Raw genomic sequence first — 55,942 nt, 5'->3', positions numbered from 1 at the left:
GTGTTGATTCGGGTGTATGTGATGTGCGGGGAGGGGGGTGGGGCCAAGGCCGGGGTGACGGTGTTTGGGGTGGGGGGTTTGGGGGGGCAGTTGGGGGTGGGGGGGAGGGGCGGACCGCCGCGGGGGCGGGGAGCGCCCGAGCGGCGTCGGCCGATCGGGGGGTGGGCGCGGTGCGCCGCGTGCCGCCCGCGACGGCCAGGGCGGAGGCGGCGAGCAGGGCGGTGCGGCCCTCGGCCCGGTCGTCGACGTCCTCGGCCAGCTCGTCGGGGTCGCCACGGTCCAGCTCGTCCGCCGGGATCACCGCGCGGACCAGGGCCTCGAGAGCGGCGGACCAGCCGTCGGACAGACCACCGGTGAAGTCCGGGGTGGACACACCGACGATCAGCGGGGCCGCGTCCGCCTCGGCGCCCGCCTCCGCGTCCGCGTCGGCCCAGGCGGCCAGGTAGGCGCGCAGCTGGCCGCCGACGTCCTCGCCGGAGACCTCGGTGACGCCCGTGGTCAGCAGGCCGATGACCTCCGGGCGCTGCTTCTTGCGGATGGCGTCGAGCGTGGCCACCATCGACTCGCCGCTGCCGAAGACCGCGGTCACCTCGCTGATCCCCGTGGTCTGCAGCGGGATCGGCTCGTTGAAGTGCCGGGTCAGCAGGGCCTTGGCGAACGAGGCGCAGCCCTTCGAGCCGTGCATGATCGGCAGGGAGCCGGCGAGACCGAGGAAGACCAGCGCCGCACCGAGCGGCTGGCTGTGCTTGAGCGGGTCGATCGCCGCGCCCCGCTCGACCGTGGTGATCCGCGCCATCAGACTGTCCCGGCCAGCTGCGACTCCGCCAGGCGTGCGCCCGCCGCGGCGTCGGCGATTGCGGCCACGTGCGCGTCCCAGGGGGCGGGCCGGCGGACCTGGTCCCAGACCGGGTTGGAGATCGCCAGGTCGAGCCGGCGGGCGAACTCGACCATGCCGGTGTAGCCCGCGTAGGGGATGTGCCGTTCCTGGTTGATGTCGAGGAACGGCAGCCGGCCCTTGAGCGCGGTGTACTGGTTGCGACCGCCGGCGACGAGGATGTCGGCGCCGGTCTGCTCGGCCACCCGCAGCAGCTCCCGCGGGCTGCCCTCGCCGATCATCTTCGCGTCGCCGAGCAGCTCGCGGATCCGCTCGACGTCTCCGTCAGAGCTCTTGGTGATGCCGCTGCCGACGACCTCGATCCCGAGGTCCTGCAGCGCGGAGACGATCGACCAGCTCTTGACACCGCCGGTGTAGAGCACGGCCTTGCGCCCGGTCAGGCGGGCCCGGTAGGGCGCGAGCGCCGCCTGGGTGGTCGCCTCCTCGGCGGCGATGAGTTCCTCGGTGCGCCGGGTGAGCTCGTCGTCATCGAGCAGGCGGGCGAAGCCGCGCAGGGTGTCGGCCATGGCGCTGGTGCCGTAGAAGCTGCCCTCGAACCAGGGGATGCCGTAGCGCTCCTCGAGCCCGCGGGCGAGGCCGAGCAGGGCGCGGGAGCAGACGACCATGGTCGCCTTCGCCCGGTGGGCCGCGGCCACGTCGCGGTACCGGGCATCCCCGCTGATGCAGGCCCGCAGCCGCAGGCCCAGCCGGTTCAGCACCGGCAGCACGTCCCACAGCTCGCCGGCGATGTTGTACTCACCGATCAGGTTGATGTCGAACGCGCCGACGTCGTCCGGCTCGACGGTGCCGATGACGTGGTCGAGCAGCGCCTGACCGGCGATCTTGTTGCCGAGGTTCTTGTTGCCGAGGAACCCCGGGGCCTCGACCGGGATCACCGGTACCCCGGTGTGCTCGGCGGCGGACGCGCACACCGCGCCGAGATCGTCACCGATCATCGCGGTGACGCAGGTGGAGTAGACGAAGACCGCGGGGGGCGCGTACCGCTCGACAATCTCGCAGATCGTGTCGAACAACCGCTGCTCGCCGCCGAGGACCACGTCGTTCTCGGTCATGTCGGTGGTGAAGCCATGCTTGTAGAGCGTCGGCCCGGACGTCAGGCTGCCGCGGCCGTCCCAGGAGTTTCCGGCGCAGGCGATCGGGCCGTGGACCAGGTGGGCGCTGTCCACGATCGGGACGAGGGTGATCATCGCACCGTCGAAGGTGCAGCCGCCGGCCGTGCCGCCGGGGGTGGGCTTGGGGCAGCCGGCCTTGCGCTCCTTGGTGGTCTTGGCGTTGTTGGTTCCGCAGGCCGACTCGGTGAACAGAGCCGCGCGGTCAGGTGCGGACATAGGCCATCCTCGGGAGGGGGCGGTCCTCGGGTGAGGCTGGAGGCGGTGCCGGTGGTGCGGTGCAGCAGTACGTGCGGTGCAGCGGCAGGGGGGCCGGCCGACCCGGGAGGGAGTCGACCGACCCGCCCCGGGGGCGGGGAGTCGGCGCGGATGCGGCTGCGCGGACTCGACCCGCCGGGAGTGGTCGGCCGGCCGCAGGGAGCGCGGTGGGCGCGGCCGGCCGGCCACGTCTGGCCCCGGACGGTCGGCGGTGGGCCGACGACCGTCCGGGGACGGGTCCTGCGCTAGCGGGGACGGACGGTCAGCGGACCGCGTCGTAGCTGTGCGCGGGAGCCTTGCGGTCGAGCTCGTCGAGGATCGTGTTGACGAGCCCGGTGACCAGGTGCAGGCCGCCGGTGTACCCGATGATCGGGAAGCGGTGCAGGTGGTGCCGGTCGAAGATCGGGAAGCCGACCCGGAACAGCGGTGTGTCGGTCTCGCGGCCGATCCACTTGAGCTGCATCGACCCGATGAGCAGGTCGACCGGCTCGGTGAAGACCAGCGAACGCAGGTGCCAGAGGTCCTTCTCCGGCCACACGGTCGCGGCGTCGCCGAACTTGCTGGCCGAGAGCACCTTCTCCATCCGCGCCTTGAACGTGGAGTCGGCGTTGGTGCTCACGATGTGCACCGGAACCATGCCGAGCTCGAGCACGAACCGGGTCAGCGCGACGACCAGGTCGGGGTCGCCGGCGATGGCGACCCGCTTGCCGTGCACGTAGGCGGACGAGTCCGTGATCGCGTCGACGAGCCGGCCGCGCTCGAGGGTCAGCTCGGCAGGCACCTTGACGTCGGCGGTCCGGGCGACCGCGGTCACGAAGGCGTCGGTTCCGGTGACCCCGATCGGGGTCTCCAGGGTGACCAGCTCCTGCTTCCAGACGTCCTTGATGAGCTCGGCGGTGCGGCGCAGGGTGGACTCCTGCAGGATGAAGCTCGCCCGGTTGAACTTCGCCTGCGCACCGTCGACGAGCGTGGTGCCACCCGGGTAGAGGTCGTACTCGCCGTCGGCCGGGGAGTCCAGCGACGCGGAGTGGTCGCCCAGGATGATCGGGTCGACGCCCATCAGCTCCAGCATCCGCCGGTACTCCCGGTGGTTGCCGACGTAGGTGTCGAAGCCCGGAATGATGTTGAGGCGGACCTTGTCCGTCTTCTCGATCTTCGAGGCGTCCGCGTCGGGGGACTTCGACAGCGAGTCGAGGATGCCCTTGAGCATCACGTCGTAGCCGTTGATGTGCGAGCCCACGAAGCTCGGGGTGTGGGCGTAGGAGACCGGGAAGTCCTGGCTGATCGCCTCCTGCTCGCGCGCCGCGCCGATGTAGGCGAACAGGTCCTCACCGATGACCTCGGCCATGCAGGTGGTGCTGACCGCGATGTGCTTCGGCTTGTAGAGGGCGGACATGTTGTCCATCGCCTCGACGAGGTTGTTGATTCCGCCGAACACGGCGGCGTCCTCGGTCATCGAGGTGGAGGCGGCGGGCACCGGCTCCTTGAAGTGCCGGGCGAAGTGGCTGCGGAAGTAGGACACGCAGCCCTGCGAGCCGTGGACCAGGGGCAGGGTGCCCTCGAACCCGAGTCCGGCCAGCACCGCACCGAGCGGCTGGCAGGCCTTCGCCGGGTTGACGGACAGGCTCTCCCGGGCGAAGTTCTTCTCCCGGTACTCCCAGGTGCGGGTCCACTGCAGGACGCGCTCGACCTCCTCCTTGGAGGCCGCGTTCTCGAACTCGCGCTTGTTCTCGAACTGCTCCTGGTAGACCTCGTCCCGGAAGACGTCGTTGTGGTCAAGAACCTGCAGTGGGATCGCGCTGGTGTGCTCGGGCGTCGTCACCGGACGTCCTCCTCTCCCCTGGGGGGATGACCCGGGGGGATCTGCGTCCCCGGCGGGGCTGATGCCGGCCGCGGCAGCCGCCAGCACCCGTTCCGATCGCCTGAGCCGGTCATGTTTCACGTGGATCATTCGGGCCGGCTGGCTCACGGGGGTGCCGGGTCGCTGGCGGCTGCCTTGCGGCCGGACCTGGCTGACTACTGCTGCCCTGAACGGGCGTCTACTGCTGGGGCGTCATGCGCCCGGGTGCCGCCAGGGCGGCGGGGGGCTGGCTCCCACCGAGGACTAGGCGACCTCGCCGGCCTTCGACCAGGGCGCCTCGAGGAGGTCCCAGGTCGGGCTGTTGACGGCCTGGTCCATGTCCCGGGCGAAGACCGCGAAGCCGTCGACGCCGTGGTACGGCCCGGAGTAGTCCCAGGAGTGCATCTGCCGGAAGGGGATGCCCATCTTGTGGAAGACGTACTTCTCCTTCACACCCGCGCCCATCAGGTCGGGCTTGAGGTGCTTGGCGAACTCCTCGACCTCGAAGGCGGTCGGGTCGTCGTAGAGAACGACGCCTTCCTTGAGCATGCCGTAGGTCCGGGTGTAGTCGTCCTTGTGGGCGAACTCGTAGCCGGTCCCGATGACCTCCATGCCGAGGTCCTCGTAGGCACCGATGGTGTGCCGGGGGCGCAGGCCACCGATGGCGAGCATGACGCGCTTGCCCTCGAGGCGCGGCCGGAACGCCTTGATGATCTCATCGAAGCGGACCTGGTAGCGGGCGATCGCCGCCTCGGTCTTCGCCTTGATCTCGTCATCGAAGAACTCGGCGATCTTACGCATGGACGAGATGATCTTGGAGGGGCCGAAGAAGTTGAACTCGGTCCAGGGAGTGTTGTAGCGCTCTTCCATGGTGGTGCAGATGTAGTTCATCGAGCGGTAGCAGTGGATCAGGTTCAGCTTCGACAGGTGCGTCGAGGCCATCTCGTTGATCGTGCCGTCGCCGGACCACTGGGCGATGACCCGCAGGCCCATCTCCTCGAGGATCCGGCGGGACGCCCAGACGTCACCGCCGATGTTGTAGTCACCGATCAGCGCGACGTCGTAGTCGGTCTGCTCGAAGGTGCCCTCGCCGGTACCGAGGACATGGTCGCGAACGGCGTCGTTCGCGATGTGGTGGCCGAGCGACTGGCTCACGCCGCGGAAGCCCTCGCAGCGGACCGGGATGATCGGCAGGCCGAGCTTCTTCGAGGACTTCTTCGCTACGGCCTCGATGTCGTCACCGATCAGGCCGATCGGGCACTCGGACTGCACCGAGATGCCCTTGGCCAGCGGGAACAGATCGACGATCTCATCGAGGACCTGCTCCAGCTTGGTGTCGCCGCCGAAGACGATGTCCTTTTCCTGGAAGTCGGTCGTGACCTGCATCGCGGTCCAGTTGTTCACGCCGAGGTGGCCGTGAGCGTAGTTACGCCGCGTCGCCCAGGAGTACTGGCCGCAGCCGACGGGGCCGTGGCTGATGGTGACCATGTCCTTCACCGGTCCCCACACCACGCCCTTGGAACCGGCGTAGGAGCAGCCACGGATCGTCATGACCCCGGGGCGGGACTTGATGTTGGACTTGACCTCGCACTCCTTCGACCCCTCGGGGTCGTTGGCCTTGATGTGCTTGGCCCGGAACTTCGCGGCCTTCTTCGGGTACTGAGCCAGGACATCGGCAATCATCGCCTCGGTCTCGGCCCGGGTCGGTACCGGCGTCGTCGTCATGATCGGGACCTCATCCTCGACGGTGGGCGGAAATAAGAGTCGGGAAAGGGAGGACGTCAGGCGACCGCGGCGGTCTTGCCAATGACGGACTCGTCCTCGACCTCCATGATTCCGAAGTCGATCAGCAGTTCCTCGAGCTCGTCCATCTCGATCGGGGTCGGGATGGTCTTCATCTCGTTGTTGATGATCTTGTTGGCGAGCTGCCGGTACTCGTGGGCCTGCTCGTTGTCCTTGTCGTACTCGATGACCGTCATCCGGCGCAGCTCGGCGTGCTGCACGACGTTGTTACGCGGGATGAAGTGGATCATCTGGGTGTTCAGGCGACGCGCGAGCTCCATGATCAGCTCGTCCTCGCGGTCGGTCTTGCGGCTGTTGCAGATCAGGCCGCCGAGCCGGACACCGCCGGTGTGCGCGTACTTGAGGATGCCTCGGGCGATGTTGTTCGCCGCGTACATCGCCATCATCTCACCGGAGGTGACGATGTAGATCTCCTGCGCCTTGCCCTGGCGGATCGGCATCGCGAATCCACCACACACGACGTCACCGAGGACGTCGTAGGTGACGAAGTCCAGGTCCTCGTAGGCGCCGGCCTCCTCCAGGTAGGTGATGGAGGTGATGACGCCACGGCCGGCGCAGCCCACACCCGGCTCCGGGCCACCGGACTCGACGCACTTGATGCCCCACGCGCCCTCGACCAGAACCTCGTCGAGCTCGAGGTCCTCGACCGAGCCCTTCTCCGCCGCCAGCTGGATGACGGAGGTCTGGGCCTTCGAGTGCAGGATGAGCCGGGTGGAGTCGGCCTTGGGGTCACAGCCGACGATCATGACCCGCTGGCCGGCTTCGGCCATGGCCGCCATGGTGTTCTGCTGGGTGGTGGACTTGCCGATACCACCCTTGCCGTAGAACGCGATCTGGCGCATGTGGTGCTCCTCCTAGGAACGGTCGTCCGGCTCGCGGATCACCGCCGGTGGCCAGGCCGATCGGGCCGGCCACGGAACGTGGGTCCGCGGGGTGCCGGACGTGCCGCCGGTCGGGGTGGACCGGGACATCGGCACTACCGTGGTTCTTGTGGTGCGAATCCAGGCGCGGACGCGGTCGGTCAGACCGGTTCCTCGCGCGGCTGGATCCCTGCTCGGGGGGCCGGCATGTCGACCCGCCCGAGAAGCTCGTGGAAGTCGTGGCTGCCCAGGCCACGCTTGTGCTGCGTCGCGGCGAGCCGAACCTGCTCGACGAGCGGTTCGAGCTCGTCCTCGGCGGCGGTGATCCCGCACTGCGCCAGGGCGTGGCGCACGCCCGCCCGGCCGCTGTGCTTGCCGACGGTCAGCCGGCGGCGCCCACCGACCTCGGCGGGGTCGAACGGTTCGTAGGTCGCCGGGTGACGCAGGATGCCGTGCACGTGGATGCCCGACTCGTGCGCGAACACCGACTCCCCGACCACCGCCTTGCCCGCCGGCAGCGGCCGGCCCGCCGCCCGCGACACCAGCTGGGCCAGCGTGCGAAACGACGTGGTGTCCAGGTCGACCGGCAGCTTCAGCAGGTGCCGAAGCGCCATGGCGACCTCCTCGATCGGAGCGTTCCCGGCGCGTTCACCCAGCCCCAGCACGGTGGTGCTGACCCAGGTGAACCCCGCCTGGACGGCGGCGATGGTGTTGGCCGTCGCCAGGCCGAAGTCGTCGTGGGCGTGGATCTCCCACGGCCCCGGGACCGCCCGGACCAGTCGCCCCAGCCGGTCGTACGCGCTCACCGGGTCGAGCAGGCCCACCGTGTCGGCCCAGCGCAACCGGGTGACGCCCAGTTCCCGCAGTTCGCCGGCCAGGTCGATGACGAACGAGTCGTCGGCGCGGGAGGCGTCCTCCATGCCGACGCTGACCCGCATGCCCCGGTCGGTCGCGTCCTTGACACAGTCGCGGACCCGCAGCCGCGCCCAGGCCCGGTCCTTCTCCAACTTGCTCTTGAGATGCAGGTCGGAGACGGGGATGGTCAGGTGCGCGGTCAGCAGGCCGCAGGCTGCGGCGGCCTCGACGTCGCGGTGGTCGGCCCGGCACCAGCCCACGATCTCCGCCCGGGGATCGGTCGCGAGGATCTCCCGCAGCACGTCCCGCTCGCTGACACCCATCGCCGGGATACCGGCCTCGATCTGGTGTACACCGATGGCATCCAGAGCTGCGGCGATGGCAAGTTTCTCAACCGCGGTGAATGCGACACCAGGCGCCTGTTCGCCGTCGCGCAGCGTCGTGTCACAGAACCTGACCGCCGCGTCCGCCTGCATCGCCGTGGGGGATGAGCTGGGAAAACGTTCGTCTCGCACTGTCATCACCAGCCGTTGCTCCGGATGAGAAGACCATGGGCCGCGCCGCGAACTGCGGTTCACCGTTTGTTCTGCGGCGACATGAATCAGACTAGGAGCCGATTATTTCGCACTCGCAAGCGCGGGTAACTTCCCGGTTAACAGGTATTCTTCGCAGATGGCCGAGAGCTTTTCCGAAGAGATGTCCGCAAGGATATCCACAAAGAAAAGTCCAAGATTGAATTTTTCCTCGGACCGGTGCCATCGGGCGAGGTGACCCGGCCGGGCGAGGCGGCGACCACCCCTTCGGGGGTGGACAAAGGTGGAGCTCAGGACACCCGAAACCGGTTCCTGTCGAGGGCCGGAGGCCACGCCGCGCGAATAGCCGGCCCGCGGGCGGCCATCCGCGCGTGCAGATGCCCCGACGCCCGCCCGCAACGGGGGGTCGCAGGGACGCCGAACCGATTTGTCGGCGGCGCGGGTTACGAAGAGGTTCACCACGGGAACAACTTCTCCTGTCCGGACATCGGGCCGACGGTGCGTCGGCACGCAATGTTCGGCGCGACCGGACGACATCACCGTCGGACCGTGCAGCGAGGGTTAACGACATCGAAACCCTCGGAACTGATCGTGTGGCCGGACCCGTCCGGGGGCTCGGATATTATTTTGGATAAGGAAAAGAACTGGGCCAACCTGGCGGTACCTTCGGCGGTCGCGTCGACGGTGCTGTCGGCGGTGTTGTCGGCGGGTGCCGGATGTCGGCCCGGCGGCACGCTGTGGTTTTCCCCCCGGGGAGGCGAAAGGAGCTGGGTGTGTCGGTGCACATGGACACGGGGTACGTCGGTTGCCAGCTGGGATGGTAGGGATGTCGGAGGCGCAGATGATCGGTGTGCCGACGGACAGTCCCGGCACCTGGGAGGACCTGCGGGCCGCCGTGGTCGGCAACAACGGGGTCTTCCGGACCTCGATGGGCCACCTGCGCGAGATCGGTGGTTACGGCCGACTGGGCACGAACGTACGGCAGATCCTCAGCCGCAACCTTGCCGGCATCGGCCTGGGTCATCTACCCGTGGAGCTACCCGCCTACCAGGAGAAGGAGATCCTGCTCTTCCAGTACGGCACCCCCGCGGCCGAGATCATCGAGGCGGTCCGCGAAGGCGCCTCGGACGGCGCCGAGACCGCGCTCATCCGGCTGAACTCGTCGCAGGACATCGCCAAGGTGCGCGACGCGTCCCTCAAGGCGGTCGAGCTGCTGTCAATCCTCAGCGACCGCTGCAAGAACTGCGCCCAGCCGCTGCGGTAGGCCCGCCCGCCGCGGTGGGCCTGGGCCGCCGCGGTGGGTCCATCTCCCGGAAGAATCCCTACCAGTCGTAGGCCTGTCCCGCACACCGGGTCGAGCCGGGCCGGATGCGTCGCCACGTATCCGGCCCGGCCCAACCCGGCTGGCCACCGGACGCGCCGCCGTTGGCCGATGATGCTGATCATCCCGGCCGGCGTGCCGTCGCTGCGGAAGGTGGAGCGGGCGAACACGGCCCGACAAGGACACCATCCCGCGCTGATGCCGTCTCCCCATGTGGCGGACATGCCGTCCGCATATCGATGGACCGTCGATATGGTGATGGGTTAGATACATCGGGTGACATTTCCCCCGCCTGTGATGCGGATCCCTGTTTCTGTCCGATCGGTCAATCCTGTCCGATCGGACAGTTATGGTGGGTCCATGGCCCGATCGGGTGCCGTGCTCCGCGGCCAGTTACTGGACGTCGCGCTGCGACTGTTCGGGCAGCGCGGCTTCCGGGGTACGTCCCTGCAGGACATCGCGAAGGAGGTGGGATGTTCCAAGGCCTCGCTGCTGTACCACTTCGCCAGCAAGGAAGCGATCTTCAACGAGCTGTTGACGCCGAGCATGACAGCGTTCGACGCGTTGAACGAGACACTGCAGAACGCACCGACTCCCGTCGTCGCGCGCCAGGCGGTCGAGGGCTTCGTCGATGTGGTGATCCGTTACCGGCAGCAGATCGCGATGGTGCTCCAGCAGGCGTCCGAAGCCGCTGAAGCCTCCATCGAGGGGAACTGCACCACCAGCGAGCAGCGCGCGGAACTGCTGGTGACCGCGCTGAGCGGGCGTAGTACCGACCCGTACGTCCGACTCCGGTCCCGGATGGCGATCGGCGCGATCACCGTTGCCGCCGCCTCACCGGAGACCGACATGTCCACCGAGGCAGCTCGCCAGGAACTGGTGGACGGCGCACTGCGCCTGCTCTGCCTGGCCTGAGTTCCACCGACAACTCGCCTGGCCCGGGTCCCCGCCACCGGCTGGACCGACCAGGACCTTTTCCACCACCACAACCTCACCTCAGGTAGCGGCGCGCCAGGTGGATCCACACCGGTGCGGCCAGGTCCGACGCAACCCCGGATTAACTACCGAGAGTATCTAGACAACCACTGCCAGAGACCTGCGGTGGCCATGGTGCCAGCGGTCAGCGGTCAGCGACCAGCTCCGAACGAGCTGGGATTGGGAGAGTGGGCATGGGAGCGTTTCTGCACCGGCTGGGCCGCTTTGCGGTCCGACGGCGGTGGTCCGTCATCAGTTTCTGGCTGGTCGTTCTGGTCATCGCCGGAGTGTGCGCCGCGGCCTTCTCCGGGCCGAAGAGCAGCGCCTTCAAGATTCCCGGCGCGGAGTCACAGCAGGCCATCGACCTGCTGGACGAGAAGTTCCCCGGCACCGGCGGCGCCACCGCCCGCATCGTGATCGCCGCCCCGGACGGGCACCGGGTGACCGAGGCCGGCTACCAGGCGGCGGCGGAAAAGGCGCTCGCCGAGGTTGCCAGGGCACCGGAGGTCGTCGGTGTCACTCCGTGGAACAAGGCGACCGTCAGCGACAACGGAAAGGTCGCGTTCAGCGACATTAGTTATTCCGTCAGTGTCGACGAGGTCAGTGACCAGGCCAAAGACGCCCTCGAAAAGATCGCCGACCAGGTCCGGGCCGTCGGGCTCCAGGTGGATTTCTCCGGCGGGGTCATCACCAGCTCCGGTGGGGCGAGCAGCTCCGAGCTGTACGGCCTGATCATCGCGTTCATCGTGCTGGGGATCACCTTCGGCGGGCTGGTCGCGGCGGGTCTGCCGATGCTGATCGCGCTGATCGGCGTCGCGCTCGGACTGCTCGGCATCGAGGCCCTCTCCGGGGTGATCTCGTTGAGCGACAGCGCGCCCACCCTGGCCCTGATGCTGGGCCTCGCCGTCGGCATCGACTACGCCCTGTTCCTGCTGACCCGGCACCGGCAGAACCTCGCCGAGGGGATGGCGATCGATGACTCGATCGCCCTGGCCACCGCCACCGCCGGTGGCGCGGTGACCTTCGCCGGACTCACCGTGGTGATCGCCCTGTCCGGCCTGGCCGTCGTCGGCATCCCGTTCCTGACCATCATGGGTCTGGCCGCGGCAGGAACCGTCGCCATCGTCGTGCTGATCGCGCTGACCCTGGTCCCCGCCCTGCTGGCCGTGCTCGGACCACGCGTGAACGCCGGGCGCATCAGGCCGCTGCAGCGTCGGACGGCCCGGGCCGCCGCCGCGGGGCGCCAGCCGTTCGGCCGGCGCTGGGCCGGCCTCGTCACGGCCCGGCCCTGGCTGACCGTGCTTGCCTGCCTGGTGGTCGCCGGCGTGCTCGCGATCCCGCTCGCCGGGATGAAGCTCGGCCTGCCCGACGACTCGAGCAAGCCCACCTCCACCACCGAGCGCCGTGCCTACGACCTGCTCACCGACGGCTTCGGGCCCGGGTTCAACGGCCCGCTCACCCTGGTGATCTCGACGCCCGGCAGCACCGGGGCCAAGGCGGCCGCGACCACCGGTGCCGAGCGGCTGCGCACCGCCGACGACATCGCCGCCGTCGGCACCCCGACCGCGAACAAGGCCGGTGACGTCGCGATCCTCACCGTCACCCCCGACTCGGGACCGTCGTCGCAGGATACGAAGGACCTGGTCAAGACGATCCGGACGGCGGCCCACCGGGTCGAGAAGGAGCAGGGCGTCGCGGCCTATGTCACCGGCACCACCGCGTCCAACATCGACGTGTCGGACAAGCTGTCCGGTGCGCTGCCGCTGTTCCTGGCGCTGATCGTCGGTCTGGCCCTGGTGCTGCTCACGATCGTGTTCCGCTCGCTGCTCGTGCCGGTGAAGGCGGTACTGGGCTTCCTGTTGTCGATCGGCGCGTCGCTGGGCGTCACCGTCTTCGTCTTCCAGGAGGGCCATCTCGGAAGCCTGTTCGGCGTCGAGTCGACCGGACCGATCGTCAGCTTCCTGCCGGTCCTGCTGATCGGCATCCTGTTCGGCCTGGCGATGGACTACGAGATGTTCCTGGTCTCCCGGGTCCGCGAGCACTACGTCCACCACCGCGACCCGTCGAATGCCATCACCGCGGGCATGGCGGCCACCGCCCGGGTCATCACCGCCGCGGCCCTGATCATGATCGCCGTGTTCGGCAGCTTCATCTTCGGCGACGACGCGGTCATCAAGTCCGTCGGCCTGGCCCTGGCGATCGGCGTCGCGGTGGACGCGTTCGTCGTCCGAATGACGCTGGTCCCGGCGATCCTCAAGCTCAGCGGGCACGTCTCCTGGGCGTTGCCGAAGGCGCTGGACCGGATCGTTCCCGATCTCGACCTCGAGGGCAGCCACCTCACCGCCGCCCACCAGGCCACGGCCGGGTCCAACGGCGTGCACACCGACAGCGAGGTGCTCTCCGGCGCCGTCCCGCGTCCCGCGGACCGCGCGGAGCTCACCGAGCAGCACTCGAGCTCCGGCCGGCACTCGGGCTCCGGCCGCCGACGGTAGTCAGGCGGTCGGCTGGTCAGGCCAGCCAGATGATCGAAGCGCCGCGGACGGCCGGGTCAGGAACGGGCCCGGCCGTCCGCGCATGTTCCGCCCGGTCCGGACGTCCCACCCGCTCCGGACGTCCCATCGGGCACGGTCGTCCCACCGAGTGCCGACGTCCCACCGAGTGCCGACGTCCCACCGAGCGCCGACGTCCCACCGAGTGCCGACGTCCCACCGAGCGCGGGCTCGAGCTGGTCGAACGCCGCCTCGGCGAGGGCAAGCAGATCGGGCTCGCCACCGGCGACGCCCCAGTCCAGCAGGAGGGTGTCGACGGTGGCGAGCGTCCAGCTGGCCATCAGCCGGGCCCGCAGTAGGTCCGGTGGGGCACCCAGCCGCGCGGCGACCAGGGTGGCCAGCTCGTCGAGGCGTTCCCGCTGCACCTGCGCGAAGCGGGCCTGCAGCTCGGGCCGGGTGGCGACCATGCGCAGCACGGCCAGGCACTTCTCCCGGTTGTCCACACACGTCCGGAGCAGGACGAACGCCGACGCGCGCAGCGAGACGGCGGCCGGCTCACCGAGCGGGCGGGCGTCCACGAGTGCGCCGAACCCGACGGTCCGGAAGATCTCGCTGACCACGTCGTCCTTGGTCGGGAAGTAGCGGAAGAAGGTCCGCGGCGAGACGTCGGCGGCGGCGGCGATGTCCTCGACGGTGGTTGCCTCGTAGCCGCGCTCGGTGAACAGCTCGCTGGCCGCGGCGAGGAGCGTCTCCCGGGTGTGCGCCTTCTTGCGTTCCCGCAGGCCCGGGCGCGCCAGTAATGCCGGGTCTGCCGGTAGGACCATTGTCCGCTCGCCCGTCCTTGTCCTGAAAGTTTCGTCTTCCGTGCTGCACACCGGGGCCAGTCCAACCCGGCGGGTCGGTGACCCCGGGTCTGTGACCTCGGGCTCTCATGACGTCACACCCGGGGGTCCAGTCTTCCTCAACGGTAGAGTAGTAATTTGTCATCGTACTGCTAAGTGTCATACGTATGCCACTTGCGCCCCCAGTGATCAGCGCTGCGCGGGCTTTCCGTCGACGCGGAGGCCGCTGTGTCCGCATCTCCCACCAGCACCAGCACCAGCACCAGCACCGCCACGGGCCCGGCCACGAACGCCGGGTCCCCGCGCCGGTCGGCCGGCGCCGATCCGGGCGGTCGGTTCGAGCGGCTGCGGTCCAATCCATGGCTGACGCTGATCAGCGTCGCGCTCGGCGTGGTCATGGTCGGCCTCGACGGAACGGTCGTGTCGATCGCCAACCCGTTCATCGCCCGCGACCTCGGCGCCAGCCTGGAAAGTCTGCAGTGGGTGACCAACGCCTATCTGCTGGCCCTGGCCGTGCTGCTGGTCGTCGGCGGCAAGCTCGGTGACCGGTTCGGCCGCAAGAAGGTGTTCCTCACCGGCATCGTCGGTTTCGCGGCCGCCTCGCTGCTGGTCGGCCTGTCCGGCACCATCGGCGAGGTCATCGTGTGGCGGGCGCTGCAGGGGGTGTTCGGTGCCCTGCTGATGCCGAACACGCTGGCGCTGCTGCGCTCGGTGTTCCCGGCCGAGAAGCTGAACTCGGCCATCGGCATCTGGGGCGCGAGCTCCGCCATCTCGATCGCCGCCGGCCCGATCATCGGCGGGCTGCTCGTCGAGAACGTCTCCTGGGAGTCGGTGTTCTACCTCAACGTCCCGGTCGGGGTGATCGCGCTGGGAGTCGGCCTCGCCGTCGTGCGGGAAAGCAAGGACGAGCGGCCGGGGCAGCGCTTCGACCCGCTCGGTCTGGTGCTGCTCTCCGGCGGGCTGTTCGCCCTGGTCTTCGGGGTGGTCAAGGCGCAGACCTGGGGCTGGAGCAGCCCCTCGACGTTCGGTTTTCTCGCTGGCGCCGTCGTGCTGCTGGCGCTGTTCGCCCTTGCCGAGAGCCGGGTCGCCCAGCCGCTGCTGCCGCTGTCGCTGTTTCGCAACCGGTCGATCGCCCTGGGCAGCGCGCTTGTGATGGTGAACTTCTTCGCGATGTTCGGCGTGCTGTTCTTCGTCACGCTGTATCTGCAGAACGTCCATGGCTACTCGGCGGTCGGCGCCGGCGTGCGGCTACTGCCGCTCACCGTGGTGTTCATGATCGGCAGCCCGGTCGGCGCGAGCCTGACCACGCGGTTCGGTCCACGGGTACCGATCGGGATCGGCCTGTTCTTCACCTCGGCGGCGCTGTTCGGCCTGACGCTGCTCGACACCGACTCGTCCTACCTGCACCTGTGGCCGTCGCTGCTGGCGCTCGGGGTCGGGGTCTCCTTCGTCGCCGTCGCCTCGGCCGAGGCGATCGTCGGCAACGCGCCGATCGAACTGTCCGGGGTGGCCGGCGGCCTGCAGAGCACGGCGATGCAGCTCGGCGGCGCCATCGGCACCTCGGTGCTCGGCTCGGTGCTGACCTCGCGGATCAGCGGCGTGCTGGTCGACAAGCTGGTCGGTGCGGGCGCACCGGAGCGGACCGCGACCCAGCTCACCGGGGCGGCCGAGACCATCAGTCAGGGGGTCGTGCCGCCGACGCCGCCGGGCACGTCCGCCCGCGTCGGCGAGGCACTGGCCACCGGCTCGCACGCCGCCTTCATGTCCGGCCTGCACGTCGCGCTACTGGTCGGCGCGGTCGTCACCCTGCTCGGCGCCTGCGCCGCGCCGCTGATCCGCTCCAGTGGCCGCCCCACCGAGGGCGGGGCCTTCGCCGCCGGCTGAGCCGGCGGCGCGAGGTCAGCAGGCCAGAGCCAGATAGCGCGGGTCCAGGGAGACGAATCCGGATCTGCCGTCTTCCGCGACAGCGAACCAGTAGCGTTTAGCATTGGATTCGACACTTTTTGTGACCATCAGGTGAGTCCCGCGAAGCAGCTTCTTGGAGACCTCATCGCCGACAGGATGCCCGTGTTCGTCGCGCAGGGCCACATCCTCGGCGGTCACCACGTAGCGACGGCAGGGCCCCTCAGGGCTGGGCGAGGCCGCGACTCGAGTGCGTAGCGGCGGCGGTGTCGAGCTGCTGCCGGCCGGGCGTCCGGTGCCATAACCGCGGACTGCCAGGCATCCAGCGGCCATGAGGACGACGACCACCACCGCGGCCACTGACCCTCCTCTGCGCCAGGTGCGCAGTTTCGACCGGCCGCCCCGCGGCGTCGCCCCAGCTACATCGTTCGGATCACTGCGGTTCGGATCACCCGCCTCCTGGTCGCTCGCGGTTGCCGAATCGGCGGCGGGCATGGTCCTTGTGGCTCGGGCCTGCCGTAGGAGGCCCAGCAGCCGATCCCGTTCGCCACGGTCCGTCACCTTCGCCTGTTCGCATACCGCCAGCAACAGGCTCTCCTCCGGCAGGCTCCGGCCGGTCCGGTAACGGCTGAGCGTGGGTGCGGACCTGCCGACCCGAGGTGCCAGCCGCTCCTGGGTCAGGCCCGTCGCGTCCAGCAGGCGGGCGAACTCCTGGGCAAACAACGACTGTGCCGCGGCATCCGCGGTGACAACGATCGCGCCTGCTCGAGGCGTCTCCTTCATCAATCCCCTGCCGGCCCGCCTGCACCGGACCTTGCACGATCGGGCATTCGTGCAGGTCAGCCCCAATGAAATCTTTCATCCCCGCAATACGCGCCATCGCTGTTCCCAGGGCCGCGCAGATCGCGGATCGTCTGGCTCGCCCACCCCGCGGTTGGCGGGAAGGCGAAGCCCCACGATCGAAAGGACGGACGATGACCGAGCCGTACCCGCGAACGAGGCCGAAAGACGCCGCGGCCACAGCCCTGGGATCCGACGGGACATACCCACGGCAGCGCCGCCGGCTACTCGCGGTACTGCTGTTGGCACCCCTGATGCTACTGGTGGCGGCGGTTCCATCCTCGGCCGGCACAACGAGCAGAAGCGTCAGGTCGGACTTCACCCTGCTGCGGAGCGCTCCGCGGAGCTGGGTGGTCGGTACCGCGTATCGCGGCTGGTCCTACGAGGAGGTCTCGAAAGCCGGTACGTACACGTGGGCCAGAATTGGTGGAGACCTCCACCATTGCCTCTGGATCAGCCAGAGCAGCGCGACCGGAGCACCCGGACGTCCTGTCTCCGGGAGCTGCCCACCGGCCCAGAAGGTTCCTCTTGCTGTCTTCATCAGCACGTTCACTGACGGCCGCACGTGGTCGAACGCCAAAGGCAACGACGGACGGCCGGCCCGTCTCAGCCCGCACGGCGACTGCGCGGTCCACAACGGCACGGTCGACGGATGGGGAAACGTGCAGCCATGGCTTACGCGGTCCGTCCCCTCACATCAGCTCGTTGGAGCCCTCACGATCGGCCGGGACGGCGTGCGGACGGTCGGCAAAAATCAGGTGCTGGTTCGCTACGCGAGCAGAGACGGCAGGTACGTGATGGTGCGCGCGGCCCGATACGGCAAGAACGACGGCGATGGCCACCAGAGCTGGTTCTTCGTTCAGAGCTCCTGCCTACAGCTGCCGAAGGCCGACCAGCAGCGCTGACCTCCGGCACCGGTTCACCGCGTTGACCGACATGATGATCCGCAGGCCTGGCCGCTGATGCCCCAGGCAGTCGGACGACCGGTGGGCGGGCAGCCGTCCGCACCACCGGTCGTCCCGCCGGCTAGCCGAACTCGCGCAGGTAGCGGCCCAGTGCCATCACCGGCCAGACCAGCCGGTAGCCGTAGTAGTTGAGGTAGAAGTCGCCGGGGAACCCGGTGCCGGTGAAGTACGGCTCGTCCCAGTTGCCGTCGGGCTGCTGGTGCTGCGCCAGCCACCGGGCCCCGCGGGCGAGCGCCTCGACGACCTCGGGCCGCCGGTCGGTGGCCAGCAGGCCGAGCATCCCCCACGCCGTCTGCGACGGGGTGGTCTCGCCGCGGCCCGCCCAGGCCCGGTCGTCGTAGGAGCGCACGTCCTCGCCCCAGCCGCCGTCGGCGTTCTGGTGGGCGAGCAGCCAGTCGGCGCCGGCCTGCATCACCGGGTCGTCCGGCGCGATGCCGGCCGCCCGCAGCGCCGGCAGCACGTTGCCGGTGCCGTACACATAGTTGACGCCCCAGCGGCCGAACCAGGACCCGTCGTCCTCCTGGTGGTCGAGCAGCCACTGGATGCCGCGCTGGGTGCGCGGGTCGTTGACCCGGCCCGCCTCGGCGAGCAGCTCGACGACGTGCGCGGTGACGTCGGCGGACGGCGGGTCGGTGAGCGCGCCGAAGTCCCCGAACGGGATCTCGTAGACGAGCGTGGAGGTGTTGTCCGAGTCGTAGGCGCCCCAGCCGCCGTCGCTGGACTGCATCCCGAACAGCCAGGTGATGGCCCGCTCCATCGACGCGTTCAGGTCCTTGGACCGAGGGTGGCGCACCTTGCGCAGAGCGAGCAGCACGGCCGCGGTGTCGTCGGTGTCGGGGTAGGTGTCGTTCTCGAACTCGAACGCCCACCCACTGGCCTCAAGATCCGGGTGGTTCACCGCCCAGTCCCCGCGCTTGTCCCGGATCTCCTGGCCGAGCAGGTAGTCGGCGGTACGCAGCAACGCCGGGTGGTCGTCGGCGATGCCGGCGGTCTCCCCCGCGTCGGCGAGAGCGATCATGGCCAGCGCCGTGTCCCAGATCGGTGACTGCGACGCCTCGACCATCCGCGCGCCCTGCGGCATCTCGACGCTGTAGTCCTCGAGGGCCTGCAGCGCGGCGGTGAGCACCGGGTGATCGAGGGAGTAGCCGAGCAGGTGCAGGGCGATGATCGAGTAGACGGCCGGCGGCTGGATCCCGCCGAAGCACCCGTCCGCCTCCTGCCGGGTGACGATCCACCGTTCCGCGGCCCGGATGGCCTGCGTGCGCAGCGGCCGGACCGGCATCGAGTGGTAGCGGTGCAGCGCCTTGTCGACCCCGCGGAACACCTCCCGCCAGGCCACCTTCGAGCGCAGCTTCGCCGCCCAACCACCGTCGGCGCCGGCCGCGAGCGGGCCCGCCACGGGCGTTCCGGCCGCGTTGGTCACCGTCCCCTTCACCACGACCTCGTCGGCCAGGGCGACGGCGACCGCCTCGGCATCGGCGGTTCCCGTTCCGGTTCCGGTTCCGGTGGCGCGGGCGATCTCGACGGCTGGGTTCAGCCGGCCGGCGGGGACGTCCAGTTCATCAAGGTCGAACGGGGCGGTGTGCACGGGACGCAGCGCCAACACGATCGTGAGCGGGACGATCGTCTGACGCGCCCAGGTCGAGAACGAGTAGATGTTCAGCGGCGCGGTCGGCGGCAGGAACATGATCTCCGGCGGGAGGACCGGCAGGTCCTCCCAGCGCCACCAGCCGAACAGCGCCAGCCAGATGCGGGTGAACACCCGGGTCTGCGGGATGCCGCCGTGCGCCCGGATCCACTCGCCGGCCAGCCGCATGTGCTCGGCGTCCAGGTCGTCGCCGGCGAGGCGCAGGCCGATGTACGACTCGAGGGTGGCCGACAGGTCACCGGGGCCGCCGTAGAACAGCGGCCACGCGCCGTCGGAACGCTGACGCGAGCGGATGAACCGCGCGGACGCTTCGGTCGCCGCCTCGGTACGGATCCCGAGGAACTCCCGTAGCAGCAGGTCCTCGGCGTCCATCGTCGTGTTGCTCTCGAGGTCGAACTTCCACCAGCCGGCCTTGTCCTGCCGGTTCAGCAGATGCTCGACCCCGCGCCGCAGCGTCTGCCCGAGAGTGTTGGCGGGCGCATTCTCGGCGGCGGGCGTCGCGCGTGCCCTGCCCTGCTCGGGGATGGGGGTGATCGCGGCGCCGGTGATCTCAGGGGATGCCATGGGATGTCTTCCTCGTACCTGTGTCGAGCGGACAGGGGCTGGAGATCCGCCGCAAGCGGGCTTGGTCAGAGTGGTTCAGACCTGAACAAATCGGAAGGACAGGGCCGTGAATGGGCAAGCTGGTGGCCATGGCTGGCCGGTGATGCCTCCGCCTCGTCCGGGCCTGGTGGGCGCGGCCTCGGTGGTTACGTGCGGCTGGCCGCCAGGATGGCTCTTGGTGGGACGAGCCGGCCGGACGCCCCCTGGATGGCCGGCGACCTGCCGGGACCGGCACCCGAAGCGGGCGATCTGCCAGGGCCGGCGACGGAGGCCGGCGCCCTGCCGGGCCCGCTCGAGGTCGGTGACCGACCCGGACCGGGCAGGGCCGCGGCCCGGCCAGGACCGGGCGAGACCGGCGGACGGCCGGGGTCGGCGACGGCGGCGGCTGCCGGGGCGGCTGCGGGGGCGACCGCGGTGGGACCGAGCCGGTCGAGGCAGGCCTCGACCGTGGTGAGCAGCACCTGCAGGTCCGTGCTGTTGGCCGCGCACCAGGATCGGATCGCCACCTGCACCGCGGCCAGGAAGACCGAGACGGTCAACCGGGCGTCCAGTTCCGGCAGCGGCAGCGCCACCGGTGCCTGCACGGCACTCGCAACATCACCGGCCGGCTCACTGACCGCCAGTTCGGCGGCCAGCCGGTCGCCGACGGCGATCAGTCGGTGCAGTACCGCGCCGGCCAGCGGCGACGCGCCGCCGACGGGCAGCAGATGATCGGCGTACTGACGCAGGGAGGCGCCGTCCGGGGACATCAGCCCCCAGGCGCTCAACGCCGCGTTACGCAGGGCGAGCAGCGGAGGTTCGTCCACCGGCCGGCGGCGCAGGGCCGCGACCGTGAGGTCACCCATCTCCTCCAGCGGCGCGAGGGCGATGGCCTCCTTGCTGGTGAAGTAGCGGAACAGCGTCCGCACGGAGACGTCCGCCCCCGCGGCTATCTCCTCCACCGTGGTCGCCTCAAAGCCCTTCTCGGTGAACAGCTCGTGCGCAACCTCGATGATTGCCTGCCGGGTACGCCGCTTCTTGCGCTCCCGCAGGCCCTCCACGTTTCCCGTCGACACTGTTCCCCCCCACCTGCGCGAGCCGATCGCAGCCCCGCGCCCAACGTACGCCGGCAACCGGCAACTGGCACCGACTGACAGTTTTCTGACTATCTTGACACCCTGCCGCGTGGCCTCCCCCGGCCGGGTATGTAGGCCCCAACCAGGCAGGACGCAGTTCGTGTCCCAGACCTCGACCGAACGTGACCGGCGTCCCATCGACCCTGGCCGCACCGATAGGTGCCAGCCGAGCGATCATCCGAAGATTCGACGTGCCGCCCGGACGTACCGAACTCCGACGACGTACCGGACCCCGACGACGTACCGAACCCCGACGACGTACCGAACCCGACGGGTCAGGCAGACGACAGCACCCGTTGGACGGCCTCCAGGCTTGCTCCCCCGTCGGCGTTGAACGCGATCCGGGCCTGCGGTGCGCCCAGATGCACGACGTTGACGACGGCCTCGAAGAACTCCAGCAGCTGCTCGGGCCTGCGGATGCCGCCGCCGACGACGACCACATCCCATGCCTGTGCAACCACCGCCTGCCGGACCTGGTCGAGCGCCGAGGCATCCAGCCGCACGAGCACCTGCTCGGCCGCAAAGCCCGCCGCGGCCAGACGCTCGAGCCCGTAGGTGAGGCCGCGCCCGACCGCGGCGGAATCGATGCCGGGAATCGGGTTCGGATCCAGCCCGACAATCAGCACTCGCGATTCGGCCACGTCGCCACAATAGGTCGCCCTTCACCTGGTCAGCCCACTCCACGCCGTCAGAATCCGGACACGACACCATCCCGATATCCACCCGAGGCATCCTTCCCGGCCGCAGGCATGGATGCGGTGCGATCCTGCACGCCTGGCGTCTCCTGTCGAGGCGCGTCGCGGGTGCGCAGGTGCCGCGGTTGACGTCGCCGCGCCGCGCATCGGTGGCCGCAATTGGGCCTAGTCTGAACAGGTGACCGTTGTGAAGATCAATGCCATCGAGGTGCCCGAGGGCGCCGGCCCCGAGCTGGAGAAGCGCTTCGCCAACCGCCTGCACGCGGTGGACGGCCAGCCCGGCTTCGTCTCGTTCGAGCTGCTGCGTCCCGTGAAGGGCGACAACCGCTACTTCGTCGTGACCCACTGGGACAGCGAGGAGTCCTTCCAGGCCTGGCTCACCGGCCCGGCCATGGAGGCACACTCCGGCGAGCGCGCCCGCCCGGTCTCCTCCGGCGCGTCCCTGCTCGAGTTCGAGGTCGTCCAACGTTCGGTGGCCGGCGGCTCCGCATAGTACTGGCGCACCGGCCGGCTGGCCACGCGCCCGCCGGCCGGGACTCCCCGTTCACGGTGGATCTCCCCGCCCGCCGCCAGGTGGTTCCGCTCACCCCGAGCGGCGCCTGTCCAGCCCGTTCTCGGCGAACAGCCCGATAGCGGCAGCAATGTGATCGCATGCACCCGCCGCCCCGCCCGACGCTTTCCGTTACGGAGAGTTGCAATCTGGCCCGGCGGTCCATGTCGTCATCCGATCGTCGGCAGTCTGTTCACGCGGCCGGCCACTGCCTTCTGCGACGTCGGCGGCCCACTGCAACGCTGGCCCTCTGCGACGTCAGCGGCTTGCGCCTGTCCTCGCGTGGCTCGTCCGGAACCCCAGGCCCCTGTGCCACATGGTCGACGCACGCCACCTGACAAACGCGTTGCCTGCGGTGCGTGACGACCGGACACGTGCCGCCAATACATTCCGGCGGGGTTCTCCCCCCTGTCATGGGATTTTGGCTGCGAAGCGGCACCAATCACCTGGCATCGTTGTCAGTTGTTGAGGTGGCTCCTCGGGGGAGGCGGACGCCCGTGATGGCAGTTGACCAGGGCAGAGACGGAAACAAGGGCCGGGCCGGGCCGATGGCGAACATCGTTCGGCGAAGTACGGCGCTGTACCGATATGCAGGGGTCGAGGCAAAGGCCGGCGGCCGACGCAGGGCCACCCGGCGCCACCAGGCAGGTTGGGTGAGCCAGGACCCGGCGGTGTCGCAGCAGTGCTCCTCATTCACCACAATGTCATTTTCTAACTTTTTCCGTACGACCACACGACGCCGACGAACCACTCCGGCACCCGGTGGGAGAATGAACCCGCAGGTTTTCGGGAAATCGGAGACGGACGTTTCGGAACCAAAAGAACACCACAGGAGGAGATATGACCCTACCCACGCTCCGCATACGTACTTCTATCTGTGCCAATCAGACGCATCAGGACGTCATCGCCTGTGTCGAAGGGGGAGCAGACGCAATAGGAGTGCTCGTCCAGGTCAGGCACCGTGCCGAGGACGCGGTGGACCTGGCGACGGCCGCGGAGCTCCTTCGCCGTGTGCCCCCGTATGTAGGCCGATACGCGGTCACCCACGCGACCGCTGTCGACGAGATACTCGACCTCGCCCGGCTTCCCATCGACACCATCCAGCTTCATGGCGATGTGGACCCCGCCACGATTCCCGTTCTCCGCGCCACCACCCCACACATACGTCTACTCAAGGCCATTCATGTCGTCGATGACCGCGACACCCCGACCAGTGAGCCATGGAGCTCGCTGGTGGATGGTCTGGTGCTGGACTCGGTCAACTACACGGAGAACCGGATCGGGGGCACCGGACTCACCCACGACTGGTCGGTCTCGGCGGGAATAGTCAAGGAATCGCTCATCCCGGTCATTCTCGCGGGAGGGCTCCGCCCGGAGAACGTCGGTGAAGCTGTCCGAACAGTACGGCCCTGGGGAGTGAACGTCAACAGCGGGGTCGAGCGGAACGGCGCCAAAATTCTCGACCTGGTCGAAGGTTTTGTGCGGAGTGCCAATGCAGATATCAATAGATAGAAGGATCGATCTCGCCTGCCGCTGGCTCGAGGAGGCCGAGTCGCCAGCCGGAGGATGGGGGTGGGTGGCCGACGTCAGCCCCAATCCGCAGAACACGGCCGAGGTCGTGGTGGCGCTCTCGCACACAGGAAGTTCGGCTACGGAACTCGAGCGTCTTCTGGATGCGCTGGCCACGTGGGAGGTCGTCTGGCCAGACGGCCGGCGATGGGTGTTCGACACGCCCATCGACCAGGCCTGGCGCCTGCGTGGACTGTGCCGATTACCGAAGACACGGGCCCGCGACCAGCACATAAGCCGAACGCTTCGCGATCTGCGGAGAAAGTTCACCGGCCGCGGCTGGTCTCTCGCGCCGACCCTCGGCGAGTCCTCGTTCGCGACCGCGGTGGTCCTCGTCGCGGTCGGCGAGTTGTCCGTCCGCGAGTCCGTACCGGCGCTTGCGCTGCACTACATGGCGGCCTGGCAGTGGCTCCTGACAGATCTGGGCCGTCCCAGTAACCTGGACTGCGCCATCGCGCACACGTCATGGGCGCTGCTGGCGCTCTCGGAGCCCGCCTTCTCACAATGGCGGAACAGCGCCTACCGGCGCGCCGTGAAGGTGGGCCTGCAGCGGCTGCTCGACGCACTTGCCGGCCCCATCCCGGTCGAGGAAGAACAGTTCTCTCGTGGGCCGATTCGGGACAAGTGGCGGCACCCGAACCTGGCCATCGTCATTCAGGCGGTCCTGCGAATCGAACCCTCACAGCTTTTCAACCCGGCAGTTCGCCAGCATTTCGGCGAACTGATGCGGCATCAACGTACTGGAACCGATGGCGAAGAGGGAGCCTTCGCGCTCAACGAAGCAGGCCCGGCGACCACATATTCCACCACCCATGGCATACAGACGATGGTGATGGTGAAGCAGGCGTTCGCACAGGCGTCACCCGGTGATGTGCTCGAGCTCTTCTGCCGCATTGACGGGCGCCATCACACCGACGCCCAGCAGATCGCCCCCACCTTCGGCGGGAACGCGATCATCATGAACAGCACGGCTGGTCTCGCCGTCGGCACGCTGTTCACGACCACGATCTCCATTTTCACTACCTTCATGCTGGGCGGAATCGCCCTCACCGACATATCACGCAAGGTCCTCGCCTGCACTCTCGTCTATTTCCTCGCGATCGGATGGTACGGCTACCTGGCCGCCCGACTGCCACGTACTCCAAATCGGAACATAGCACTGTCGATCTATGGTGCTGTCACTGCGGTAGCTTTGCCCATCGTCACATATCTCGTCACCTGAGGATGTCGGATGTCACTGCTCGACAGATGGAAGAACCTTGCCGAGGACTGGTCCTCCTGGGCGCGCGACCCCGGCCATGACTTCTACTTCTGGCATTTCAATCTGCCGTCGCTGCTGAGGATGGTTCCACCAGAGGCGAAGCGGGCACTCGATCTGGGCTGCGGCGAGGGCAGGGTGAGCAGGCATCTGCTCCGGGCCGGAGTCGACGTCGTCGGACTGGACATCTCTCCGTACCTGGTCCGCAAGGCCCTGGACGGAGATCCGCCCCTTCGGACGATCCTCGCCGACGGAACCGATCTCCCCTTCCGGAACGGCGTCTTCGATCTTGTCATCGCATCGATGTCCCTCCAGGACATCACCGATGCGCCGAAGGCCATCGACGAAGCCAGCCGCGTTCTCGAACCCGGTGGCACGCTGTGCCTCTCCGTCGTCCACCCACTCTCGTCGTGGCAGGCCATCTCATCCCGGCCGGACAGTGATCACACCAGCTATTTCGAGGAGAGGGACTATGACGAACACGTCTATATAGGTGAGAAGTCCATACATCTGCACAGTGCGCACCGGACCGTCAGCAGCTATTTTCTGATGCTCGCGGAAGCCGGTCTCGTGTGTGACTACATGGCCGAGCCCCGGCCGAGCGCCGCCATGGTGCAAAAGTACCCTGGCCTTGCCGACATGCGGAGGAACCCTCGTTTCCTGCATATTCGTGGCCGTAAGGTGAGCCTTCCGGCTGCCGGGGCGTAACCGTTTCGAAACCTTCGGATGGCTCGTGCTCCTCCAGCCGGCCCGCCCGCACTCGGGTGGATGCTCGCCCGGTGCCGTCGCGGACAGGAGCGACGTCCCGCAGGCCAGCCCGTTCCGCCTGTTCCGCCACCAGGCGAGGCCCACGCCCGGCAGGAAGTGGCCAACGGGTCACGACGACCTGTTCGGCTTGGTACGAACACATCCACTCAGCCGCACCTGATGGATGGAGAGCCGAACAATCATGGTCTCGGCCCTTGTCGTCATCTCCCTCGTTCTGACCGGCCTGGTCGCCGGCACGATGACCATCGGTCTGGTCGCCGTGCGGCCCGCGATGCACACCCTGCCCGCGACCACCTACGTGACCGTCAAGCAGGCGTTCGACGTGAGCTACCCGAAGTTCATGAAACCCCTGCAGATCACCAGCCTCCTCTCGACGATCGCCCTCGCCGTGGCCGCCGCCGTGACCGGCCCCGCCACCGGCGCGATCCTCGCCGCGATCGCCGCGGTGGCCGTCTTCACCAACATCATCGTCACCGTCCGAGGTGACCTCCCCATCAACAACGCGATGGCCACCTGGACCCCGGACGCGCCCCCCAGCGACTGGCAGTCCCACCGCGCCCGCTGGGACTTCTTCAACTCCATCCGCACGGTCGCCGCCCTCACCGCCCTGGTCCTGCTCGCCCTGGTGGCCACCACGACCTGACGCGTTCTTCCTCTGCTCGGCCGCCCCGCCAACGGCGAGGACGGCGTCAGTCACCTGTCCAGGCGGCGTGCTTCCGATCAGGCCCCGGTCCGGGCCAGGAATCGGCCGGCGACCGCAGGGACTCCCAGGCAGCTGAGCACCAGGTCGAACGGGACCGTGCAGGACCATCCCCTCGGTGAGGCCGCCGAGGATCTGGGTGGGAGCCAGCGGCCAGTCCGCCAGACCCCGGTCATCGGCGGGGTCGGCACCGAGCTCGCTGACGAAAAACGCCTGCGGGCTGGTCACCTCGATGCCGAGAAAGCTCACGACCGGACACCCTGGGAGCCACGACCGCAGACCCTGGGAGCGTAGGACCGCGCGCCCGTTGCCACCGGCGCTGCTGTCCCCGGCCGGGCGGGCATGGCATCAGACCGGACAGGGTTCACGTGGCGAGCATCACCCATCAGAGGTGGGCGACGGGGCTCGCCGTGTGGACCGATCGGAGAATATGCGGATCGTGTCCGTTCCCATGCACACCGAAGCAGGAGGCCGCGAAGTGTCCACCGTCGAAGATCGCGTCAAGAATGTGGTCGCGGAGCAGCTGAACGTCAAGACGGAGGAGGTGACGAACAGCGCGTCCTTCGTCGACGACCTGGGAGCGGACTCCCTGGACCTTGTCGAGCTGGGCGTGGCCCTGGAAGAGGAGTTCTCCATCGGTATCTCCGACGAGGACGCCGAGGAGATCAACACCGTGCAGGATGCCATCAACTGGATCAACGCGCACCGACGGTGGGCATAGGCAAGACCAGGCACCCGGATCAGCGAGGCGACGGCCAGAACGCCGCCTGTTTCCAGGCCACGGCGCACCCAGAAGGTGAGCGTTGCCGGGGTGCCCCGGGCCTCGAACAGGACGAAGAGAGCCGCGATAATGATCACGGCCGCGATCCAGCCGGAGACCGATCCGGCCTGCCAGCACCGCCAGGCTGCCAGCGCCACCAGCACGGCCCACACCACGCCGGGGATCACCTCCCGCGTCCAGGGCGGCAGACGTATCCGGGGTTACCGGCGGGAGGAACCGTCCAGCAGCAGCCCAGTGATCATCCCGTCGGCGTCCGTCCGCACCCACGCCAGGACCTTGCCGGCCGGTCCGTCGACGACCAGGCCGTCCGCGCTGTCGCTGACCGTCCAGAAGCACCCGACCCGCTCCCGGGTCGCCGCGACGATCCCGCGAAGCCGCTGTGACCCGACGCCGGCCACGACCGGACCCGCAAGCACAGGCCATTCTTCCGAGCCGGCGCGCAGGAACCGCAGCAACAACTCGGAATCCGACCGCACAGCGTCCATCGCCCCAGTCTCCAGGTCCACGTCCCGGCTGGCGCCGGCCTACGCTGGTCGGCTGTCCGACGCCGACGCCGACGCCTGGACCCTGCGGGTTCGGTGGTCGGTGCAATGCGAGAAAACCGAGCGGGACGTCGCTGCCGCCGCGATGGACGCCTTTCTGACCGCCCACCCCGCACGACAACGGAGCCACAGCCACACACAGACCAACCGAAAAAACTAAAAATCAACAAAGATTGGACTTCAACTCACGATCATTCGACTGAGATACGAAAGATCTGGGCTGGTCCCAGCGATGACCAGGCAGAATGGGTCGAATCGTCGCAATGACCAGGATGGGGGCCCAGGGTGAAGACTGACGTAGTCAAGCCGAAGGAAGTCTTCTACAACCCGACTCAGCTCGTCGTCCCCCTTTTTCAGCGGCCCTATGTCTGGTCAAAGGAGACGCAGTGGGAGCCGCTCTGGCAGGACATCGTCCGGCTCATCCAGGTGATCTCGGAGCACAACCCATTGGCGACGCACTTCCTCGGCGCGATCGTCATCCAGCAGATGCCGACCACGCTCGGCGCCCTCCCGGCGTGGAACGTCATCGATGGCCAGCAACGCCTCACAACGCTCCAGCTTCTCCTCGACGCGCTCCACTCCGAGCTGCTGCGTCGCCATTGGCCGGCGCTCGCCGAGCAGATCGAGCCGCTCGTGGAGAATCCCCCCGCCTATCGCGAGACCGAGACCGACCGGTACAAACTTTGGCCGACGAACCGCGACCGCGACGGGTTCGCCTCGGTCATGTCCGCCACCACCCCGGTCGACTACTCGAAGGTCGCGAAGTCCCGACTCGGTGACGCCCACAGGTTTTTCGCGGAGTCAATCGCGGCCTGGCTCGGTGACGGCAACCACGCTGAACGTCGTGCCCGAATTCTTGTCGCCACCATTATGGATCGGCTTGAGATCGCGAGTATTCGACTCGACACGAACGAGGACGCTCAAGCGATCTTCGAGACGCTGAACGCCCGCGGTACACCGCTCTCTGCCGCCGACCTCATCAAGAACTTCGTCTTCCAGAACCTCCCTGGCAACTCGGCCGACATAGAGAAGGCTTACCTGAAGTATTGGGCCGATTTCGAGACGCCATGGTGGGAGACGGAGATCACCACTGGCCGAATCAAAAACCCCCGCGCTTCGCTCTTCCTTTGGCAGTGGCTCACCGCCCGCACCCTGCTCGACTTTCCGATCCGCGAGGTCTTCACACAGTTCAAGCACTACGTCAACACTGTTGCGAAGGACATCGGAGCATTCCTTCCGCAGATCAAGGCCGCCGCCGACCGCTACCGGGCGATCATCGAGGGCGCCGAGCAGCCGCACGGCCCACTTTCTCGGGCGGAGCTGTTCAGCTACCGGGTCGGCACGCTCGACTCGGAGATCGGCCGCCCGCTCCTCATCTGGCTCGACGAGCCCGAACAGGCCACCGTCCCGGCGGCGGATCGAAACCGCATCCTCGGCATCCTGGAGAGCTGGTTCGTACGCCGCACCCTTGTCAAGGCACCGTCGCAGGGCTCGAACCGCTTCGTCATCGATCTCCTCCAGCACCTCAGTGGCCAGCCCAAGGAAGCCCTCGCTGACGCAGTCGAGGCGTACCTTGTCAGCAATCACACTGCGGTCGGCTACTGGCCGGGCGACGACGAAATCCGTGCCGCACTGACGGGCGCCACCGCGTACGGGAAATACCTGCGCGTCCGCCTTCGCATGGTGCTCGAGGCGCTCGAAGACGCCAAGCGCGGTTACCCGGACGGCGCGAAACTCGCGATGGGGCCGGTAGCCCGAGGAAAGGGCAGCATCGAGCACCTAATGCCGCAGAAGTGGGGGAAGAGTTGGCCAGCTTCTTTTACCCCGAACGAGAAGGCCGAACGCGACCGTGTTGTACAGCAGCTCGGTAACCTGACCTTGGTCACGCCGCCGTTGAACGCCAAGATGTCGAATGGACCATGGAGCACAAAGCGGCTCCACCTTGAGTCGGTCAGCGACGTGCTTATCACGAATGAGGCGCTGAAGCTTGGCAATCCAGTGTGGGACGAGGCGAAGATCCAGAAACGCACGGCTCTCTTGATCGGCCAGATCCTCCAGGTGTGGCCGGCTCCCGCTGGACACGTCGGGCTCACAGCGGCGACGACCGCCGCACCGAGCACGGTAACCGTCGATGTTGCGCAACTCGTCGCCGAGGGTTGGTTAAGGGCGGGCACCGTACTCAAGCAGAGTTACCGGGCGGCATACATCGAGGATCGCGAAGCCATAGCGGTTGTCGCGCAGGACGGTCGCATCTACATCGGCGAGAAGGCATACAACACGCCTTCGGGGGCAGCCCAGGCACTCAACAGCGGTCGCTCGATCAACGGCTGGTGGTTTTGGGCGATTGCCGACTCCGGAAAACGACTTTATGATCTCCGTAACGAGTACCTACAGAACATCGGCGAGGGGGACGCACAGGTTGTCGACGAGGTGCCGCCCGACGCGGGGCATACGTTCGTCGACGATGCGGTCGAGTGACATTCTCGCGCATGCAGGTGATCGCGTGTGGAGTGGGACTCTGCTGTGTTCGTCTCGGCCGACCTGGCGACGGGCTCCGGTACGGTCGGCTTGGCCGCCGCGACGAGGCCCCGAACGGACTGGACCGTCTCCGCAGCCGGGAGCCGATCGGCAGCCGTCACCGTGACCAGGTGCGTCCGACGCCGCAGTTCGGGCGCGGCGCTCACCCTCGCGTCAGCGCCGGCCGGGTTCGAACTCCGCAAGAGCGACGAACTCGGCGAGAACCTGCTGTCCTGCCGACGCCTCCACGAGCTTCGCCACGGAAACACGTCGATTCTCCTCGACCAAGGCGTCGACATCACCGTCGTCTCGAAGCGCCTCGGCCACGGGTCGACCACCATCACCGGCACGCTCTACACCGGCCAGCGCGCGGCCCAGACGATGGCCGCCGCGGTACCGCGACAGTAGACGCAACTCGACATGGCCGGGTAGTCACCGGCGCTGCCGCCGCAGCTCCCCGACAACGCCGACCCCGACCGGCTACACAACGATCTTGGAGGACTGCCACGCCATGCCCGGGGGTTTCGGGGGTTGTCCCCCCAGCCAGCATCGCGGCAGGTGGGAAGCTACCCGAAGGGCACCGACCAGCGGAATCCAGCGAGTGGAGACGCGGGGATTTGAACCCCGAACCCCTGCCTTGCAAAGGCAGTGCTCTGCCAATTGAGCTACGCCCCCTCAGCCGCGCCACCCAATCAACCTGCCGTCCCGCAGCGGGACCAGCAGGCGCACCGAGCGGAGCGCTTCTACAGACTACGGCATGCGTCGGGCCTCCGGCCGACGGCCGTCGGCAGCGCTGAGGCGGGTGGCGCAGGGCCAGACTCGGCCAGCAGACCCGCGGCGGCGCGCGGGGCTCGGCCACGTCCGTCGTGCGATGGCACCCGAAGATCAGCGGGGGCCGGAGGCGGGCGGCGGGCGGCGGGGGTCAGAGTTCGACGATGCCCACATCGGCGACGAGGGTGCCGGTCAGGCCGGCGGGGGCGGCCAGCTGCAGTTCGACGCGGGTGGTGGGGGGCAGGTCCTCGATGACGCGCAGGGGGATGTGCACCGAGGCGCGGGCGCCGATCGGGAAGTAGCGCATGGGGGTGCCGTCGCGGTGCAGGATCGCGCAGATCAGCTCGTCGGTGGAGTTGCCGCCGCGGAAGTACAACGGCTGGGCGGTGGTGCCGTCGGGCACGACGTAGGTGAAGGTGGAGCCGAGGGAGAACGGTGCGTTCAGGCCGCGCCCCTCGAACGGGACGATGCCCTGTAGGAAGCGCGCGGTGGTGAACATGTGCCCGCCTCCCACCGCTGCTCTGTGAACGTCGCCATACCCAGGGTAGGCCACGGCGGTGAGCAGCCTGCCGAGGCCGTCGGTCCAGGCCGTCGGTCCAGGCCGTCGGTCCAGGCCGTCGGTCCAGGCCGTCGGGCGGCGGTGTCGGGCGGCGGTGTCGGTGGGGGCCGTTGGTCGGGGGGCGGGGCTGTCCACCGATCGTCCAGGGTTCGGCGTTTTCGCCTGGCATGGCGGGGCGGATGGGTGCACGGTGGTCGTATGGCTGCCCCCACTTCCTTCCGTCCTGACCGCCCCTTCGACGGCCGGCCGTCAGGCACCACGGAACCGGCGAGCCGGACAGATCCAGCGAACCCGGAGTCGAACCAGGAGCTGGAGCCAGACCAGGAGCTGGAGCCGGACTCGGGGCCGGTGCAGGAGTCCGGTGTCGCCGCGGCACTCGCGGCGGCTGGTCCGGGGTCCGGGCCGGCCGGGTCGGGCTATCGGCCCTCCGCCGTCCCGCATGACCTGCTTGCCGGGGTCACGGCGGCGCACCGCCGGCTCGCGGATCTGGTCGCCGGTCTCGACGACACCGCGCTGCGCCGACCCTGCCTGCTGCCGGGGTGGAGCGTCGCGCATCTGCTCACCCATCTGGCCCGTAACGCCGAGAGTCATGCCGGGATGATCGAGGCCGCGTCCGCCGGTGAGGTCAGTGACCAGTATCCGGGCGGTCCGGCGCAGCGCGACGGGGACATCGAGGCCGGTCGCGACGTGCCCGCCACCGTCGCCCGGGTCGCGATCGCCGACGCCGTTGCCCGGCTCGAGCGGGCCTGGGACGCGGTCACCGTCGACGTCTGGCGCACCGGGTTCGGCCGGGTGGGCTCGTACGGTGTCACGTCGCTTGCGGATCTGGTCTTCCTGCGGTGGCGCGAGGTCGAGGTGCACCTGGTCGACCTGGGCCTGACCGATCACGGCGGACCCCGGTGGGCGGATCTCAGCGCTGCCTATGTCGACGCCGAATGGGCCTGGACGGTGCGTGGTCTGCCCGCGCGGGTGCCGCCGGAGTACACCGTGCTGCTGGCACCGGGAGATCGTCCGTCCACCTCGGTGGGACGCGGTGACCAGCTGGTCGTCGTCGACGCCCCCACCGTCCCGACCCTGGTCTGGTTGACGGGCCGCGAGCCCGGTGCCGACGGTTGGCCGCCCCTCGGCCCCTGGCAGTAGGACTCGGCCCCGGGCAGTAGGACCGACGCCGGCGGGTGGACGAGCGGCGCATCGGGTACGCCCCGCGAGCGGGCGGAGCGCGTCAGGCGAGAGAATGCCGGCCGTGTCGGACAACACGGACAACCGGGGTACGGACGGTCGCGATACGGACACCCATCGCGCGGCTCCTCGTCACGGACGCGATCGGCAGACCGCATGATCACGATGGCGCTGTTCAACAACAAGGGGGGCGTCGGCAAGACCACCCTGGCCTACCATCTTGCGCACATGCTGCAGCGGATGGGCCACCGGGTGCTCGCCGTCGATCTTGACCCACAGGCCAACCTCACCGCGCAGTTCCTCGACGAGGACGAGCTGACCATCCTGTGGGGCGAGCCGGAGGACACCGCGTCCTCGGCGCCGAAGCCCTTCGACCTCGACGCGCGCACCCCACGCACGAACCGGCACTCCGGCACGATGGCCAGCGCCATCGGCCCGATCATGGAGGGCGTCGGGGACGTCGACCTGATCACGCCGGTGACGATCGAGGACGGACTGTGGCTGCTGCCGGGGGACGTCGAACTCAGCGTGTTCGAGGATCGGCTGTCCGCCGCCTGGCCGAACAGCTTCCTCGGCAAGGACGTCGCCGCGCTGCGCACCACCACCGCGTTGCACCGGGCGATCGAGAACGGCGCTCGTGCGGTGGGCGCCGAGATCGTGCTGATCGACGTCGGCCCGAACCTCGGCGCGATCAACCGGGCGTCGCTGCTGTCCGCCGACACCGTCCTCATGCCGATCGCCGCCGACCTGTTCTCCCTGCGCGGTCTGCGCAACCTGGGCCCGACCCTGCGGGACTGGCGGTCGACCTGGCAGGGCACCGTGCTGCCGAAGGTGCCCGAGCGGATCGCGGCGCCGCGCGGCCTGATGATGCCGATCGGGTACATCGTCATGCAGCCGCCCACCCGCACCGACCGCCCCGCCAAGTCCCACGACCGCTGGCTCGACCGCATCCCCGAGGTCTTCGCGACCTCGGTGCTGGGCTCGGGCAACCCCGGCGCGCACGACCGTTCCTTCGAGATCGCCACCATGCGCAACTACGCCAACCTGGTCCCGCTCGCCCACGACGCCCGCAAGCCCATGTTCGAGCTGCGCGCCGGCGACGGCGCCCTCGGCGGCACCCAGACCGCCGTCCGCCGCTGCTACTCCGACTTCCGCGACCTCGCCCTCAAGGTCCGCGAACGGCTCGCCTACATCGACCCCACCCTGCGCGTCCCGTCCTGACGCGACGGTTGGGCTGGGACGACCACCGTCCCCTGGGACGGGACCCTGCCGTCAGTCGTTGGGTGGGGCGGAGCGGCGGTCACGCTTGGTGGCGGAGCGGAGCTTCTTGGCCTTCAGCCGCCGTTCGACGGCGCCCCGGGACGGCTTGGTCGAACGACGCGGTCGCGGTGGGCGGGACGTCGCGGTGCGCAGGGCGTCCGCCAGCCGTTCGAGCGCGGCCTCGCGGTTGCGCAGCTGCGAACGGTGCTCGCTGGCGACGACGGTCAACACCCCACCGTGCAGCCGGCCGGCGAGCCGGGCCAGGGCACGTTCGCGGTCCACCGCCGGGATGGACGGCGAGCCGGCGACGTCGAAGGCGAGCTCGACGCGCGAGTCGGAGGTGTTCACCGACTGGCCGCCGGGCCCGGACGAGCGGGAGTACCGCCAGGACAACTCGTCCGCAGGCAACACGAAACCCGGTCGAATCAGAATCTCCCGGGGCAGCATGCTCTCCATGGTGCCCGACCCCGACCCGTCCGTCAGCCGACTTTCGGCTGCCAGTGCAACCAGGTCAGTGGGGGGTGGCCGCGGTGCCGGTCGTGGAGGTGGCCTCGCGCCACAGGTCGATCTCCTCGCCGCGGGAGCGCCGCCGGGCGGCCGTGAGTGCGGCTCCGGCCCCGGCCAGCAGCGCCAGCACTGTCACCTTGCGCGCCATGTCGACTCCCCTCGTCCGGCCTCCGCGCCGCCGACGTCCTCCGGCGGTGGGCGCCGCTGTTCGCGACGTCATCCACGGTATCCCGCCGGCGACGGAAGGCACATCCAGGCGGGAAGATCCGCAGCCGATCCGCAGCCGATCCGCGGCCGATCCGCGGCCGATCCTCAGCGGCGCAACAGGCCGCGCAGGCGGGAACGGGCCGGCCAGGACCGCGGTGGGCTGGTCACCTCGTAGGCGGGAAAGGCGCGTTCGGCGACGTCCACGAGCATCGCGACGTCGATCGGACGCAGGACGACCCCGGCGGAAAGCACGTAGTCGGCGACGCCGGCCGCGGGCAGCAGCAGCACACCGTCGATCAGGGCGAGCCCCGCGGGCACCTCCGCCCGGGCGAACCCGACGACCGGCTGTACCTCGAGCTGCCACCCCGCGGGCAGCTCGCCGAGCAGCTGCGCGGTGGCCTCCTCACCCATCCAGGCAACCAGGCCGAGCATCGCCCGCAGGGGAACCTTGCCGGCCCAGACCCCGGCCGCGTTCTGCCGAACGGGGCCCTCATGGGCATCGGTCTCGATCACCCACGCACCGGACGGACCGATCACCAGATGGTCGATGTTGCTCGCCGAGTCCGCCAGGGCCCGGTCGTGCAGCACCGTGTAGCCGGCGCGGACCAGGCGGTCGAGTGCCCGGGCGGTGCTGCGTTCGGCCTCGGCGTCCTGGCGCCAGGCCTCGATCTCGGGTGGGGTCCGCAGGAACCGCACGGTCGCGACCACCCCGACGACCAGCGCCGCGACGACGCCGAGCTGGGCGGCCACCCCCGTGGGCAGCCCGGCGAGGACACAGAGCACCACCACGACCAGAACCACCGCCGCCGCGATGCCACCCGCGACGACGCACGAACGTCGTCTGTGGTCGGCCCGCTCGGCGGAATACAACTCCCGGCGCCGCAGGTACTCGGCCATGGCCGAACGTCCCGCTGACTGTCGATCGGACACGTCCGCGGTCACCACCTCCCGGCGCCGTCACGACGCCGCTGGGCTCGGCGTTTGTCTCCGGTCCGGAACCGGGCCCGAGCGCGGATAGTTACGCCGCGCAACCGGCTTGCCGGTCCATACCGGTCACCATTTTCATTGAATACACAACTACTGCCGAGTCATAGCTACGAGGCCATTACGACCGGTCGTAGCGACAGGGCGATAGCGACAGGCTCACAGCAGCGGGGTCACAGCAGCGGGGTCAGGGGGTGGAATATGCGTGTGGGAACCACGTTGAACCCACATCTATACCACCCGTCGGCGAGGTCGCCGAGACGACACCACAGGGCCCGCTCGGATAGTCGACGCTGTCGCTGGGGAGAAGACAACCCAGCAACCACCGTCGAGCGCGGCGCCGACGGTCGCCGCACCCCGAAGGAGCCGCAGGATGCCAGGTCACGCGCCACCTCGGGCCACCGGCAACGATGACATCCCACCGCATCACCGCAGCCCGGTCGACTGCGCCGAGCCGCGCAGTGACGAAGTGCTCGACCGTGCCGGGGTTGTCTCCTTTGCCGTCGCCTGTGTGACACCCTCGACCCCGCCGGTCGGCGCGGCTACGTCGACGTCGACGGATGCGATCGAGACGCTGCGGATCGAGACGGTGGGGATCGAGACGGAGTGGTTCGTGGTGGACTGCCGGGCCGTCGAGCGTCCGGTTCCACCCGAGCGGACCGGGCGCGTCCTCGGCGGGGCGGTGCTGCCGGGCGGCAGTCGGCTCACCTTCGAGCCGGGTGGCCAGCTCGAGCTGTCCGGACCACCGGCGCCGCTCCCGCAGGCGTTGGCGGCGACCGCCGCGGACCTGCGGTTCGTCCGCACCGCCCTGGCCCGGGACGGCCTCGCCCTGGTCGGCATGGGCACCGATCCGCTCCGGGCCGGAGTGTGCCAGACCACCGCGTCCCGGTATGTCGCGATGGGAGAGCATTTCCGCGCCGGCGGCATTCCGGCCGGGGAGGCGATGATGTTCTCGACGGCGTCCGTCCAGGTGAACCTGGACCTGGGGGGAACTCCGGCCGACGCCGAGCGGCGCTTTCGGCTTGCCCACACCATCGGACCGGTCCTGACCGCCATGTTCGCCGCCTCCCCCGCCCTCGCCGGGCAGGCCACCGGTTGGCGCTGCACCCGCCAGTCCATCTGGGCCGCCATCGATGCCAGCCGCACCGGCGCCGTGGTGGACGTGAACCTCAGCGCCGACCCGCCCGGCGACGGCGCTCTTGTGGACCCGCGGCCGCGCAACGACCTCGCCGCCCGCTGGGCCCGCTACCTGCTGGCCGCTCCGCTGATGATGACCGCCGTCCCCGGTAAACCGCGTGCGGACGACCCGGCGGCGCGCGAGGATCACTTCGATGCCACCACCACGGGCCACACCTTCGCCGACTGGCTGGACGGACGCGGTCCCGTCGAGCGCGCGCCGACGCTGGACGACCTCAGATATCACGCGACCACGCTGTTCCCCCCGGTCCGTCCGCGGGGGTGGTGGGAGATCCGCTATCTGGACGCACAGCCCGGGGACGGCTGGCTGGTGGCGGTGGCGGTGACCACAGCGCTGCTCACCGACCCGGCCGCCGCCGCCGGTGCGCTGGCGGCCTGCGAACCGGTGGCCCGGCACTGGCCGGCGGCCTCGATGCTCGCGATGGCCGACGCGTCGCTGCAGCGGGCCGGGGCGGAGTGCCTCGCGCTCGCCACCGACGCCCTGCGCCGCGCCGGGTCCTCCGACGAGCTCCTCGGCGCCGTCGAACGGTTCGCCCAGCGGTACACGCTGCGTGGCCGCTGTCCGGCGGACGAGCTGTCCGAGCGGCTGGCCCGGCTCGGTCCGGCCGGTCTGCTACGTGAGGAGGCCCAGGCGTGCGTGACGGTCGCCTGACCCAGGATCCGGGCCTGCAGGACCCCGACCTGCGGACCCGGGTGGCAGCCGGGCTGGAGGCCGCCCGGCGACGTTCTCTCGCCTACACCGACATCGACGACGCCGAGCTCGCCCGCCAGCACTCGCCGTTGATGTCGCCCCTGGTCTGGGATCTGGCGCATGTCGGCAACTACGAGGATCTCTGGCTGGTCCGGGCGCTCGGCGAGACCGCGGCGACCCGTCCGGGCCTGGACGGCATCTACGATGCCTTCCGGCACAGCCGGGCCAGCCGGGCCCAGCTGTCCCTGCTCGGCCCCGACGGCTCCCGGGCCTATCTGCGGGAGGTCCGCGGACGCGCCCTCGACCTGCTCGACCGGCTGGACGCGCCGTCCGGCGGTGGCGGTGACGGTGACGGTGACGGCAATGCCGGGCTGCTGGCCGGAGGCTTCGTCTACGGCATGGTCATCCAGCACGAACATCAGCACGGCGAGACGATGCTGGCCACCCACCAGCTGCGGGCCGGCCCCGCGCTGCTCGCCCCGGGCGCGCCGGCCCCGCCGGGTCGGGCCGTGGCGCACCGCGAGGTCCTTGTGCCGGCAGGCCCGTTCACCTTCGGCACCAGCGACGACCCGTGGGCGTACGACAACGAACGCCCGGCCCACCAGGTGAACCTGCCCGCGTTCTGGATCGACACACTGCCGGTGAGTAACCGCGCCCAGATCGCGTTCATCGAGGCCGGCGGTTATGACGATCGACGCCTGTGGTCGACGGCCGGCTGGCAGTGGCGCGAGCAGGAGGGGCTCACCGCGCCTGCGTTCTGGTGGCGAGACGGCGACACCTGGCTACGCCGCCGGCTCGGCCGGGTCGAACCGGTGCCGCTGGACGAACCGGTGCAGCATGTGTGCTGGTATGAGGCCCAGGCGCATGCCCGCTGGGCCGGGCGGCGACTGCCCACCGAGGCCGAGTGGGAGAAGGCCGCCGCCCACGATCCGGCCACCGGCCGTTCACACCGGTATCCATGGGGTGACACCCCGCCGACGCCGGACCGTGCCAACCTGGGGCATCGCACGAGCGGCCCCGCACCGCTGGGGGCCTATCCGGGCGGGGCGAGTCCGTGCGGAGCCGAGCAGATGATCGGGGACGTGTGGGAGTGGACGGCGAGCGGTTTCACGCCGTACCCGGGTTTCCGTTCCCATCCCTATCGCGAGTACAGCGAGGTCTTCTTTCCGAAAGCGGGGGAGTCGTCCACTTTCCGCGTGCTGCGCGGCGGCAGCTGGGCGACGGGGGCACCGGCCTGCCGGACCACCTTCCGCAACTGGGACTACCCGATCCGGCGCCAGATCTTCGCCGGCTTCCGGCTGGCCCGCGACGCCGACTGACGACCCGAGGGAGCCGACGGTGTGCCGTCATCTCGCCTGGATCGGTGCTCCCCGCACCCTTGCCGAGCTCACGATGGCGCGGCCGTTCGGCCTGCTGCGCCAGTCCTGGGCTCCGCGGCGGATGCGGCACGGCACGATCAACGCCGACGGCTACGGCGTCGGCTGGTACGCCCCACGGCTGCGCCCCGGTCCGGCTCGCCTGCGCCGGGCGGTTCCCCTGTGGACGGACGCCTCCTACGCGTCGATGGCCGGCGTGATCACCTCGGGCTGCGTACTGGCGGCCGTGCGCAGTGCGAGCGTCGGCATGCCGGTCGAGGAGTCCGCGACCGCCCCGTTCACCGACGGCACCCGGCTGCTGAGTCACAACGGCCGGGTGGACGCCGCCGCCGTCCGGGCCCTGCTCGCGCAGCATCCCGAGGCTCCTGCACCTGACTCGACCTGCGACTCGGCGCTGCTGGCCGCTCTGGTCTGGGCTGAGGCCACCCGGCTGCCGCTGGCCGACGCCGTCGCCCGCGTCGTCACCGCCCTTGGGGACGCCGCCCTCGCCGACCCCCGCCCCGGTGCCCTGCGCCCCTGGGCCGGCGACTGGACCACCCCGCCCGCGCCGGCGTCCGGCGGATCAACCGCACCCGGTCGGTCGCCGACAGCCCGCCTCAATCTGCTGGTCACCGATGGAAACCAGCTCGTTGCCACCGCCTGGGGGGAGACGCTCGTCTATCGGAGCGAAGCGGACGGCGTCCTCGTCGCGAGTGAGCCCGACGACGACGGGGCAGGGTGGATCGAGGTTCCCGACCGCCACCTTGTGGTGGCCGACACGCACAAAGTCACTCTTCGTAGCTTGACCTGCGAGGATGACTACTGTGGGTTGCACACTGTCGATGGAGGACGTCACGATGACACCGAGCACTCCGACGACCGTCCCCGCGGGGACGGCTGAGCCCGTGGACTCGCCCACCACTGTTCCACGTGAATCCACCGGCCCGCGTGAATCCGGCCCGCGTGAATCCCCCGCGGAACCCGGTCTGACCGTGCAGCGCCACGTCCGCGAAGGCGATCGCGCCGTCGCCCTGTCCCAGGACGTGCGCGCCGGGCTGGCCGCGCCGCCGCGTGCCCTGCCGCCGAAGTGGTTCTACGATGCCCGGGGCGGCATGCTCTTCGACGAAATCACCCGGCTACCGGAGTACTACCCCACGCGATGTGAACGGGCGATTCTCGAGCTGCATGCGGCCGACATCGCGGCCGTCAGTCCGGCGGACACCCTCATCGAACTCGGCTCGGGCAGTTCGGTGAAGACCCGCCTGCTGTTGGACGCGCTGCGCGGCGCGGGCACGCTGCGCCGGTTCGTCCCCTTCGACGTCGACGAGACCTCGCTGATCAGTGCCGGTAAGGCAATCATCGCCGACTATCCGGGACTGGACGTACAGGCGGTGGTCGGTGACTTCGAGCGGCACCTGGCGCAGCTGCCCACCGGTGGACGCCGGATGATCGCTTTTCTCGGCGGAACCATCGGCAACCTGCGCCCGGCGGCACGTCAGGAGTTCCTGACGACGCTGCGCGGACAGTCAGGTCCCGGGGACGCGTTGCTGATCGGCACGGACCTGGTCAAGGACCCGGATCGACTGGTGGCCGCCTACGACGACGGCGCCGGTGTGACCGCCGCGTTCAACCGCAACATCCTCACGGTGATCAACCGGGAGCTCGGCGCGGACTTCGACGTCCGCGGCTTCGCCCACATCGCGCGGTGGAACGCGGCGGACTCGTGGATCGAGATGCGGCTACGCGCCGTGCGCGACCAGCGGGTCACCATCGACGCACTGGACCTGCACGTCGACTTCGCCCGGGGCGAGGACGTGCTGACCGAGATCAGCGCCAAGTTCGTCCCGGACAGCATCGACGCCGAGCTGAACCAGGCCGGCTGGGCGTGCGCGGCCCGCTGGACCGACCCCGACGGCGACTTCGCTGTCACCCTCGCCATCCCGGCCGCACTGCCCACAGCCGTCCCGGTCTGACCAGCCGCCCCGGTTTGGTCTGACCGGGACGACCGCCGCGTCCGAGCCCGCCGGTGTCCGCGCGCCCGCCGCCCGGCGGGCCGGCCACGCGGCTCAGCCGAGCAGGGACACGTCGCGCGCGGCTCCGGTCGACGCGGACGTGGCCATCGCCGCGTAGGCACGCAGCGCCGCGGAGACCGGACGCTGGCGGTCCACCGGCCGGTAGCCGCCGGCGGCCTCCTGCTCGGCCCGCCGCCGGGCCAGTTCCTCGTCCGACACCAGCAGTTCCAGGCGCCGGGCCGGGATGTCGATGTCGATGAGGTCGCCGTCGCGGACCAGCGCGATCGTGCCACCATGGGCCGCCTCCGGGGAGACGTGCCCGATCGACAGACCCGAGCTGCCCCCGGAGAACCGCCCGTCCGTGACCAGTGCGCACTTCGGGCCGAGGCCACGCCCCTTCAGGAACGCCGTCGGGTACAGCATCTCCTGCATGCCCGGGCCGCCCCGCGGGCCCTCGTACCGGACGATGATCACATCGCCGGCCTGGACCCGCTTGGTCAGGATCGCGTCGACCGCGTCCTCCTGGCTTTCGACGACCAGGGCCGGGCCGCGGAACGTCCACTGGCTCTCGTCCACCCCGGCGGTCTTCACGACGGCGCCGTCGACGGCGAGGTTGCCGAACAGCACCGCGAGGCCGCCCTCGGCGGAATAGGCGTGCTCGACCGAGCGGATGCAGCCGTTCTCGGCGTCGGTGTCGAGGGACTCCCAGCGGTTCGTCGAGCTGAACGGTTCGATCGTGCGCACCCCACCGGGCGCGGCGTGGAACAGCTCGATCGCGTCCGGCAACGGGTTGGGCCCGCGGACGTCCCAGCGGTCAAGAAACTCGCGCAGGCTCGCCGCGTGCACCGAGTGGGTGGAGGCGTCGAGCAGGCCGGCCCGGTCAAGTTCACCGAGGATGGCCGGAATCCCGCCGGCGCGGTGCACATCCTCCATGTGGTAGCGGGCGGAGCTCGGCGCCACCTTGGCCAGGCACGGCACGGTACGGGAGATCTCGTCGATGTCGGCGAGCGTCACGTCGACGCCGCCCTCGACCGCGGCGGCAAGCAGGTGCAGCACCGTGTTCGTCGACCCGCCCATCGCCACGTCCACCGCGAAGGCGTTGCGAAACGCCGCCGCGGAGGCGATCGAGCGGGGCAGGACGGCCTCGTCGTCCTTCTCGTAGTAGCGCCGGGCCAGATCGACGACGACCCGCCCGGCCTCGAGGAACAGCTCGCGGCGGGCCGCGGAGGTGGCGAGCGTCGACCCGTTGCCCGGCAGTGACAGCCCGATCGCCTCGGTCAGACAGTTCATCGAGTTCGCGGTGAACATGCCCGAACACGACCCGCAGGTCGGGCAGGCCGAACGTTCGATCGACGACAGGTCGCTGTCGGAGACGTCCGGATTCACTGCCGCCGACATCGCCGTGACCAGGTCGAGCTTGGCGCGGGCCGTGCCGCCGGAGATCACCGCGTTGCCGGACTCCATCGCCCCGCCGGAGACGAACACCGTGGGAATGTTGAGCCGCATCGCCGCGAGCAGCATCCCGGGCGTGATCTTGTCGCAGTTGGAGATACAGACCAGCGCGTCCGCGCAGTGCGCGTTCACCATGTACTCGACGCTGTCCGCGATGAGCTCCCGGGACGGCAGCGAGTACAGCATGCCGCCGTGCCCCATGGCGATCCCGTCGTCCACGGCGATCGTGTTGAACTCGCGGGCCACCCCGCCGGACTCCGCCACCGCACCGGCCACCAGCTGGCCGAGGTGACGCAGGTGCACATGGCCGGGGACGAACTCGGTGAAGCTGTTCGCCACCGCGATAATCGGCTTGCCGAAGTCGTCGTCGGTCATGCCCGTGGCCCGCCACAGGGCGCGGGCACCAGCCATGTTGCGGCCGTGCGTGGTCGTTCGGGAACGCAGTGCAGGCATCTCGACCTCGGGCATCACATCGGCAACGGACATCACCCCGACCGACACCGACCACGGCCGGGACCGCCGGCCACCGGCCGCGGAGGCGGCGGATCCGCCAGAACGGCGGATCCGCCAGAACGGCGGGTCCGCAACGGCCGCGGGCGCGGTCATGGGTGATGACTCGACGGTACGCCACATGGCAGACGCGACGATGCAACCCGCCACCGCGTTGCCGCAGCACCGTGCCCTACCCGTGCTCGTGGGCCGGTGTTCGCAGATCGGTGTCCGCAGATCGGTGTTCGCAGGTCGGTGTTCTGGTGAGTGGGTTTCGTGGATCAGCGCTCTGGCGGATCAGCGTTCTGACGGGTCGATGGGGTGGGCGTCGGGGTCAGACGTCCGGATCGGTCGAGTCCGCAGGTGGCGGGCCACCAGCGCCGTCGGGTGGGGGAGCGGCGAAGGGGTAACCGGCGATCCGTCGCCCGGAGCCGCGGCCGTCGGCAGCGGACCCGGGCCCGGACTCGTCGGGCCGGCTGTCGGGATCACCCTGGTTCTCGGAGGTGCCCTCGTCCCTGGCGGGGCCGTTGCGCTCCCTGTTCCGGCCCCGAGGTGCGGAACTGCCTGGCCACTGCGGATCGGGGGCGGCGGGCAGCGCATCGAAGTCCGGCAGAAAATCCGGGATGTCGATGACCTCGTCCAGCGGTGGGAGATCCGGAGCCGGACCCGCGTCCGCCGACCGAGAGTCTCCGGATCCGGCCGAGGCACCCCCGCGGATCTCCTCGTCCCCGGTCCGGTCAGCCGACCCCGGGTCGGGCCCTGGCCCCGACGCAGACCCCGCTCCCGGTGCGGACGGCCGCCCTGACCCGCCGCTCCGGCCAGGTGGCGAGATCTGGCCGGGGAAGCCGCCGGGCCCAGGCTGGCCCCCGGCGCCCGGCTGGCCGGCGAACCCTGGTTGACCGGCAGATCCCGGTTGACCGGCAGATCCCGTCGGGTAGCCGGGATGACCCGGGTAGCCCTGGGGTCCACCCTGGCCCGGATAGCCAGCCTGACCGGGGAAACCGGCCTGACCGGCGTACCCAGGCTGACCGGGGTACCCGGCCTGACCGGGGTACCCGGCCTGACCGGGGAAACCCGGCTGCCCGGCCTGACCTGGGTAGCCGGTCGAGCCGGGGAAGCTCGGCTGCCCCGGGTATCCGGGATGGCCGGGAGCGCCAGGATGGCCCGGCGGATAACCGGGCTGCCCCGGGTAGCCGGCAGGTCCCGCCGGCCCCGGCTCGAACGCGGTACCGCCGGGGGCCGGCTGGCCGGGCTGCCGCCTGCCGGCACCCCGGGGATGGTCGGACGGCGGTCGGCGACGGCGCCACTGGTCGCGGATCACCCAGACCAGACCGAGTGAGGCGACGGTGCCGGCGAAGGGACCGACCGAATGCTCGGCGAAGATCAGGTACAGGGTCATCAGCAGCGTGGCGATGTAGCCGGTGACGAAGAAGGCGAACGGCCGGATGCGGAACTCGCGGATCCGGCCGCGCATCAGGATCGCCGGGAACAGCCAGATCCCGAAGCCGATGACCGCCGCCACCAGCGGCGCAAAGATCAGAAAGCCGAGGAAGTTCGCCATGGTCAGGGGCCGGTCCGATCAGTCGGAATCAGGATGGATCCGGCTGGACGTCGGCCACGTGCGCGACGTCGGGCGGGGCGGCGAAGTACGGCCCGAGCGCCGCCCGCCACCGGACGAACGCCTCGGATTCCCGAAATCCCACCAGGTGATCGTCGAGGGTGTCCCATTCGACGAGCAGCACGTAGCTGGACGGCGACTCGACACCGCGGGTCATCCGGGCGCCGCGGCAGCCGGTGGAGCCGACCAGCTCGGACCGGATCTGCCAGAAGGCACTCTCGAAAGCCTGCTCGGTACCGGGCCGGATCTCGAACCGGGCGAGCTCGAGTACGGCCGACGCGGCCGGCTGAGGAGAGTCCTTCGCGGCCGGACCGTTCGCGTCGTCACTCACCTGACATCTCCTCGCGTCCCACCCTCGGGTCGGTGGCCTGGCCGGCGAACCAGGTCCTGGTGCGTCCAGTGTGTCACCGCCACGGCGACCGGTGGGCTCCGCGACCGACATCCGGCCACAACCGGTGGCGGTACGGGCAACCCCGGCACCTCCCACCCGAGGAACGGGCCTCAGTTGGCCATGTCGACGAAGCGGGAGTAGTGCCCCTGGAAGGCGACGGTGACGGTGCCGGTCGGCCCGTTACGGTGCTTGGCGATGATCAGATCGGCCTCGCCGGCCCGGGCGGACTCCTTCTCCACCGCGTCCTCCCGGTAGAGCAGGATGACCGCGTCCGCGTCCTGCTCAAGGCTGCCGGACTCGCGCAGGTCGGAGACCTGAGGGCGTTTGTCGGCACGCTGCTCGGAGGCACGGTTGAGCTGCGAGATGGCGACGACGGGAACCTCGAGCTCCTTGGCCAGCAGCTTCAGCGACCGGGAGATCTCGCTGACCTCCTGCTGGCGGCTCTCGACCTTCTTCGGCGACGACATGAGCTGCAGGTAGTCGAGGATGACCAGGCGCAGGTCGTTGCGCTGCTTGAGCCGGCGGGCCTTGGCCCGGATCTCCATCATCGTCAGATGCGGGCTGTCGTCGATGAACAACGGGGCCTCGGCCACCTCCCCCATCCGCCGGGCCAGGCGGCCCCAGTCGTCCTCGGTGAGCCGACCGGTGCGGATGTTCTGCAGCGACACGCGCGCCTCGGCGGACAGCAGCCGCATAGTGATCTCGAGACGGCTCATCTCCAGCGAGAAGATGACCGATGTCATCCCGTTCTTGATCGACGCTGCCCGCGCAAAATCCAGCCCGAGAGTCGAGTTGTGCGTCGGAATGCAGGTTTCGCCCGCCAGGTAGAGATGATCCGTGTTGTCGACCTCGACGCAGCGGACCGGCACCGACGCGATCGGCCGGACGGCTGTGATACAGCGCAGGCCGACCCCCGGAAAGCCGGTCGGCTGCAGCCGCTGTGCCTTGCGGGCCAGCCGAAAGACCTGCTCCTGAGGCACAAAATCAATCGAATAGCAGGTGGAGCTCGCCTCCGAGCCGCCCTGCACCCGCTTGGTCGAAACAGTCGCCCGGTATCCCAGCGAAAGGATAAGTTCACGGACATCTCGGGCAAGCCGCGCACTGGTCGACGCGAACCGGGCAGTCGATCCATGGGTTGACACGGTGCCGTCGGCGTCCAGCAGGCCGGCCAGGAGATCGCGCCGCTGCTGCTCTGCGGCTCGCAGGTAGGAAGCCGGGATGTGTTTGTTTCCCAGCACACCCAACGAGCGCAGCCGAGACGGCACTATTTCGCAGATCTCCGCGGAGATCTCGGGATCCGTGGAGGTCAGGCTGGCCGTGGTGGACGTGCCATCGCCAAGCCATGCTCCGAGCAGGTAGGGGTCCAGGGGAAGCTCGACGGTCGGGAGTTGGAAAGGACGGGCGTTGCGCACCGCGTGGTTGGCCCGAGCGTCCGCCGTCTGGCAACGGAGGGTGCGTGCGATCTCTTCCGTCGTGACCGGCCGGGTGAGCGTTCGGACCCGGCCATCTGATCGATCCGTTGTGATGCGTCGACGGTCTCTCGTCTCGGTGATCCACTGATGCTGGGCGTCAGCCACGATCACGGACCCGTCGGAGAACTCGACCTCATAGCATGGCCGGCCGTGCATCACCTCGGTGGCAGCCACGACCTGCGTTGGCCGGCCATCGGCGCCGATCAGCTGGTCACCGACGGCCACGCGGCCCATCGTCGTCCAGCCACTCGGGGTGGGCAGCGGTGTGTCGAGCGCCAACGCCTTGCCCACGGCCGGCCGGGCCGCGACGATCCACAGCTGGCCGGCGTGCAGGCCGTTGGTGAGCTCGTCGAGGTCGGTGAAGCCGGTCGGCACGCCGGTGAGCGACCCCTCGTGCGCCTGGATCGACTCGATCTCCTCCAGGGCCGGGTTGAGCAGATCACCCAGCGGGAGATAGTCATCGGTCGTGCGCCGCTCGGTGACCTCGTAGACCGCGGCCTGGGCCCGGTCCACCACATCGCTGACGTCGGGCGCGGCGCCGAAGGCGAGCTGGACGATGCGGGTACCGGCCTCGGCCAGGCGACGCAGGATCGCCTTCTCGCCGACGATACGGGCGTAGTAGCCGGCGTTCGCCGCGGTGGGCACGCTGGAGATCAACGTGTGCAGATACCCGGGGCCACCGACCCGCTCGAGCATGTCCCGCCGGCTGAGCTCGGCCGCCACGCTGATCACGTCGGCTGGCTCGCCGCGGCCGTAGAGATCGCCGATGACCTCGTAGATGAGACCGTGAGCCGGCCGGTAGAAGTCGGCCATCCGCAGGACCTCGACGACGTCGGCGATCGCGTCCTTCGACAGCAGCATGCCGCCGAGCACGCTCTGCTCGGCCGGAAGGTCATGCGGCGGGGTCCGGTCGAACTCCGCCGGACCGCCCGTGCCACGCGAGATCTCGGTGACGCTCACGAGGCCCCCTCCCGACTCGACTCCCGACACGACCTGGCCTGCCAGCATGGGCCGGTGGAGCGCCAGTCTGACCGCACCCGTCCTTCGAACATATGTTCGTATATTCCGAGAGGGTGGTCAACCGAGCGCGCCGAGGCGCGTCCGGGCCCCGACCCTACGGACCAGCGCCACCACCGCCAAAGAGTTATCCACAGGGCCTTGTGGAAAAGATGTGGACAACGGGCCGGATCCTGGGGAGAAGCTCGGGACAGACCCTGTCCACCTGTGGACAACGCCGGCCACAAGGTGCCAGAAGCCCAGGTACGCCGCGCACATCCAGCCGCCGGCATGTGGATAACAATCCGCGGGAAAAAACTCCCGGCCGACGCGCCCCCGCCCGGCAGATCCCCCCGCAAACGCGGAAACTCCCCCGGGGCCACCCGCCTACCCACCTGTGTGGGGGCAGGGGCTCCGAGGGAGTTCCTGATGCCCGCCCGCCAGGTGCCTCTCGGTGCCCGGCGGCGAAACCGTTGGCCTGACGACCTGCGTCAGGCCAACGGCTAGGAGGCCTTGCGGACCTGGACCTTCAGCGACGCGGTCACCTCGGGGTGCAGGTGCACCGCGACGGTGTGCGCGCCGAGGGTCTTGATCGGCGTGGTCAGCTCGACCCGGCGACGGTCCAGATCGGGGCCGCCGGCGGCGGTGACGGCCGTGACGACGTCGGCCGCCGTCACGGAACCGAACAGCCGGCCTTCCTTGCCCGCACGCGTGGTCAGCTCGACCTTGAGGCCGCCGAGCTGGCCGGCGATCTCCTTGGCGTGGTCGAGGTCGCGAACCGCCCGAGCCGACCGGGCCCGCTTGATCTGCTCGACCTGGCGCTCCGCACCCCGGGTCGCCAGAATCGCGTACTTGCGCGGCACCAGGAAGTTACGCCCGTAGCCGTTCGCGACGTCAACGATGTCACCCGGGCTGCCGAGCCCGGGGACCTCCTGAGTCAGGATGAGCTTCATCGAAGGTCCCCCTACCGCGCTGTGGCGGTGTAGGGCAGCAGCGCCATCTCGCGGCTGTTCTTCACCGCGGTGGCGACGTCACGCTGGTGCTGACTGCAGTTGCCGCTTACCCGGCGTGCGCGGATCTTGCCCCGGTCGGAGATGTACTTCCGCAGCAAGGACGTGTCCTTGAAGTCGATGTACTCGACCTTGTCCTTGCAGAAGACGCAAACCTTCTTCTTGGGCTTGCGCACGGCCGCCTTGGCCATGGATGTGCTCCTACCTCGTTGTGCCGTCCTCGATGACGACGACCGGCCGCTCAAAACGGAGGCTCGTCTGAGTAGCCACCGGCCGGCTGCTGCGACCAGGGGTCATCGTTTGGTGCTCCGCCGGCGTAGCCGCCGCCGGAACCACCGGCGGGCGCCGCGGAGGCCGCGGCCGGCGTGCCGTAGCCGCCACCGCCGCCAGAGCCACCATCGCCGTAGCCACCGCCACCGCCACCGCCGGACCCGCCACCGTAACCGCCACCGCCGCCGCCACCACGGGCGGCGCGGACGACCTTCGCGGTCGCGTAACGCAGGCTCGGGCCGACCTCGTCGACGTCGAGCTCGATCACCGTGCGCTTCTCGCCCTCACGGGTCTCGAAGGAGCGCTGCTTGAGCCGACCGGACACGATGACCCGGGCGCCCTTCTGCAGCGACTCGGCCACGTTCTCCGCGGCCTGCCGCCAGACGGAGCAGCGCAGGAACAGCGCCTCCCCGTCCTTCCACTCGTTGGACTGACGGTCCAGCGTGCGCGGCGTGGAAGCGACGGTGAAGCTCGCCACCGCAGCGCCGTTCGGCGTGAACCGCAGTTCGGGGTCATTGGTCAGGTTGCCGACTACAGTTATGACGGTCTCACCGGCCATGCCCACCCTCCCTGATGTCGGTGGCCCGGGCGGACGGACGCAGTGCCGTCGCCGTGGACCGGATCATGCCGCCACTCGGCGGCTCTGGCGGGGCCGCTTCGGCTCGGGGAGCCGGATGACCTTCGTGCGCAGGACCGACTCGTTCAGCACGAGCTGCCGGTCGAGCTCGGCGACCACGGCCGGCTCGGCGTGCAGGTCGATGACCGCGTAGATGCCCTCGTGGCTCTTGGCGATCTCGTAGGCGAGCCGGCGGCGACCCCAGATGTCGACCTTCTCCACCACGCCGCCGCCCTGTCGGACGACACCGAGGTACTGGTCGAGGGACGGCGCAACGGTGCGTTCCTCGAGGTCTGCATCGAGGATGACCATCAGCTCGTAATGGCGTGCCAAGGGTGAACCCACCTCCTGTGGACTCGGCGGCCACGGATCATCCGTGGCAGGAGGGACCGCGCCCCGGATCCGTATCGCCTCGGACGAGCCTGACGCCCGCGATCCACAGGAACCGCGCGACCGGCGCATCCGGGCGATCATCGGTACACGGCGCCCATCTGTGGCAGCCCGACCACGAACCTGATGGACCAGGAGTCTGATGATCATACGATCAGTCAGGTGATCCGATCAGTCAGGTGATCGATAAGCGGCTGACCAGCAGACGGGCACATGCGCCGGCGCACGGCATGTCCCGATGAGTCTACTCGATCGGCTCAGCCGCTCCCCTCGCCGAGGTGGCCCGCGCCGACACGGCCATCTCCGAGGTGGTTTTCCTCGACGCGGCCTTCGCCGACCGCCAGCACCACACGCAGCCAGGCGGTGGCCGCTCCGGCCAACAGGACGAGATCGATCGTCACGAGCAGGCCACGAACATGACGGGACGGCGACGGGTCCGCGAGGGCGAGTCCGAGCGTCGCGAGCGCGGCAAGCAGAGCGCACCCCCCGACGAGGCCAGCCATGGTCCGTGGCGTGGCGTTCATCGCTGCACTGTCCCACATCGACGCCCACCGACAGCGACGCCCACGCCGATCAGTCGACCCACTGGCCCTGGGTGAACGCGATCACCAGCACGGCCATCACCGGGGCACAGACACTCAGATACAGCGGTGCCACCCAGCTGCGGCGGGCCGCCGCCCGGGCGAGCAGCAGATACAGCGGGAAGGCGACGAGGATGCCACGGATCCCGGAGGCGTAGTAGTTCGTGCAGGCCATGATCGTGGTCATCACGCCCACGAAGGTCGCCTCGCCCCACCGTCGTCCGACCAGCAGAATGATCGTCAGCGCGACGCCGACGACCACGGCGAGCACCTCACCGCGCCAGAACCAGACGAACGCCGACGCGCCGTTGCCGTCGGTCGCGGACGACCAGGTCGCCGCCCATCCGGACCAGGGCCAGTCGGTCCAGCGGTGCCAGCCGGCCCGCATCGCGTCGGTGTAGGACGACCAGCCGCCGGTACGCGCCCGCAGGTAGACCAGGTAGGCGAGGACCGGCACGGGCGGCAGGGCCAGCGCGAACGCCGGCCGGGCGAACACCGGCCGGCCCTGCGCCCGGCGGCTGACGACGTACTGCACCACCAGTGCCACCCCGAAGGCGACACCGCTGATCCGGGTGGATGCGGCGCCGGCGCCGAGCAGGCCGGCGAGCCACCAGCGTCCCCGTCGGGCGGCCAGCCACGAGGCGGTCGCGCAGGCCAGGAACAGCCCCTCCGAGTAGGCGGCGAACAGGAACACCGCGTAGGGAAAGCAGATCAGGCTCAGAACCGCGAACCGTGCGTCCGGCTCGCCGACCTCGTCCGCGGCCAGGCGCCACAGGGCCGCGGCGGTGACCACCCCGGCCAGCAGCGAGACGGCGAGCCCGGCGACGATCCAGTCGCGCAGGACCAGATGGGCCAGACGGATCGCCAGCGGCAGGCCGGGGAAGTCGACCTCGGTGCGGTCGGCGTACGCCGGGGACAGATAGCCGTAGCGGGCGACCTTGGTGAACAGCCCGACGTCCCAGCGATCCCACAGGGTGCGCAGCCCCGGTGTGTCCCGCGCCGGACCCGAACTCAGGGCCCGCGCCGCGGCCAGCGACAGCAGCGCCACCGCGAGTCGGCTCCCCAGCCACAGCGGCAGGGTCGCCCGCACCGCCCGCGGCACCCGCTCCCAGCGCGTGCGCACCCCGGACGCGAACCACCACGCGCCGTCCGCGGACGAGCGGTGCGGCGGCGGGCGGCGCGCCGGGGAGTCGTCCGCCGAGGAGTCGTGCACCGGCGGACTAGCCACCGGCAGGTCCCCCACCGCGGGTGTCCCCGTCATCCGCGGCGTGGCCGGTCAGGTCGTGGCCGGTCGTGTCCTGGCCGGTCAGGTCGTGGCCGGTCGTGTCCTGGCCGGTGGAGTGGGAGTCGGCGCGGCGACGGGGGCGGAACAGTGCGCCCGGTTCGACCGGACGCAGTACCGGCCGTTGCGTCTCCTCCGCCGGACGCCGCCGATCACTCACCGACGTTGTCGTCGCAGCAGCGGTCCTGTCCATGGTCACGACCGCAGACGCAGGTGTGGGTGCGGACTCCGACGCAGGTGCGGGTGCGGACTCCGACGCGGGTGTGGGTGCGGACTCCGACGCGGACGTCGTGGCATCAGGGTGGGTCGGGCGGCCCCGCCAGCCGCCGCGTACGTCGGGGGCGTGGTCGAGCACACCGCCGGCCGGGTCGTCGAGGGAGTCGGGATCGAGACCGGCGTCCGGTCGATCGGCGACGGACCTTTCCGCCAGGCCACGCCCGGTGCCCGCGCGGATGACATCGGCTCGCGGATGCAGGATCTCCCGCACCACGAACCCGGCCATCACCAGTAGGACGAAGTCACGCAGTGCCACGGCGCCGACGAACCAGCCTCGGTCAACGCCGTGACGTCCCTGGGTGTCGTTGTAGATGAAGTGCATGAACCGGGTGAACATGACCCAGAACTCGCAGATCTGCCAGACCAGGAACAGCCGCCAGCGCGGCCGGGCGAGTGCCACCAGGGGCAACAGCCACAGCGTGTACTGCGGCGAGAACACCTTGTTGCTCAGCAGGAACGCGACGACCAGCAGGAACAGCACCTGGGGCAGCCGCGGGCGGCGCGGGGCCAGCCAGGTGAGCAGGCCGATCCCGATGACCGACACCACCAGCGTCGCCGCGGTGACGATGTTGAGGGTGTGCACGGGCAGGCCGTTGTCCCGGATGCCCTGCAGGACGAACGGCACGGCCACGGCGACCGTCCCGAACGCGGCCACCGCCGAGGCGATGACCAGCCGCAGGGTGTCCGACCGGTAGACGACGAGCGCGCTGGCCACGGCGATCAGCACGATCGCGGTGACCAGGCAGATCACCAGGTGCATCGGCCCGAACCAGGACGGGTCGTGCCGGTCGGCGAGCCAGGTGGCGCCGAAGGCCACCGAGTCCCAGTCGGCACCTCGTTCGGAGTTGAGGTCGAAGAAGCGGGCCAGGGCGTTGCGTGCTCCGTCCGGGCCGCCGCCCAGCAGGTGGGTCCAGCTCCCGCCGTGCCAGAACGTGGCGAGGATGCCGTCGCCGACCCGGTCGGCCTGCTGGTCGAAGTAGCCGGCGACCAGCCACAGCGGCACCATCACCACGATGACGGTGACCAGCGCCGACACGAACGTCGTGAGCCATGTGCGGACCTTGCCCGCGCGCAGGCACAGGAACAACAGGCCGAGCAGGAACAACGCCGGGTACAACTTGGTCAGGACTCCGAGCCCGAGCAGCACCCCGGCCAGGCGGGGCGCCCGTCTGGACCAGGCGAGCAGGCCACCGGCGGCGAACGCGACCGCCAGGATGTCCCAGTTGGTCAACAGATGCAGCACGAGAGCCGGGGCGACGGCGAACAGCGCGGCGTCCCAGACCCGCCGAGATCCCGCGGTCAGTGCGGTACAGAGGACCGCCACACATGCCGCGACCAGAAACAGCAGCGCGGTGAGGTCGTAGAAGACGGCCGAACGTCGGTCCATCGTGTAGTGATCGACGACCTGCTGGCCGTTGTCCACCCGGTAGACCGGTTTCGGCCCGGCGGCCAGCCTGGCCGGCCAGGCGATGAGCGCCATCGCCGCGCCGATCAGCGGCGGGTACTCCGTCGGGTAGTCCAGATAGGGGATCTTCCCGTCGACGAGGCCCTCCTGGCTGTAGAGGGCGACCACGTCGGAGTAGCACAGCGCGCTGTACTGGTATTCGTGCGTCCAGTTCCGGGTGTCCCGGCAGCTGGCCTTCTGGGCATAGCCGAGCAGCGATGTGAGGATGACCAGCGCCATCAGGATCCGCAACGGCGTCAACCAGGCACGCCGCCCGGGCCCGGCGGCGTGCGCGCCGGGCGGCCCACCGATCAGCTGGCTCGCGCCCCCGACGACCGGGTCCTCCCGAGCCGGGCTGACGCGGGCGGATGACGCCTGTGTCGTGGCCATGGGCGCCATTCTCACCCACCGTCGTGGGAGATCATTCCGCCCACCTGCCCGACCAGGCCGGACGGGGGACCCCTTTCCCCATCATCCGCCCGGGAGGGGATCGACGAAGATGCCCGTCTGCCGGGGCCGGGTCCCGCGGTTGTCTCCGGGCTGCTGCTGGCCACCGGTTGTACCACCACCACCGCCGCCACCTGCACCGTTGTTGACGCCGCCGTTGCCGTTGCCGTTGCCGCCGAACAGGTCACCGAGGTTGATACCGGTTCCGGTCTGGCTGGAGTCCGGCGCCGCGGTCATGGTCGGGGTCGGCTCGGGCGGAGCGTTGTCCTGCACCATGCCGCCGAAGGCCGGCGGGTCGAAGGTGGATTTCGGCACGCCCTGCAGGGCGGCGTCCATGAACGCCTTCCAGACCTGCGCCGGCAGCGTTCCGCCGTACACCCCGTCCGGCGCACCAGGAATGCCGCGCAGCTGGTCGGTGACGAGTCCCTTGCCCCGGAACATGTCGACGCAGGAGGCGATCTCCTTGGTATAGCCGCAGAACCAGGCGGACCGGAAGTCCGTTGAGGTGCCGGTCTTGCCGGCGGCTTCACGACCGCCGGCGAGCGCGGCCCGATGGCCGGTGCCGGACGGGTCGGTGATGACGCTCTGCAGGGCGTAGGTCGCGTCCCGGGCGACCGCGGCGGGGATGACCTGCTTGGGGTTCTGCACGGCGCCGTTGTAGATCACCTGGCCACTGCCGTCGACAACCTTGTCGACAATGTGCGGGGTGGCTCGCACCCCGTTGCTGGCGAGCACCGAATAGACCGAGGTCATGTCGATGGGGAACACGGTGTCCTTGCCCAGGGTGATACCGGCCTCGGATTTCAGGTCCGACTTGTTGCGGATACCAAGGGCGCGCGCGGTGGAAATGATGTTGTTGACACCAATGCTCTGACCCAACGGGACGTACACCGTGTTGATCGATGCCGCGGTCGCCTGGATCAGGTCCTTGTAACCCAGGTCGCCGCCCTCGCTCTCGTCGTTCTCCACCACATAGCCGGGGAGATACGCCTTCGCGGGAGCAGCGAAGGTGGACTTCAGGTTGATGTTCTTCTGCAGCGCGGCGACCAGCGTGATCGTCTTGAAGGTGGACGCGGACTGCACCTGTGCCCCGGAGACGTTGTCCTCGTAGGCCTCGTGACCCTGGGCGTCCTTGCCATAGAGCGAACCGCCGTACCAGGCAAGGATGCGCCCGGTGCCGGGTTCGACGGCGGACAGCCCGGTCCGTAGATCCGGTACGGCCGAGTATGCCCTGCTCAGCACCTGGTTGACGGCCTGGAAGGAGGCTATCTGGCGACTCTGGTCGATCGTGGTCGTGATCCGCAGACCGTCCTGGTTGATCTGGTCCTCCGTGATTCCCGCGTCCTTCAGTTCGCGGATGACCTCGTCACGGATGTAGGCGACCTGCGCGGAGGTGGCGGCGGTGTTCTGTTCCGCCTTGGGTATGACGGGCGGTGGCTGGGTGCTCGTGATGGACGCCGGTGCCCAGCCCTGTTCGGCCATGGTCGCGACCACCTCGTGCCACCGGGTGGCGGCCGGACCGGGATTCTTCGCCGGGTCGAGATAGTTGGGCGACCGGATCAGGCCGGCCAGCACCGCGCCCTGCTCGGCAGTGAGCTGCGCGGCCGTCGTGTTGAAGTAGGCCTTGGCCGCCGCCTCGATCCCATAGGAGTTGCGGCCGAAGTAGATCGTGTTCAGGTAGAACTCGAGGATCTTGTCCTTCGAGTACTTGCGGTCCAGCTTCACCGCGAGCACGATTTCCCGCATCTTGCGGGTGAACGTGCGTTCCTGACTGAGGTACGCGTTCTTCGCGTACTGCTGCGTGATGGTCGAGCCACCCTGCAGATCGCCGCCAGTGAGGTTGATGTACAGCGCCCGGGCGATGCCCTTCGGCGAGATACCCGGCTCGCTGTAGAACCGCTTGTCCTCGGCTGCGAGTGCCGCGTGCTGCATGGCCTTCGAGACCTGGGCCAGCGGAACGTCGGTGCGGTTCACCGTGCCGATTCGCACCATCTCGGCCCCGGTGCTCTGCTGGGCCGACGGCGGACCGTAGTAGATGATCGAGGTCTGGGCGGTCTTGACCTCGTCCGGCAGCGGCACCCGGGTGGCCGCGTAGATCACGGCGATACCGGCGACGAACAGCAGGATCGAGGAGAACACCCCGGCAAGCACCAGCCGGCGCAGCCACCGCGGCCGGCGCCGCCACCACATCGGGCCACGGCTGCCCTGGCCCGGTCGGCCCGGTCGGCCCGGCTGGCCCGGTCGGCCACCACC

At 69.5% G+C, this 55,942-nt stretch carries 47 protein-coding genes and 1 tRNA gene; 19 read left to right on the top strand and 29 right to left on the bottom strand.

Going from position 1 to position 55,942, the window contains the following annotated elements; all coding sequences use genetic code 11:
• The 6 genes from ND747_RS20715 to nifV form a co-directional block, all read right to left on the bottom strand.
• On the bottom strand, positions 1-796 hold a 796-nt coding region (locus ND747_RS20715; protein ID WP_285900859.1), incomplete at its 3' end, for a nitrogenase component 1.
• Positions 796-2,223, bottom strand: coding sequence for a nitrogenase iron-molybdenum cofactor biosynthesis protein NifE (nifE, locus tag ND747_RS20710; RefSeq protein WP_251735554.1), 1,428 nt, complete (start codon positions 2,221-2,223; stop codon positions 796-798). The genes ND747_RS20715 and nifE, both read right to left, overlap by 1 nt.
• 301 nt (positions 2,224-2,524) lie before the next feature.
• Positions 2,525-4,084, bottom strand: coding sequence for a nitrogenase molybdenum-iron protein subunit beta (gene nifK / locus ND747_RS20705; RefSeq protein WP_251735552.1), 1,560 nt, complete (start codon positions 4,082-4,084; stop codon positions 2,525-2,527).
• Between the two features lie 282 nt (positions 4,085-4,366).
• Entirely contained in the window at positions 4,367-5,827 is a 1,461-nt protein-coding gene (nifD, locus tag ND747_RS20700; protein ID WP_251735551.1) for a nitrogenase molybdenum-iron protein alpha chain, read from the bottom strand.
• Positions 5,828-5,883: 56 nt separating this feature from the next.
• Complete coding sequence (nifH, locus tag ND747_RS20695; protein ID WP_251735549.1) at positions 5,884-6,747, bottom strand: nitrogenase iron protein; 864 nt, start codon at positions 6,745-6,747, stop codon at positions 5,884-5,886.
• 179 nt (positions 6,748-6,926) lie between these two features.
• On the bottom strand, positions 6,927-8,144 hold the full coding sequence (nifV, locus tag ND747_RS20690) for a homocitrate synthase (protein ID WP_251735547.1): 1,218 nt from the start codon (positions 8,142-8,144) through the stop codon (positions 6,927-6,929).
• Between the two features lie 835 nt (positions 8,145-8,979).
• Here nifV and ND747_RS20685 point away from each other — a divergent pair.
• The 3 genes from ND747_RS20685 to ND747_RS20675 all read left to right on the top strand — a co-directional run bounded on the left by ND747_RS20685 (position 8,980) and on the right by ND747_RS20675 (position 12,941).
• Complete coding sequence (locus tag ND747_RS20685) at positions 8,980-9,417, top strand: hypothetical protein (protein ID WP_251735546.1); 438 nt, start codon at positions 8,980-8,982, stop codon at positions 9,415-9,417.
• 417 nt (positions 9,418-9,834) lie between these two features.
• On the top strand, positions 9,835-10,389 hold the full coding sequence (locus ND747_RS20680; RefSeq protein WP_251735544.1) for a TetR/AcrR family transcriptional regulator: 555 nt from the start codon (positions 9,835-9,837) through the stop codon (positions 10,387-10,389).
• A gap of 254 nt (positions 10,390-10,643) precedes the next feature.
• Positions 10,644-12,941 carry an MMPL family transporter gene (locus tag ND747_RS20675; protein WP_251735542.1) on the top strand — a complete coding sequence of 766 codons (2,298 nt, stop codon included), beginning with the start codon at positions 10,644-10,646 and terminating at the stop codon, positions 12,939-12,941.
• Positions 12,942-12,997: 56 nt separating this feature from the next.
• Here the strand turns inward: ND747_RS20675 and ND747_RS20670 are convergent, their stop codons facing one another.
• A complete protein-coding gene (locus ND747_RS20670; RefSeq protein ID WP_251735541.1) occupies positions 12,998-13,762 on the bottom strand; it encodes a TetR family transcriptional regulator in 765 nt (254 codons plus the stop codon).
• A gap of 246 nt (positions 13,763-14,008) precedes the next feature.
• Here ND747_RS20670 and ND747_RS20665 point away from each other — a divergent pair, with 246 nt between their 5' ends.
• A complete protein-coding gene (locus tag ND747_RS20665; protein WP_251735539.1) occupies positions 14,009-15,664 on the top strand; it encodes an MFS transporter in 1,656 nt (551 codons plus the stop codon).
• Between the two features lie 15 nt (positions 15,665-15,679).
• Here the strand turns inward: ND747_RS20665 and ND747_RS20660 are convergent, their stop codons facing one another.
• Entirely contained in the window at positions 15,680-16,465 is a 786-nt protein-coding gene (locus ND747_RS20660) for a helix-turn-helix transcriptional regulator (RefSeq protein ID WP_251735537.1), read from the bottom strand.
• 407 nt (positions 16,466-16,872) lie between these two features.
• Between ND747_RS20660 and ND747_RS20655 the strand changes: the two genes are divergently transcribed.
• On the top strand, positions 16,873-17,427 hold the full coding sequence (locus ND747_RS20655) for a hypothetical protein (protein ID WP_251735536.1): 555 nt from the start codon (positions 16,873-16,875) through the stop codon (positions 17,425-17,427).
• Positions 17,428-17,548: 121 nt separating this feature from the next.
• Here ND747_RS20655 and shc read toward each other — a convergent pair whose 3' ends face one another.
• From shc to ND747_RS20640, 3 genes are all read right to left on the bottom strand, one after another.
• Entirely contained in the window at positions 17,549-19,699 is a 2,151-nt protein-coding gene (gene shc, locus ND747_RS20650; protein ID WP_251735534.1) for a squalene--hopene cyclase, read from the bottom strand.
• Positions 19,700-19,884: 185 nt separating this feature from the next.
• Entirely contained in the window at positions 19,885-20,793 is a 909-nt protein-coding gene (locus tag ND747_RS20645) for a TetR/AcrR family transcriptional regulator (RefSeq protein ID WP_251735532.1), read from the bottom strand.
• Between the two features lie 335 nt (positions 20,794-21,128).
• A complete protein-coding gene (locus ND747_RS20640; RefSeq protein WP_251735530.1) occupies positions 21,129-21,494 on the bottom strand; it encodes a hypothetical protein in 366 nt (121 codons plus the stop codon).
• 232 nt (positions 21,495-21,726) lie between these two features.
• Between ND747_RS20640 and ND747_RS20635 the strand changes: the two genes are divergently transcribed.
• The 6 genes from ND747_RS20635 to acpP all read left to right on the top strand — a co-directional run bounded on the left by ND747_RS20635 (position 21,727) and on the right by acpP (position 27,114).
• Positions 21,727-22,041 (top strand): antibiotic biosynthesis monooxygenase, encoded by a 315-nt coding sequence (locus ND747_RS20635; protein ID WP_251735528.1) that lies wholly within the window; start codon positions 21,727-21,729, stop codon positions 22,039-22,041.
• Between the two features lie 897 nt (positions 22,042-22,938).
• Positions 22,939-23,610 (top strand): phosphoribosylanthranilate isomerase, encoded by a 672-nt coding sequence (locus ND747_RS20630; protein WP_251735526.1) that lies wholly within the window; start codon positions 22,939-22,941, stop codon positions 23,608-23,610.
• Positions 23,611-23,674: 64 nt separating this feature from the next.
• Entirely contained in the window at positions 23,675-24,889 is a 1,215-nt protein-coding gene (locus tag ND747_RS20625) for a hypothetical protein (RefSeq protein WP_251735525.1), read from the top strand.
• Between the two features lie 9 nt (positions 24,890-24,898).
• A complete protein-coding gene (locus ND747_RS20620) occupies positions 24,899-25,633 on the top strand; it encodes a class I SAM-dependent methyltransferase (RefSeq protein WP_251735524.1) in 735 nt (244 codons plus the stop codon).
• Between the two features lie 241 nt (positions 25,634-25,874).
• Positions 25,875-26,336, top strand: a complete 462-nt coding sequence (locus ND747_RS20615; RefSeq protein ID WP_251735522.1) for an anthrone oxygenase family protein — start codon at positions 25,875-25,877, stop codon at positions 26,334-26,336.
• 535 nt (positions 26,337-26,871) lie between these two features.
• Entirely contained in the window at positions 26,872-27,114 is a 243-nt protein-coding gene (gene acpP / locus ND747_RS20610) for an acyl carrier protein (protein WP_251735520.1), read from the top strand.
• 260 nt (positions 27,115-27,374) lie between these two features.
• Here the strand turns inward: acpP and ND747_RS20605 are convergent, their stop codons facing one another.
• The gene (locus ND747_RS20605) at positions 27,375-27,659 is read right to left on the bottom strand and encodes a hypothetical protein (RefSeq protein WP_251735518.1); all 285 of its coding nucleotides are present in this window, start codon (positions 27,657-27,659) and stop codon (positions 27,375-27,377) included.
• A gap of 342 nt (positions 27,660-28,001) precedes the next feature.
• On the opposite strand from ND747_RS20605, the gene ND747_RS20600 reads away from it, so the two are divergent.
• Together ND747_RS20600 and ND747_RS20595 are read left to right on the top strand one after the other, a co-directional pair.
• Positions 28,002-30,194: a DUF262 domain-containing protein gene (locus ND747_RS20600; RefSeq protein ID WP_251735516.1), complete on the top strand. Its 2,193-nt coding sequence runs from the start codon at positions 28,002-28,004 to the stop codon at positions 30,192-30,194.
• A 162-nt stretch (positions 30,195-30,356) separates the two neighbouring features.
• Entirely contained in the window at positions 30,357-30,641 is a 285-nt protein-coding gene (locus ND747_RS20595) for a tyrosine-type recombinase/integrase (RefSeq protein WP_251735514.1), read from the top strand.
• Between the two features lie 194 nt (positions 30,642-30,835).
• Here ND747_RS20595 and ND747_RS20590 read toward each other — a convergent pair.
• Positions 30,836-30,908 (bottom strand) — tRNA-Ala (locus tag ND747_RS20590).
• Positions 30,909-31,155: 247 nt separating this feature from the next.
• On the bottom strand, positions 31,156-31,503 hold the full coding sequence (locus ND747_RS20585) for a molybdopterin oxidoreductase (RefSeq protein WP_251735512.1): 348 nt from the start codon (positions 31,501-31,503) through the stop codon (positions 31,156-31,158).
• Between the two features lie 258 nt (positions 31,504-31,761).
• On the opposite strand from ND747_RS20585, the gene ND747_RS20580 reads away from it, so the two are divergent.
• The gene (locus ND747_RS20580) at positions 31,762-32,703 is read left to right on the top strand and encodes a maleylpyruvate isomerase N-terminal domain-containing protein (protein WP_251735510.1); all 942 of its coding nucleotides are present in this window, start codon (positions 31,762-31,764) and stop codon (positions 32,701-32,703) included.
• A gap of 195 nt (positions 32,704-32,898) precedes the next feature.
• The gene (locus tag ND747_RS20575) at positions 32,899-33,963 is read left to right on the top strand and encodes a ParA family protein (protein WP_251735508.1); all 1,065 of its coding nucleotides are present in this window, start codon (positions 32,899-32,901) and stop codon (positions 33,961-33,963) included.
• Positions 33,964-34,014: 51 nt separating this feature from the next.
• On the opposite strand, the gene arfB is transcribed toward ND747_RS20575, so the two are convergent.
• From arfB to ND747_RS20560, 3 genes are all read right to left on the bottom strand, one after another.
• Positions 34,015-34,449, bottom strand: coding sequence for an alternative ribosome rescue aminoacyl-tRNA hydrolase ArfB (gene arfB / locus ND747_RS20570; RefSeq protein ID WP_251735562.1), 435 nt, complete (start codon positions 34,447-34,449; stop codon positions 34,015-34,017).
• A 64-nt stretch (positions 34,450-34,513) separates the two neighbouring features.
• Positions 34,514-34,657 carry a DLW-39 family protein gene (locus ND747_RS20565; protein ID WP_251735507.1) on the bottom strand — a complete coding sequence of 48 codons (144 nt, stop codon included), beginning with the start codon at positions 34,655-34,657 and terminating at the stop codon, positions 34,514-34,516.
• Between the two features lie 164 nt (positions 34,658-34,821).
• Complete coding sequence (locus ND747_RS20560) at positions 34,822-35,613, bottom strand: nuclease-related domain-containing protein (RefSeq protein ID WP_251735506.1); 792 nt, start codon at positions 35,611-35,613, stop codon at positions 34,822-34,824.
• Between the two features lie 460 nt (positions 35,614-36,073).
• Between ND747_RS20560 and egtA the strand changes: the two genes are divergently transcribed.
• From egtA to egtD, 4 genes are read left to right on the top strand one after another with little or no spacing between them, the layout of a single operon-like run.
• On the top strand, positions 36,074-37,549 hold the full coding sequence (egtA, locus tag ND747_RS20555; protein ID WP_251735504.1) for an ergothioneine biosynthesis glutamate--cysteine ligase EgtA: 1,476 nt from the start codon (positions 36,074-36,076) through the stop codon (positions 37,547-37,549).
• Positions 37,531-38,907: an ergothioneine biosynthesis protein EgtB gene (gene egtB / locus ND747_RS20550; RefSeq protein ID WP_374216284.1), complete on the top strand. Its 1,377-nt coding sequence runs from the start codon at positions 37,531-37,533 to the stop codon at positions 38,905-38,907. The genes egtA and egtB overlap by 19 nt, the downstream gene beginning before the upstream one ends.
• 19 nt (positions 38,908-38,926) lie before the next feature.
• Complete coding sequence (locus ND747_RS20545; RefSeq protein ID WP_251735502.1) at positions 38,927-39,844, top strand: ergothioneine biosynthesis protein EgtC; 918 nt, start codon at positions 38,927-38,929, stop codon at positions 39,842-39,844.
• A complete protein-coding gene (gene egtD / locus ND747_RS20540; protein WP_251735500.1) occupies positions 39,801-40,916 on the top strand; it encodes an L-histidine N(alpha)-methyltransferase in 1,116 nt (371 codons plus the stop codon). Before ND747_RS20545 ends, egtD begins: the two co-directional genes overlap by 44 nt.
• Before the next feature lie 93 nt (positions 40,917-41,009).
• Here egtD and ilvD read toward each other — a convergent pair whose 3' ends face one another.
• The 12 genes from ilvD to ND747_RS20480 form a co-directional block, all read right to left on the bottom strand.
• Positions 41,010-42,860 (bottom strand): dihydroxy-acid dehydratase, encoded by a 1,851-nt coding sequence (gene ilvD, locus ND747_RS20535; protein ID WP_251735559.1) that lies wholly within the window; start codon positions 42,858-42,860, stop codon positions 41,010-41,012.
• Between the two features lie 370 nt (positions 42,861-43,230).
• Positions 43,231-44,457, bottom strand: coding sequence for a hypothetical protein (locus ND747_RS20530; RefSeq protein WP_251735564.1), 1,227 nt, complete (start codon positions 44,455-44,457; stop codon positions 43,231-43,233).
• A gap of 28 nt (positions 44,458-44,485) precedes the next feature.
• Complete coding sequence (locus ND747_RS20525; RefSeq protein WP_251735499.1) at positions 44,486-44,845, bottom strand: antibiotic biosynthesis monooxygenase; 360 nt, start codon at positions 44,843-44,845, stop codon at positions 44,486-44,488.
• 170 nt (positions 44,846-45,015) lie between these two features.
• Positions 45,016-47,385: a replicative DNA helicase gene (gene dnaB / locus ND747_RS20520; protein ID WP_285900857.1), complete on the bottom strand. Its 2,370-nt coding sequence runs from the start codon at positions 47,383-47,385 to the stop codon at positions 45,016-45,018.
• A gap of 491 nt (positions 47,386-47,876) precedes the next feature.
• Entirely contained in the window at positions 47,877-48,326 is a 450-nt protein-coding gene (gene rplI, locus ND747_RS20515; RefSeq protein ID WP_251735497.1) for a 50S ribosomal protein L9, read from the bottom strand.
• 11 nt (positions 48,327-48,337) lie between these two features.
• Complete coding sequence (gene rpsR, locus ND747_RS20510) at positions 48,338-48,574, bottom strand: 30S ribosomal protein S18 (protein ID WP_136446382.1); 237 nt, start codon at positions 48,572-48,574, stop codon at positions 48,338-48,340.
• 50 nt (positions 48,575-48,624) lie between these two features.
• Positions 48,625-49,212 (bottom strand): single-stranded DNA-binding protein, encoded by a 588-nt coding sequence (locus ND747_RS20505; protein WP_251735496.1) that lies wholly within the window; start codon positions 49,210-49,212, stop codon positions 48,625-48,627.
• Between the two features lie 63 nt (positions 49,213-49,275).
• The gene (gene rpsF, locus ND747_RS20500) at positions 49,276-49,602 is read right to left on the bottom strand and encodes a 30S ribosomal protein S6 (protein ID WP_263864012.1); all 327 of its coding nucleotides are present in this window, start codon (positions 49,600-49,602) and stop codon (positions 49,276-49,278) included.
• Positions 49,603-49,916: 314 nt separating this feature from the next.
• On the bottom strand, positions 49,917-50,201 hold the full coding sequence (locus ND747_RS20495) for a hypothetical protein (RefSeq protein ID WP_251735494.1): 285 nt from the start codon (positions 50,199-50,201) through the stop codon (positions 49,917-49,919).
• Positions 50,202-50,232: 31 nt separating this feature from the next.
• Entirely contained in the window at positions 50,233-51,363 is a 1,131-nt protein-coding gene (locus ND747_RS20490; protein ID WP_251735556.1) for a glycosyltransferase family 39 protein, read from the bottom strand.
• Between the two features lie 97 nt (positions 51,364-51,460).
• A complete protein-coding gene (locus ND747_RS20485; protein ID WP_251735492.1) occupies positions 51,461-53,641 on the bottom strand; it encodes a glycosyltransferase 87 family protein in 2,181 nt (726 codons plus the stop codon).
• A gap of 72 nt (positions 53,642-53,713) precedes the next feature.
• The coding region (locus ND747_RS20480) for a transglycosylase domain-containing protein (protein WP_251735490.1) at positions 53,714-55,942 on the bottom strand (2,229 nt) is incomplete at its 5' end.

The organism is Frankia sp. R82, from assembly GCF_023716925.1.
In the GTDB taxonomy this organism is placed as follows: Bacteria; Actinomycetota; Actinomycetes; order Frankiales; family Frankiaceae; genus Frankia.
Note: the sequence above shows the minus strand (reverse complement) of the source record. Positions and strands in the feature narration are given on the sequence as shown.

Excerpts from the sequence above, each read along its gene's own strand:
- nifE (WP_251735554.1), bottom strand. The coding sequence starts at position 2,223 with ATGTCCGCACCTGACCGCGCGGCTCTGTTCACCGAGTCGGCCTGCGGA.
- nifD (WP_251735551.1), bottom strand. The coding sequence starts at position 5,827 with ATGACGACGACGCCGGTACCGACCCGGGCCGAGACCGAGGCGATGATT.
- nifH (WP_251735549.1), bottom strand. The coding sequence starts at position 6,747 with ATGCGCCAGATCGCGTTCTACGGCAAGGGTGGTATCGGCAAGTCCACC.
- ND747_RS20685 (WP_251735546.1), top strand. The coding sequence starts at position 8,980 with ATGTCGGAGGCGCAGATGATCGGTGTGCCGACGGACAGTCCCGGCACC.
- ND747_RS20680 (WP_251735544.1), top strand. The coding sequence starts at position 9,835 with ATGGCCCGATCGGGTGCCGTGCTCCGCGGCCAGTTACTGGACGTCGCG.
- ND747_RS20675 (WP_251735542.1), top strand. The coding sequence starts at position 10,644 with ATGGGAGCGTTTCTGCACCGGCTGGGCCGCTTTGCGGTCCGACGGCGG.
- ND747_RS20670 (WP_251735541.1), bottom strand. The coding sequence starts at position 13,762 with ATGGTCCTACCGGCAGACCCGGCATTACTGGCGCGCCCGGGCCTGCGG.
- ND747_RS20660 (WP_251735537.1), bottom strand. The coding sequence starts at position 16,465 with ATGAAGGAGACGCCTCGAGCAGGCGCGATCGTTGTCACCGCGGATGCC.
- shc (WP_251735534.1), bottom strand. The coding sequence starts at position 19,699 with ATGGCATCCCCTGAGATCACCGGCGCCGCGATCACCCCCATCCCCGAG.
- ND747_RS20630 (WP_251735526.1), top strand. The coding sequence starts at position 22,939 with ATGACCCTACCCACGCTCCGCATACGTACTTCTATCTGTGCCAATCAG.
- ND747_RS20620 (WP_251735524.1), top strand. The coding sequence starts at position 24,899 with ATGTCACTGCTCGACAGATGGAAGAACCTTGCCGAGGACTGGTCCTCC.
- ND747_RS20615 (WP_251735522.1), top strand. The coding sequence starts at position 25,875 with ATGGTCTCGGCCCTTGTCGTCATCTCCCTCGTTCTGACCGGCCTGGTC.
- ND747_RS20605 (WP_251735518.1), bottom strand. The coding sequence starts at position 27,659 with ATGGACGCTGTGCGGTCGGATTCCGAGTTGTTGCTGCGGTTCCTGCGC.
- ND747_RS20585 (WP_251735512.1), bottom strand. The coding sequence starts at position 31,503 with ATGTTCACCACCGCGCGCTTCCTACAGGGCATCGTCCCGTTCGAGGGG.
- ND747_RS20580 (WP_251735510.1), top strand. The coding sequence starts at position 31,762 with ATGGCTGCCCCCACTTCCTTCCGTCCTGACCGCCCCTTCGACGGCCGG.
- ND747_RS20575 (WP_251735508.1), top strand. The coding sequence starts at position 32,899 with ATGATCACGATGGCGCTGTTCAACAACAAGGGGGGCGTCGGCAAGACC.
- arfB (WP_251735562.1), bottom strand. The coding sequence starts at position 34,449 with ATGCTGCCCCGGGAGATTCTGATTCGACCGGGTTTCGTGTTGCCTGCG.
- ND747_RS20565 (WP_251735507.1), bottom strand. The coding sequence starts at position 34,657 with ATGGCGCGCAAGGTGACAGTGCTGGCGCTGCTGGCCGGGGCCGGAGCC.
- ND747_RS20560 (WP_251735506.1), bottom strand. The coding sequence starts at position 35,613 with ATGGCCGAGTACCTGCGGCGCCGGGAGTTGTATTCCGCCGAGCGGGCC.
- egtA (WP_251735504.1), top strand. The coding sequence starts at position 36,074 with ATGCCAGGTCACGCGCCACCTCGGGCCACCGGCAACGATGACATCCCA.
- egtD (WP_251735500.1), top strand. The coding sequence starts at position 39,801 with ATGACACCGAGCACTCCGACGACCGTCCCCGCGGGGACGGCTGAGCCC.
- ilvD (WP_251735559.1), bottom strand. The coding sequence starts at position 42,860 with ATGCCTGCACTGCGTTCCCGAACGACCACGCACGGCCGCAACATGGCT.
- ND747_RS20530 (WP_251735564.1), bottom strand. The coding sequence starts at position 44,457 with ATGGCGAACTTCCTCGGCTTTCTGATCTTTGCGCCGCTGGTGGCGGCG.
- dnaB (WP_285900857.1), bottom strand. The coding sequence starts at position 47,385 with ATGCTGGCAGGCCAGGTCGTGTCGGGAGTCGAGTCGGGAGGGGGCCTC.
- rplI (WP_251735497.1), bottom strand. The coding sequence starts at position 48,326 with ATGAAGCTCATCCTGACTCAGGAGGTCCCCGGGCTCGGCAGCCCGGGT.
- rpsR (WP_136446382.1), bottom strand. The coding sequence starts at position 48,574 with ATGGCCAAGGCGGCCGTGCGCAAGCCCAAGAAGAAGGTTTGCGTCTTC.
- ND747_RS20505 (WP_251735496.1), bottom strand. The coding sequence starts at position 49,212 with ATGGCCGGTGAGACCGTCATAACTGTAGTCGGCAACCTGACCAATGAC.
- ND747_RS20495 (WP_251735494.1), bottom strand. The coding sequence starts at position 50,201 with ATGTGGGACAGTGCAGCGATGAACGCCACGCCACGGACCATGGCTGGC.
- ND747_RS20485 (WP_251735492.1), bottom strand. The coding sequence starts at position 53,641 with ATGGCGCCCATGGCCACGACACAGGCGTCATCCGCCCGCGTCAGCCCG.